Origin of the sequence: Bradyrhizobium commune (assembly GCF_015624505.1) — a bacterium.
GTDB lineage: Bacteria > Pseudomonadota > Alphaproteobacteria > Rhizobiales > Xanthobacteraceae > Bradyrhizobium > Bradyrhizobium commune.
Genome location: NZ_CP061379.1, coordinates 7,061,892 through 7,116,752 on the forward strand (window position 1 = coordinate 7,061,892; position 54,861 = coordinate 7,116,752).

The 54,861-nt window shown below is 63.9% G+C and carries 61 protein-coding genes (2 of these 61 running past the window's edge); 35 read left to right on the top strand and 26 right to left on the bottom strand.

The window, feature by feature from the left end; translation table 11 throughout:
* Window positions 1-101 carry the 5' portion of a glycoside hydrolase family 16 protein gene (locus IC761_RS33140; protein ID WP_195804854.1) on the bottom strand. Its footprint begins 901 nt before the window's first position, so the window shows 101 of its 1,002 coding nt (coding positions 1-101); the start codon lies at window positions 99-101; the stop codon falls past the left edge of the window.
* Between the two features lie 72 nt (window positions 102-173).
* Entirely contained in the window at window positions 174-1,799 is a 1,626-nt protein-coding gene (locus tag IC761_RS33145; protein WP_246791403.1) for a DUF8728 domain-containing protein, read from the bottom strand.
* Between the two features lie 185 nt (window positions 1,800-1,984).
* On the opposite strand from IC761_RS33145, the gene IC761_RS33150 reads away from it, so the two are divergent.
* Window positions 1,985-3,313 (top strand): glycosyltransferase family 87 protein, encoded by a 1,329-nt coding sequence (locus tag IC761_RS33150; RefSeq protein WP_246791404.1) that lies wholly within the window; start codon window positions 1,985-1,987, stop codon window positions 3,311-3,313.
* Between the two features lie 106 nt (window positions 3,314-3,419).
* Window positions 3,420-3,641 carry a dodecin gene (locus IC761_RS33155; protein ID WP_195800817.1) on the top strand — a complete coding sequence of 74 codons (222 nt, stop codon included), beginning with the start codon at window positions 3,420-3,422 and terminating at the stop codon, window positions 3,639-3,641.
* A gap of 121 nt (window positions 3,642-3,762) precedes the next feature.
* Here IC761_RS33155 and IC761_RS33160 read toward each other — a convergent pair whose 3' ends face one another.
* The 6 genes from IC761_RS33160 to IC761_RS33185 form a co-directional block, all read right to left on the bottom strand.
* A complete protein-coding gene (locus IC761_RS33160) occupies window positions 3,763-4,731 on the bottom strand; it encodes an ABC transporter ATP-binding protein (RefSeq protein ID WP_195800818.1) in 969 nt (322 codons plus the stop codon).
* On the bottom strand, window positions 4,728-5,735 hold the full coding sequence (locus IC761_RS33165; protein WP_195800819.1) for an ABC transporter ATP-binding protein: 1,008 nt from the start codon (window positions 5,733-5,735) through the stop codon (window positions 4,728-4,730). The genes IC761_RS33160 and IC761_RS33165 overlap by 4 nt, the downstream gene beginning before the upstream one ends.
* Entirely contained in the window at window positions 5,735-6,652 is a 918-nt protein-coding gene (locus IC761_RS33170) for an ABC transporter permease (protein ID WP_195800820.1), read from the bottom strand. Before IC761_RS33170 ends, IC761_RS33165 begins: the two co-directional genes overlap by 1 nt.
* Window positions 6,618-7,577, bottom strand: coding sequence for an ABC transporter permease (locus tag IC761_RS33175; RefSeq protein WP_195800821.1), 960 nt, complete (start codon window positions 7,575-7,577; stop codon window positions 6,618-6,620). The genes IC761_RS33170 and IC761_RS33175 overlap by 35 nt, the downstream gene beginning before the upstream one ends.
* Before the next feature lie 29 nt (window positions 7,578-7,606).
* Window positions 7,607-9,397 carry a peptide ABC transporter substrate-binding protein gene (locus tag IC761_RS33180; RefSeq protein WP_195800822.1) on the bottom strand — a complete coding sequence of 597 codons (1,791 nt, stop codon included), beginning with the start codon at window positions 9,395-9,397 and terminating at the stop codon, window positions 7,607-7,609.
* Window positions 9,398-9,657: 260 nt separating this feature from the next.
* Entirely contained in the window at window positions 9,658-11,076 is a 1,419-nt protein-coding gene (locus IC761_RS33185; RefSeq protein ID WP_195800823.1) for a M20 family metallopeptidase, read from the bottom strand.
* Window positions 11,077-11,378: 302 nt separating this feature from the next.
* On the opposite strand from IC761_RS33185, the gene IC761_RS33190 reads away from it, so the two are divergent.
* The 3 genes from IC761_RS33190 (at window position 11,379) to IC761_RS33200 (ending at window position 13,894) form a co-directional block, all read left to right on the top strand.
* On the top strand, window positions 11,379-12,350 hold the full coding sequence (locus tag IC761_RS33190; RefSeq protein ID WP_195800824.1) for a S1C family serine protease: 972 nt from the start codon (window positions 11,379-11,381) through the stop codon (window positions 12,348-12,350).
* Window positions 12,351-12,373: 23 nt separating this feature from the next.
* Window positions 12,374-13,444, top strand: coding sequence for a carboxylesterase family protein (locus tag IC761_RS33195; protein WP_195800825.1), 1,071 nt, complete (start codon window positions 12,374-12,376; stop codon window positions 13,442-13,444).
* A 243-nt stretch (window positions 13,445-13,687) separates the two neighbouring features.
* Window positions 13,688-13,894 carry a hypothetical protein gene (locus IC761_RS33200; RefSeq protein ID WP_195800826.1) on the top strand — a complete coding sequence of 69 codons (207 nt, stop codon included), beginning with the start codon at window positions 13,688-13,690 and terminating at the stop codon, window positions 13,892-13,894.
* An 82-nt stretch (window positions 13,895-13,976) separates the two neighbouring features.
* Here IC761_RS33200 and IC761_RS33205 read toward each other — a convergent pair whose 3' ends face one another.
* The 5 genes from IC761_RS33205 to IC761_RS33225 form a co-directional block, all read right to left on the bottom strand.
* Entirely contained in the window at window positions 13,977-14,636 is a 660-nt protein-coding gene (locus IC761_RS33205; protein ID WP_195800827.1) for a DsbA family protein, read from the bottom strand.
* An 87-nt stretch (window positions 14,637-14,723) separates the two neighbouring features.
* Window positions 14,724-15,446: an LrgB family protein gene (locus IC761_RS33210; protein WP_195800828.1), complete on the bottom strand. Its 723-nt coding sequence runs from the start codon at window positions 15,444-15,446 to the stop codon at window positions 14,724-14,726.
* On the bottom strand, window positions 15,443-15,826 hold the full coding sequence (locus tag IC761_RS33215) for a CidA/LrgA family protein (protein WP_195800829.1): 384 nt from the start codon (window positions 15,824-15,826) through the stop codon (window positions 15,443-15,445). Before IC761_RS33215 ends, IC761_RS33210 begins: the two co-directional genes overlap by 4 nt.
* A 34-nt stretch (window positions 15,827-15,860) precedes the next feature.
* Window positions 15,861-16,328, bottom strand: a complete 468-nt coding sequence (locus IC761_RS33220; protein ID WP_195800830.1) for a PaaI family thioesterase — start codon at window positions 16,326-16,328, stop codon at window positions 15,861-15,863.
* 3 nt (window positions 16,329-16,331) lie between these two features.
* Window positions 16,332-16,760 (bottom strand): acyl-CoA thioesterase, encoded by a 429-nt coding sequence (locus IC761_RS33225; protein ID WP_195800831.1) that lies wholly within the window; start codon window positions 16,758-16,760, stop codon window positions 16,332-16,334.
* A gap of 98 nt (window positions 16,761-16,858) precedes the next feature.
* On the opposite strand from IC761_RS33225, the gene IC761_RS33230 reads away from it, so the two are divergent.
* Entirely contained in the window at window positions 16,859-17,407 is a 549-nt protein-coding gene (locus IC761_RS33230) for a TetR/AcrR family transcriptional regulator (RefSeq protein WP_195800832.1), read from the top strand.
* A 47-nt stretch (window positions 17,408-17,454) separates the two neighbouring features.
* Here IC761_RS33230 and IC761_RS33235 read toward each other — a convergent pair whose 3' ends face one another.
* Window positions 17,455-17,955, bottom strand: a complete 501-nt coding sequence (locus IC761_RS33235) for a hypothetical protein (RefSeq protein ID WP_195800833.1) — start codon at window positions 17,953-17,955, stop codon at window positions 17,455-17,457.
* 188 nt (window positions 17,956-18,143) lie between these two features.
* On the opposite strand from IC761_RS33235, the gene IC761_RS33240 reads away from it, so the two are divergent.
* Window positions 18,144-18,431: a PsiF family protein gene (locus tag IC761_RS33240; protein ID WP_195800834.1), complete on the top strand. Its 288-nt coding sequence runs from the start codon at window positions 18,144-18,146 to the stop codon at window positions 18,429-18,431.
* A gap of 111 nt (window positions 18,432-18,542) precedes the next feature.
* On the top strand, window positions 18,543-19,628 hold the full coding sequence (locus tag IC761_RS33245; RefSeq protein ID WP_195800835.1) for an AbrB family transcriptional regulator: 1,086 nt from the start codon (window positions 18,543-18,545) through the stop codon (window positions 19,626-19,628).
* Here IC761_RS33245 and IC761_RS33250 read toward each other — a convergent pair.
* Window positions 19,625-20,257: a pyridoxamine 5'-phosphate oxidase family protein gene (locus IC761_RS33250; protein ID WP_195800836.1), complete on the bottom strand. Its 633-nt coding sequence runs from the start codon at window positions 20,255-20,257 to the stop codon at window positions 19,625-19,627. The two genes, IC761_RS33245 and IC761_RS33250, sit on opposite strands and share 4 nt — an antisense overlap.
* Before the next feature lie 121 nt (window positions 20,258-20,378).
* On the opposite strand from IC761_RS33250, the gene IC761_RS33255 reads away from it, so the two are divergent.
* On the top strand, window positions 20,379-21,263 hold the full coding sequence (locus IC761_RS33255) for a LysR family transcriptional regulator (protein ID WP_195800837.1): 885 nt from the start codon (window positions 20,379-20,381) through the stop codon (window positions 21,261-21,263).
* A gap of 105 nt (window positions 21,264-21,368) precedes the next feature.
* Here the strand turns inward: IC761_RS33255 and IC761_RS33260 are convergent, their stop codons facing one another.
* Complete coding sequence (locus tag IC761_RS33260) at window positions 21,369-21,788, bottom strand: PaaI family thioesterase (RefSeq protein ID WP_195800838.1); 420 nt, start codon at window positions 21,786-21,788, stop codon at window positions 21,369-21,371.
* 277 nt (window positions 21,789-22,065) lie between these two features.
* Here IC761_RS33260 and IC761_RS33265 point away from each other — a divergent pair, with 277 nt between their 5' ends.
* A complete protein-coding gene (locus tag IC761_RS33265) occupies window positions 22,066-23,187 on the top strand; it encodes an IS481 family transposase (protein WP_195798467.1) in 1,122 nt (373 codons plus the stop codon).
* A 98-nt stretch (window positions 23,188-23,285) separates the two neighbouring features.
* Here IC761_RS33265 and pobA read toward each other — a convergent pair whose 3' ends face one another.
* Window positions 23,286-24,455, bottom strand: coding sequence for a 4-hydroxybenzoate 3-monooxygenase (gene pobA / locus IC761_RS33270; protein WP_195800839.1), 1,170 nt, complete (start codon window positions 24,453-24,455; stop codon window positions 23,286-23,288).
* Window positions 24,456-24,719: 264 nt separating this feature from the next.
* Between pobA and IC761_RS33275 the strand changes: the two genes are divergently transcribed.
* The 11 genes from IC761_RS33275 (at window position 24,720) to IC761_RS33325 (ending at window position 34,010) form a co-directional block, all read left to right on the top strand.
* Window positions 24,720-25,736 carry a TRAP transporter substrate-binding protein gene (locus IC761_RS33275; RefSeq protein ID WP_195800840.1) on the top strand — a complete coding sequence of 339 codons (1,017 nt, stop codon included), beginning with the start codon at window positions 24,720-24,722 and terminating at the stop codon, window positions 25,734-25,736.
* 74 nt (window positions 25,737-25,810) lie between these two features.
* The gene (locus tag IC761_RS33280; protein ID WP_195800841.1) at window positions 25,811-26,320 is read left to right on the top strand and encodes a TRAP transporter small permease; all 510 of its coding nucleotides are present in this window, start codon (window positions 25,811-25,813) and stop codon (window positions 26,318-26,320) included.
* A 2-nt stretch (window positions 26,321-26,322) separates the two neighbouring features.
* The gene (locus IC761_RS33285; RefSeq protein ID WP_195800842.1) at window positions 26,323-27,642 is read left to right on the top strand and encodes a TRAP transporter large permease; all 1,320 of its coding nucleotides are present in this window, start codon (window positions 26,323-26,325) and stop codon (window positions 27,640-27,642) included.
* Window positions 27,643-27,653: 11 nt separating this feature from the next.
* Complete coding sequence (locus IC761_RS33290) at window positions 27,654-28,115, top strand: DUF3237 domain-containing protein (RefSeq protein ID WP_195800843.1); 462 nt, start codon at window positions 27,654-27,656, stop codon at window positions 28,113-28,115.
* Between the two features lie 43 nt (window positions 28,116-28,158).
* Window positions 28,159-28,347: a type II toxin-antitoxin system HicA family toxin gene (locus tag IC761_RS33295; RefSeq protein ID WP_195800844.1), complete on the top strand. Its 189-nt coding sequence runs from the start codon at window positions 28,159-28,161 to the stop codon at window positions 28,345-28,347.
* Window positions 28,348-28,352: 5 nt separating this feature from the next.
* Window positions 28,353-28,751 (top strand): type II toxin-antitoxin system HicB family antitoxin, encoded by a 399-nt coding sequence (locus IC761_RS33300; protein ID WP_195800845.1) that lies wholly within the window; start codon window positions 28,353-28,355, stop codon window positions 28,749-28,751.
* A 108-nt stretch (window positions 28,752-28,859) separates the two neighbouring features.
* Window positions 28,860-29,669 (top strand): crotonase/enoyl-CoA hydratase family protein, encoded by an 810-nt coding sequence (locus tag IC761_RS33305; protein ID WP_195800846.1) that lies wholly within the window; start codon window positions 28,860-28,862, stop codon window positions 29,667-29,669.
* Window positions 29,666-31,549, top strand: a complete 1,884-nt coding sequence (locus tag IC761_RS33310; protein WP_195800847.1) for a feruloyl-CoA synthase — start codon at window positions 29,666-29,668, stop codon at window positions 31,547-31,549. Before IC761_RS33305 ends, IC761_RS33310 begins: the two co-directional genes overlap by 4 nt.
* 25 nt (window positions 31,550-31,574) lie before the next feature.
* Window positions 31,575-32,336: an SDR family NAD(P)-dependent oxidoreductase gene (locus IC761_RS33315; protein ID WP_025575316.1), complete on the top strand. Its 762-nt coding sequence runs from the start codon at window positions 31,575-31,577 to the stop codon at window positions 32,334-32,336.
* 13 nt (window positions 32,337-32,349) lie between these two features.
* Complete coding sequence (locus IC761_RS33320) at window positions 32,350-32,769, top strand: acyl-CoA thioesterase (protein WP_195800848.1); 420 nt, start codon at window positions 32,350-32,352, stop codon at window positions 32,767-32,769.
* Window positions 32,770-32,858: 89 nt separating this feature from the next.
* The gene (locus IC761_RS33325; RefSeq protein WP_195800849.1) at window positions 32,859-34,010 is read left to right on the top strand and encodes an ABC transporter substrate-binding protein; all 1,152 of its coding nucleotides are present in this window, start codon (window positions 32,859-32,861) and stop codon (window positions 34,008-34,010) included.
* Between the two features lie 262 nt (window positions 34,011-34,272).
* On the opposite strand, the gene IC761_RS33330 is transcribed toward IC761_RS33325, so the two are convergent.
* Both IC761_RS33330 and IC761_RS33335 read right to left on the bottom strand, forming a co-directional pair.
* Window positions 34,273-35,001 carry a glutathione S-transferase family protein gene (locus IC761_RS33330; protein ID WP_195800850.1) on the bottom strand — a complete coding sequence of 243 codons (729 nt, stop codon included), beginning with the start codon at window positions 34,999-35,001 and terminating at the stop codon, window positions 34,273-34,275.
* A gap of 37 nt (window positions 35,002-35,038) precedes the next feature.
* Window positions 35,039-35,299: a hypothetical protein gene (locus tag IC761_RS33335; RefSeq protein WP_195800851.1), complete on the bottom strand. Its 261-nt coding sequence runs from the start codon at window positions 35,297-35,299 to the stop codon at window positions 35,039-35,041.
* A gap of 112 nt (window positions 35,300-35,411) precedes the next feature.
* Between IC761_RS33335 and IC761_RS33340 the strand changes: the two genes are divergently transcribed.
* Entirely contained in the window at window positions 35,412-36,110 is a 699-nt protein-coding gene (locus IC761_RS33340) for a helix-turn-helix transcriptional regulator (protein WP_195800852.1), read from the top strand.
* Between the two features lie 18 nt (window positions 36,111-36,128).
* On the top strand, window positions 36,129-36,443 hold the full coding sequence (locus IC761_RS33345) for a YkgJ family cysteine cluster protein (protein ID WP_195800853.1): 315 nt from the start codon (window positions 36,129-36,131) through the stop codon (window positions 36,441-36,443).
* Here the strand turns inward: IC761_RS33345 and IC761_RS33350 are convergent.
* Window positions 36,440-36,838, bottom strand: coding sequence for a hypothetical protein (locus IC761_RS33350; protein WP_195800854.1), 399 nt, complete (start codon window positions 36,836-36,838; stop codon window positions 36,440-36,442). The genes IC761_RS33345 and IC761_RS33350 overlap by 4 nt on opposite strands.
* Window positions 36,839-36,968: 130 nt before the next feature.
* Entirely contained in the window at window positions 36,969-37,316 is a 348-nt protein-coding gene (locus IC761_RS33355; RefSeq protein ID WP_246791599.1) for a DUF3307 domain-containing protein, read from the bottom strand.
* A 408-nt stretch (window positions 37,317-37,724) separates the two neighbouring features.
* On the opposite strand from IC761_RS33355, the gene IC761_RS33360 reads away from it, so the two are divergent.
* From IC761_RS33360 to IC761_RS33375, 4 genes are all read left to right on the top strand, one after another.
* Window positions 37,725-39,170, top strand: coding sequence for a TAXI family TRAP transporter solute-binding subunit (locus IC761_RS33360; protein ID WP_195800856.1), 1,446 nt, complete (start codon window positions 37,725-37,727; stop codon window positions 39,168-39,170).
* A 120-nt stretch (window positions 39,171-39,290) separates the two neighbouring features.
* Window positions 39,291-39,509: a hypothetical protein gene (locus IC761_RS33365; protein ID WP_195800857.1), complete on the top strand. Its 219-nt coding sequence runs from the start codon at window positions 39,291-39,293 to the stop codon at window positions 39,507-39,509.
* 136 nt (window positions 39,510-39,645) lie between these two features.
* A complete protein-coding gene (locus IC761_RS33370; RefSeq protein WP_195800858.1) occupies window positions 39,646-40,755 on the top strand; it encodes a cyclic nucleotide-gated ion channel in 1,110 nt (369 codons plus the stop codon).
* Window positions 40,756-40,767: 12 nt separating this feature from the next.
* Window positions 40,768-41,553 (top strand): enoyl-CoA hydratase/isomerase family protein, encoded by a 786-nt coding sequence (locus IC761_RS33375; RefSeq protein ID WP_195800859.1) that lies wholly within the window; start codon window positions 40,768-40,770, stop codon window positions 41,551-41,553.
* 11 nt (window positions 41,554-41,564) lie between these two features.
* Here IC761_RS33375 and IC761_RS33380 read toward each other — a convergent pair whose 3' ends face one another.
* Complete coding sequence (locus tag IC761_RS33380) at window positions 41,565-42,209, bottom strand: glutathione S-transferase family protein (protein ID WP_195800860.1); 645 nt, start codon at window positions 42,207-42,209, stop codon at window positions 41,565-41,567.
* 88 nt (window positions 42,210-42,297) lie between these two features.
* Between IC761_RS33380 and IC761_RS33385 the strand changes: the two genes are divergently transcribed.
* Window positions 42,298-43,305, top strand: a complete 1,008-nt coding sequence (locus IC761_RS33385; RefSeq protein WP_195800861.1) for a helix-turn-helix transcriptional regulator — start codon at window positions 42,298-42,300, stop codon at window positions 43,303-43,305.
* Between the two features lie 137 nt (window positions 43,306-43,442).
* Window positions 43,443-43,676 (top strand): hypothetical protein, encoded by a 234-nt coding sequence (locus tag IC761_RS33390; RefSeq protein ID WP_195800862.1) that lies wholly within the window; start codon window positions 43,443-43,445, stop codon window positions 43,674-43,676.
* A gap of 68 nt (window positions 43,677-43,744) precedes the next feature.
* Here IC761_RS33390 and IC761_RS33395 read toward each other — a convergent pair whose 3' ends face one another.
* From IC761_RS33395 to IC761_RS33405, 3 genes are all read right to left on the bottom strand, one after another.
* On the bottom strand, window positions 43,745-44,692 hold the full coding sequence (locus IC761_RS33395) for a fatty acid desaturase (RefSeq protein WP_195800863.1): 948 nt from the start codon (window positions 44,690-44,692) through the stop codon (window positions 43,745-43,747).
* A gap of 11 nt (window positions 44,693-44,703) precedes the next feature.
* Entirely contained in the window at window positions 44,704-45,717 is a 1,014-nt protein-coding gene (locus IC761_RS33400; protein WP_195800864.1) for an alpha/beta fold hydrolase, read from the bottom strand.
* 159 nt (window positions 45,718-45,876) lie between these two features.
* On the bottom strand, window positions 45,877-46,680 hold the full coding sequence (locus IC761_RS33405) for an MBL fold metallo-hydrolase (protein WP_195800865.1): 804 nt from the start codon (window positions 46,678-46,680) through the stop codon (window positions 45,877-45,879).
* A gap of 132 nt (window positions 46,681-46,812) precedes the next feature.
* On the opposite strand from IC761_RS33405, the gene IC761_RS33410 reads away from it, so the two are divergent.
* Entirely contained in the window at window positions 46,813-48,012 is a 1,200-nt protein-coding gene (locus IC761_RS33410; RefSeq protein ID WP_195804857.1) for an MFS transporter, read from the top strand.
* Window positions 48,013-48,025: 13 nt separating this feature from the next.
* Here the strand turns inward: IC761_RS33410 and IC761_RS33415 are convergent, their stop codons facing one another.
* Window positions 48,026-49,639, bottom strand: coding sequence for an acyl-CoA synthetase (locus tag IC761_RS33415; protein ID WP_195800866.1), 1,614 nt, complete (start codon window positions 49,637-49,639; stop codon window positions 48,026-48,028).
* A gap of 212 nt (window positions 49,640-49,851) precedes the next feature.
* On the opposite strand from IC761_RS33415, the gene IC761_RS33420 reads away from it, so the two are divergent.
* From IC761_RS33420 to IC761_RS33440, 5 genes are all read left to right on the top strand, one after another.
* A complete protein-coding gene (locus IC761_RS33420; protein ID WP_195800867.1) occupies window positions 49,852-51,057 on the top strand; it encodes an ABC transporter substrate-binding protein in 1,206 nt (401 codons plus the stop codon).
* Window positions 51,058-51,272: 215 nt separating this feature from the next.
* Window positions 51,273-52,025, top strand: a complete 753-nt coding sequence (locus tag IC761_RS33425) for a TetR/AcrR family transcriptional regulator (protein WP_195800868.1) — start codon at window positions 51,273-51,275, stop codon at window positions 52,023-52,025.
* Window positions 52,026-52,045: 20 nt separating this feature from the next.
* Entirely contained in the window at window positions 52,046-53,017 is a 972-nt protein-coding gene (locus IC761_RS33430; protein WP_195800869.1) for an ABC transporter permease, read from the top strand.
* Window positions 53,018-53,057: 40 nt separating this feature from the next.
* Window positions 53,058-54,074 (top strand): sugar ABC transporter substrate-binding protein, encoded by a 1,017-nt coding sequence (locus tag IC761_RS33435; protein WP_195800870.1) that lies wholly within the window; start codon window positions 53,058-53,060, stop codon window positions 54,072-54,074.
* A gap of 76 nt (window positions 54,075-54,150) precedes the next feature.
* A protein-coding gene (locus tag IC761_RS33440; protein ID WP_195800871.1) for an ABC transporter permease crosses the window boundary here: on the top strand, window positions 54,151-54,861 show its beginning. The gene runs 1,413 nt beyond the window's last position; the window shows 711 of its 2,124 coding nt (coding positions 1-711); it begins with the start codon at window positions 54,151-54,153; its stop codon lies beyond the right edge, outside the window.

Genomic DNA, 54,861 nt, shown 5'->3' on the forward strand with positions numbered 1-54,861 from the left:
CTGACAGGTGCGTCATCGAAATCGTCCTGCGCGACGCCCGGCACTGATGCCACGAGCAATCCGATTGCGGCTAACGCGCTTCTCGTCCAACACTCGATCATCATCGCACATCGTGCATGCAAGGAAGGAGGCCGAGGATAACTCGCCCCTCTTCGTGCGGGCAAGAGCCGACGCTACGGCGCGACGATGTCCAGCCGGTCTCGCGGCGGAATTGTCGCCTTGAACGCCTCGAGCGCCGAGTTCAACTCGGCCGCATCGGCCAATGGCGTGCGGTAGAAGGCGACGTCCCGTTGCGACAAGGTCACAGTTCTCGTTCGCAACACGGCGACCTTGGTCCAGCTCGACGGCACGCCTTTCGGGAACCAGACGTCGTAGATCATCACCAGGCCGACGCCGTGATCGTTCGCAAGCGCTTCCATCTCCGCGGGTCCGTACCGCCCCGCGGTCCTTGCCTTTCGCACCGGTTCGGAGCCAAGGCCCCAGAGATCCAGCGTGTAGTCGGGATTGCGGTAGGCGACCATGCCGAGATCGTTGACCCCAACCGGATGCCGGTAGAACGATTTGGCAAAGCGGGCGAGCTGATATTGCTGCTCGTAGATGTCGCTGGCAGCGATCGGCGTGACCATCGCAGTCGTCACATAAGGCATCGCCGCAATGCCTAGCCCAAGCACCAGCGCGATCTTCGTAAGCGACCATCGCAACGCTGGCAAATGCGGCCTGGCGTGCGCGGCGCTCCAAAGCAAGGCGGCCGCTGCGAGCGCCATGATGTAGACCTCATAGCGGTTGAACCAGCCATACTGGCCGAACATCAGATGGGCGCCGATAGCTGCGAGAACAGTCAGGCAGACGATCACCGCCTTGCGGTCGGTGCGCAGCCAGGACGCGCAGCCGGCAACGGCAAGACCGAGCAGAATGAGCCGCAAACCGTAGGAGCTGGTGATGCTTCGCAGCAGGTTCTTGACGACCGCCGGCAGATTGCTCGTGGAGTCATCGAGATTTGCGAGGTAACCCTTCAGCAAGACCGAGCTCGGCAGCAGCGGAAGACCGCGCGACGTCATCAATGCGACATAGAGAGACAGACCGATGATAATGACGAGAGCGGCGCCGGCGGCAAAGCGCCGATGGCCAAGCAGCGCGAAACCAGCAATGGCCGCAGAGGCAAAGGCAGCGCCTTCGAAGCGGATCAGCGGAAGTAGCACCAGGGCGAAGAAGTGCAGCGGCGTCGGCTTCGATCCGCGCGCCGCGCCGGCGAGACCGAGAAAAGTCACGACGGACGCCCACACGTGAGCGCTGTGCTCCATGCCGGTCATCGGCAGCGCGACGGCGCTGACGTTGAAAATGAGCAGCAGCGCAATCAGATAGCTGAACGGACGATCATTCACGTCGTCGAACAGCCCATTGGCCTCCAGCGCGCGCAGGAGCGCAAATACCGTCGCGCAAGCGGCCGCGGCATTGATCAGCAGCGGGCCGAATGCACCGAGATGCAAGGCCTGGGTCAGCGCGAGAACATAGGGCCAGATGATCGAGGAGCTTGGCGACGAATATTCGCCGGGGTTGACGCCGTATCCGCCGGAGAGAATCTGGTCGGCAACCGCGAGATGGATATAGGCGTCGTCCAGCGCGAAGACGAGCTTGAAGTCGCACTGCGCGACCATCGCGACGAGCTCAGCCGCAAACAACACCGACCAAAGCAGCACGGCGATGGTCGAGGGACGAGTCCACAGACCTACGCCGGAATCCGCGGACGCCAGCCGGCCTGTGTGGTCCGGGCGATCGCAATGATTCACGGCAGTCGTCACGAAGCTCTCCCCACGGTCGAAGCCGAGCCCTGACAGTTCCCGACCCTCGTCCATCGCATCCGTTACAATCAAGAGTTTAATCGCGCATTTCCGCCGGGTTGTGGCCGATCCGTTACGTCAGCATTTCGTTAATGACGTCGGGCGCCTGGGCTTCCAGTTCCGCTTCATAACGATTCAGGGCAAAGATGAACGGTTCGTTACCGTCCGTTAAGCCGGAGGCGGCAAGCTCGATCGCAAAGTTCCGTGGCAGGCAAGGTCCCTTCATCCTCATGTTCGCCGAAACGCTGGAGTCCGTTCGATCGCAGCCGTCGAAGCGCGCGCTCTATGTGCGCGCTATCGTTGCGGCACTGGCGGCAATCTTTGCGCTGAAGATCTACTGGTTTGTCCGCTGGGGTTTCTGGCACGACCAGCAGGTGCCGGATTTCGCGGCCTTTCACCTCGTCGCCCAACGGGTCTGGCTCGGCGATCTCGACCTGACCTACCGGTTCGCGGTGTTCATGAAGATGCAGGCGAGCCAGTCGGGCGGCGCCACCGGCTTCATGCCATGGACCTACCCGCCCCAGTTCGATCTGCTGCTCGCCCCGCTTGCTTTCCTGCCGACCTGGGCGGCTTACGCATTGTTCACCGGCGCGACGCTCGCGGCCTATCTGATGACACTGCGCAAGCTCGCGGGAGAGCATTTTGCACAGGTGCTCGTCATCCTGTTTCCGGCGATCGCGATCACGATCGGCTGCGGGCAAAATGGATTCCTCACCGGTGCACTGATCGGGCTCGTCTGCGCCCATGCCGACAGGCGCCAGGTGCTCGCGGGGCTCGCGCTCGGCGCCATGGTCATCAAACCGCACCTTGCCGTTGCCATCGGCCTCTATCTGCTAGTGACCCGTCAATGGGTGACGATCGCCGTCGCCGCAGGGGTCGTGTTGGTAAGCTCGCTTGCGTGCACCCTCGCCTTCGGACCGCAGATCTGGCTCGCGTGGTTGGGCGCGATCAAGGAGTCGGCGGGCTTTCTCGAGCAGGGCTTGTATCCGCTGTTTCGCATGATCTCGGGCTATGCGGCGCTGTACAATTTCGGCGTCCCGGCCGGCGGTGCGTTCTGGGGCCAGGTCACGATTGCCGGCCTTGCGCTCGCGACCGTCGTACTTGGTGTCGTTCGCGGGATGCCTCCCTCGTTCACGCTCGGCGTCGCCGCGGTGGTCTCGGTGATGATCAGCCCCTATGCCTATGATTACGACCTGCCCATCACGGGCGTAGGTCTGGCGCTGCTCCTACCCGATCTCCCCAAGGTGGCCTCCCCGCGCGAGCGCAGCATCATGTACACCCTGTTGATGCTGGCCGGCGCTTACGGCTTGCTGCAATCGACGAGCCTCGCCTCCGGCTTCGACGAGCGCTTCAAGCCGGCGATCGCCGGCGCCGCGCTGATGGTCCTGCTGACGATGCTGCTGCAGACGATGTGGCGCAACGCGCTGCCGGCCCCCTCAGTCGAACTCGGCGCGCCGGCACGCGCGCTCGAATAGCCCGCATGCGGGCCATGGCGGCCGACGGAACCGGAAAGGCAGGCTGCCCGTTCAGTTGAAAGGCCACGCGACGGCGCGTGGCGCAGCAGAACCGAGGGAGCTCGCCATGCCCACAGCCGAGAAGGATCACGTCTACAAGATCCTGGAACTGGTCGGATCGTCCGAGGCATCGATCGAGGACGCGATCAAGAATGCAGTCAGCCGTGCTGCCAAAACCATTCGCGACATGAAATGGTTCGAGGTCGTGCAGACGCGCGGCCACATTGAGAACGGCACCGTGCGCCACTATCAGGTAACGCTGCGCGTCGGGTTCACGCTGGAGGGATAGGCCGCATCTCCCAGGCACGATTACGTAGGGTGGGCAAAGGCGCGTTGCCCCGTGCCCACCATTAGGCCCTCGCCTGGAATGGTTGGCACGCTCACGCTTTGCCCACCCTACAAGGTCAGCGTTACGCCAAATGACACGCCACGAAATGCCCGCCTGTCCCCTCCTTCAGCTCCGGCGCGGATTCCGCGCAGCGCGGCTGGGCGATCGGGCAGCGGGTGTGGAAGTGGCAGCCTGACGGCGGCTTCATCGGGCTCGGCACGTCGCCCTTGAGCCGGATGCGGTTGCGCTTGAGCTTGGGATCCGGCACCGGCACCGCGGACAGCAGCGCCTTGGTGTAAGGATGCTGCGGGTTGCGATAGAGGTCGTTGGCTTTCGCGAGCTCGACGATACGGCCGAGATACATCACCGCGACGCGATCCGAGATGTGCTCGACCACCGAGAGGTCGTGCGCGACGAACAGATAGGTGAGGTTCAGCTCGGCCTGGAGATCCTCCAGGAGGTTGATGACCTGCGCCTGAATCGAGACGTCGAGCGCGGACACCGGCTCGTCGCAGACGATCAGCTTCGGCTCGACCGCAAGCGCGCGTGCGATCACGATGCGCTGGCGCTGGCCGCCGGAGAATTCGTGCGGATAGCGGCGCATGTGCTCGGCCTTGAGGCCGACTTTCACGAGCAGGCTTGCGACACGCTCTTCGCGCTCCTTGGCGGACAGCGCCAGATTGTGGATGGTGAAGGCTTCGCCGAGGATCGATCCGACCGTCATGCGCGGATTGAGCGAGGCGAACGGATCCTGGAACACGAGCTGCATGTTCCGCCGCATCGCGCGCAGGTCGGTGCCGCCGAGCTGGCGGACGTCCTGGCCGTCGAAGATGACTTCGCCGTCGGTCGGCTCGATCAGGCGCAGCACGCAGCGTCCGGTCGTCGACTTGCCGCAGCCGGATTCACCGACGAGACCGAGCGTCTCGCCGCGATTGACCGAGAACGACACCCCATCGACCGCATAGACACTGCCGACCTGGCGTGACAGCAGGCCGCCGAGCACCGGAAAATGCTTCTTCAGGTTGGAGACGCGCAGCAGGGGTTCGCTCATGCCAGTCCTCCTGCCACGTCTCCCAGAAGCGAATCTCCCAAGTGACATGCCATGCGGTGGCCGGGCGCGATCTCGCGCAACAGCGGCTCCTTCTCGGTGCAGACGCTCATGGCATGACGGCAGCGCGGCGCGAAGCGGCAGCCGACCGGCGGATTGATCAGGATCGGCACCGAGCCGCCGATCGCCTCGAGCCGCGTCTTGTGCTCGCTGTCGAGATCGATGCGGGGGATCGAGCGGATCAACCCTTGCGTATAGGGATGGCCGGGATCGGCGAAGAGATCGTCGACCAGCGCTTCCTCCACCACCTTGCCGGCATACATCACGACGACGCGCTGCGCGGTCTCGGCGACGACGCCCATGGCATGGGTGATCAGCATCACCGCCATGCCGAAGCGCTCCTTCATGTCCTGGAGCAGGTCGAGGATCTGCGCCTGGATGGTGACGTCGAGCGCGGTGGTGGGCTCGTCGGCGATGATCAGCTTGGGCTTGCAGGCGAGTGCCATCGCGATCATCACGCGCTGGCGCATGCCGCCGGAGAACTGGTGCGGATAGTTGTGCACGCGGCCTTCGGCGTTGGGGATCTGCACCAGCTTCAGCATCTCGATGGTACGCTCGACCGCCTGCTTCCTGGTCACGGCCTCGTGCCGGCGCAGGCTCTCGGCGATCTGCTCGCCGACGGTGAGCACCGGATTGAGCGAGGTCATCGGCTCCTGGAAGATGAAGCCGATCTCCTTGGCTCTGATCTCGTCGAGCTGCTGGCTCGTCAGCGGCACCAGATCGCGGCCCTCGAAGATGATCTCGCCAGCGGCGATGCGGCCCGGCGGCATCGCGATCAGCTTCAGGATCGACATCGCGGTGACGGTCTTGCCGCAGCCGGACTCGCCGACGACGCAGAGCGTCTCGCCGCGGTTGATGGAGATGTCGACGCCGTCGACGGCCTGCAAGATGCCGTCGTCGGTGGAGAAGTGGGTTTTAAGGCCCTTGATCTCGAGCAGCGGCGCCATCAGATCACCCGTCGCGCATCGAGCGCGTCACGCAGACCGTCGCCGATGAAGTTGATGGCGACCACCGCGATGAAGATCGCGCCGCCCGGAAACAGAGCCCAGTGCGGGCCGATGTCGAGGAAGTCCTTGGCGTCGTACAATAGCCGCCCCCAGGTCGGGGTGTCCGGCGGAAAGCCGAGGCCGAGGAAGGACAACGTCGATTCCGCGATGATGGCGGCGGCGACGTCGATGGTGCCGGCGATGATCACCGGACCGAGCGCATTGGGCAGAATGTGCTTCACCACCTGCCGCACCGGACTGGCGCCAAGCGCGCGCGCAGCCTCGACGAACTCCTTTTCGCGGATCGACAGGAACTGCGCGCGGACGAGGCGGGCGACCGGCATCCAGCGCAGGCCGCCGATCACGAGCACGATCAGGATGAAGATGCCGCCCTCGGGGCCGAACATCGATTTCAACCCTTCGCGGAAAAGATAGATCAGCAGCAACAGCAGCGGCAGTTGCGGCAGCGACAAGAACAAATCAGTAAGCCACATCAAGCCGTGCCCGAGCGCGCCGCGCGACATGCCGGCGAGCGCACCGATCAGCGTGCCGATGACGACCGAGACCAGCATCGCGGCGAGCCCGACCGCAAGCGAGATCCGCCCGCCATAGATCATCCGCGCCAGGATATCCTGGCCGAGATCGTCGGTGCCGAAGGGATGCGCGAGCGAGGGCCCCTGGAGACCAGCCACGATATCGATGTCGTTGATCTTGACGCGCCAGATGAAGGGACCGACGACCACCGCCAGGATCAGAATGAGGAGCAGGAAGGCGCTCACGACGGCGAGCTTGTGGCGGCTGTAGCGCCGCCACGTCTCGCGCCAGGGCGAATAGACGCGCCGCTCAGCGGAGGGAGATGCGAGGGTCAAGCCAGCCATACAGCACATCCGCGATGAGATTGAAGAGCACCACCAGACAGGCGAACACAAAGGTCACAGCCATCACGACCGGGGTGTCATTGGAGAGAATGGAGGAGATCAACAGCGAGCCGATGCCGGGAATGCGAAAGATCTGCTCGGTGACGATGGCGCCGCCGAACACCGCCGGCATCTGCAACGCAATCAGCGTGACGACCGGGATCATGGCGTTGCGCATGACGTGCTTGACGATGACCGTAGCTTGTCCAAGGCCCTTGGCGCGCGCTGTGGTGACATAGTCGAGCCGGATCACGTCGAGCATGGCCGAGCGCACGAAACGCGTCATGGAGGCGGCCTGGAACAGGCCGAGCACCGCGACCGGCATGATCGCCTGCCGGATCATCCCTAGCACCCAGTGGATGCCGGTCCCCTTGACGTCCGTGGAATAGACGAAGGGCAGCCAGTCCAGCGTGACCGAGAAGATCAGGATGAACAGGATGCCGGTGAAGAAGGTCGGCAGCGAGAAGCCGACGAAGGCGAGCGTGTTTGCGATCTGGTCGAACAGCGAATATGGCTTCGTCGCCGCATAGACGCCGACGGGGATCGCGATCAGCAGCGCCAGGATCTGCGCCGAGCCGATCACGTAGAGCGTGGCCGGCAGGCGCTGGAGGATGAGCTTGTCGACATCCATGCGGCTAACGAAAGAGAAACCCCAATCGCCATGCGCCATGGCCGACAGCCAGTGCAGGTAGCGAAGATAGATCGGATCATCGAGGCCGAACCTGGCCCGAAGTGCAGCCTGCACTTCGGCTGGCACGTTCGGATTGGTCGCGAGCTCCGAAAAGGGATCACCGGGCGCGAGCGCCAGCACGAAGAACAGCACCGCCGAGATGCCGAGCAGGCTCGGAATGGCGATCAGGAGGCGACGCAGGACATACTGGCTCATGGGGAAGAATCCCGTCTATGCCCGCGCGATCATGCCTCCCGATACCAGTCCTGAATGTTGTCGGTCCGGTTGGCCCAGCCCGAGATGACCGGCTGCAGCGTGTTGGCACAGGCATCCACCGTAAGGCGATGCATCACCGGAATGAACACGGTGTCCTGCCACAACAGGTCATTGCACTTGATATAGAGCGAGGCCCGCTTGACCGGGTCGATCTCGGTCTCGGCCGCGGCAATGGCGTCGTCATAGTCCTTGTTGACGTAGCGTGGGAAATTCTGGCCCTGCCACTTGTTCTCCTTGGTCGCCACATTGCCCGAGATGTAGCGGCGCATATGCAGCGCCGGGTCCGGCTGCGTCATCGGGATCTGGAACATCTCGATGTCGGCGTAAAACTTGGGGTAGGTGTCCGGGTTGGCGACGTCCGATGAGAAGAAGACCGAGGCAACGACCGATTTCAGCTCGACGTCGATGCCGGCCTTCTGGCAGGCCTGCTTGACGATGGCCTGGGTCTTCTGGCGCGGACCGTTGGTCGAGGTCTGGTACAGAAGCTTGAACTTCTTGCCGTCCTTCTCGCGGATACCGTCCGCGCCGACCTTCCAGCCGGCTTCGTCCAGCATCTTCGATGCCTTCTCAATGTCGAACTCCCACGCGGTGTTCTTGGAGACGAACTTCTCGGGACCGTTGAGGTAGTTGGCCGTGGTGCGTCCGGCGCGACCGTAGATCGCCTTCTTGACGGAATCGCGGTCCACCAGCAGGGCAAGTGCCTTGCGAACCTTCGGATCCGACAGGATCGGATGCTTGGTCTTTATCGAGGACCGCTCGCCGTCGACCTCAGTATTCGGGTCGGTGAAGTTGATCGCGATGAACTCGATGTCGCCGCCCACGGCGTAAACGGTCTTGCCCTTGCCGCCCTTCTCCAGACGTAGCAGCACGTCATCCTCGACCTGCATGTTCCAGGCAAAGTCGAACTCGCCGGTCTGGATCACGGCGCGCGCCGCGGAGACCGCATCGCCGCCGCCCTTCATATCGATGGTGTCGAAATACGGACGGTTGGGCATGTGGTAGTCGGGATTGAGCGCGCCGCGGACCAGATCGCCCGGCTTGAACTCGACGAATTTGTAGGGGCCGGTGCCGACCGGGGCCAGATTGGCCGGGGCCTCGCGGGATTTCGATCCCTTGAAGTCGGCAAACAGATGCTTCGGGATGATGCATCCGTAGGCGCCGACGAACGCATTGGCCCAGAACGGCGTCGGGTTCTTGAACAGGATACGGACGGTGAGGTCGTCCACCTTCTCGACAGTCATATCGGCGTAGGTGCTGATGGAGACGGCTGCCGTGGCAGGATCGCTGGCGTAGGCCCAGGTGAACACGAGATCGTCGGCGGTCAGCGGCTTGCCGTCATGCCATTTGACGCCGGGCTTGATCTTCCATGTGACCGACTTGCCGTCGGCGGCGAGGCCGCCATTTGCGGTCGACGGGATTTCGGCGGCGAGGATCGGATTGAGATTGCCGTTGGCGTCCCAGCTTGCGAGCGGCTCGTAGAACACGCGCGAGCCGTCCTGGTCCTTGGTGCCGGTCGCAAAATGCGGATTGAGCAGAGTCGGCCCTTGCCACCACAACAGCTTGAGCGGGCCGCCGCCGCCACGCTTGGTCGGGGGATAGGGGGTCGGGCTCTGCGCCATCGCGACGCCGCCAATGGCGAGGATCTGGTTGGCCAGCGGGGCGGTGAGGCCGACGGCGGCCAGACGCAGGATGAAGGCGCGGCGATCCATCCGCCCGTCCTTCACGTCGCCGATCATGGAACGCAGTTCTTTATCCAGCATGGTTGTCCCCCGTCTGGTTCCCGTATGGATGCAGGCGGCCGCGCGGCGGCTGCCGGGTTTTGGCTGGCACTAGATGGCACACCGAATAGGCCGCGCGTCAACTGCGACCGTGTGTATGCAAACGGTCTTCTGGCTGTCTGTTGGGCAAAACGTGTTCCGGCAGCCCAAGCGTTCGGCAATCCGGCGCCAAAATGCGCCGGAAACGACGTTGCACTGCGGAAAATTTGTTCGCCGGATCAGACGAAGTATCGAGACGAATTCTACATCACGGACATGTTGAGCGGCGGCGAGACGTGGTCCGGCAGCGGGCAGACATAAGGTGTCTTGGCCGTCCGCTTCTTGAGGTCGGCCTTCGCAGCCTTGATGAGTTCCGGTTCGATCAGCGCCTTGATGCCCAGGCCCGCCATCGCCTTGGCCGCCTGCACCATGGCCTTGTGGGCATGCGAGCTCTTGCCCTGCGCCACCACCTGCCAGGTGTGGAATGGCGTGCCGATCGCGACCGTCGGTGCGTGAACCTGCACCGTCGGGACCACCCAGCTCACATCACCGACGTCGGTCGAACCGACCAGCGGGTTGCGCTTGGCATCCAGCGGCACCAGGAAGTCGGCCAGCGGCCGATCGGTCGGCTCCATGCCGATCGCGTAATAGACCGAGGCGATGTCCTTGTCGGTCAGCGTGCCGCGGATCTGGTTGGCAAAACCCTTGTCCGCATCGTCGAAATGCGGCGGTCCGAGTTCTTCCATGACCCGGTGCAGCGCCTGCTCGAGCGGTGTGTTCGGCAGGATGTTGGAGACCGCGGAGATGATCTTCATCTCGACCTTGGTCTCGGTCATCAGCGCCGCGCCCTCGGCGATCTTGCTGACGCGCCCGGCCAGCTCGTTCATGCCGGGAAGGTCACGGGCGCGGATCGAATAGCGCACGCGGGCATGGGCCTGCACCACGTTGGGTGCGATGCCGCCGGTGTCGAGTAGCGCGTAGTGCACGCGCGCGTCGCTCGGCATGTGCTCGCGCATGTAGTTCACGCCGACATTCATCAGCTCGACCGCGTCGAGCGCGGAGCGGCCGAGATGGGGCGAAGCCGCCGCATGCGAGGTGCGGCCGGTGAAGATGAAGTCGGCACGGGTGTTGGCAAGCGACGGCGTCACCGCGACTTCCCAGAAACTGTGCGGATGCCAGGTGATGGCGATGTCGGCGTCCTCGAACGCGCCGGAGCGCACCATGAAGGCTTTCGCCGCGCCGCCTTCTTCGGCCGGGCAGCCATAATAGCGCACGCGGCCCGGCACCTTGTTCTCGGCAAGCCAGTCCTTCACCGCGGTCGCGGCAAGCAACGCGGCCGAGCCGAGCAGATTGTGACCGCAGCCATGGCCGTGGCCGCCGGTCTCGACCGGACGGTGCTCGGCGACGCCGGCCTCCTGGCTGAGGCCCGGCAATGCGTCATATTCGCCCATGAAGGCGATGACCGGTCCGCCTTCGCCCCACTCGCCCATCACCGCGGTCGGGATGCCCGCGACCTTCTCGGTGATGCGGAAACCCTGGTGGCGCAATTCAGCGAGATGCTCGGCGGCGGACCGCGCCTCGGTGTAGCAGACTTCGGGCATGCCCCAGACCTTGTCGCTGAGGTCGATGAAACGTCCCTTGATCGTGTCGATGCCACGCCAGATGTCGCTGCGGTTGTCCATTGCTTCGGTCCGTGATCTCTTGGTCTAACGAAGCGGCAATCGTTAGCAGCTTAAGGCGCGCACGACCAGCGGATCGCCGGACATCAGCCATGCGGTAAGCCGCGACCAGGCCCTGATCGGACGAACTGCCGCCGCGACGAGCACGGACAGTTCCTCGTCATGATCGGTGAATTGCTCCGACGGTGTCTGGAATAGTTGGCGGTCAAGGCTTTCAAGACGGCCGCCCCGGGCTTAAATTACCAACGCTTCGCGCGTCCTGTTTTCGCGACGAAGGGATCACGCTCGCAGATCAGGAGACCTCCATGCCCGCTCTGACCGAATGGAGAGTGCCGCCGGCCAACCAGCCGCGGGCGAGCGATTACGGTTTCGATCTCGACCGCGCGCTCGCCTCCGTTGTTGGCCTTCATGCCATCATCCCGCCGGACGCTTTCAGCGCCGAGACGCTGGGCACCGAACGTGCCGGCAACGGCGTCGTGATCGACGACGGGCTGGTGCTCACCATCGGCTATCTCGTCACCGAGGCCGAGTCGGTGTGGCTGCATCTCGGCGACGGGCGCGTGGTGGAAGGACATGTGCTCGGCTTCGATGCCGTCAGCGGGTTCGGCCTGGTGCAGGCGCTCGGCCGGCTCGACATCGAGCCGTTGCCGCTCGGCTCGTCGGCGGAGGCCAGGATCGGTGACCGCGTCGTGGTCGGCGGCGCCGGCGGCCGGACGCGATCGGTCGCGAGCCAGATCGTGGCCAAGCAGGAATTCGCCGGCTATTGGGAGTATCTGCTCGACGAGGCCGTGTTCACCTATCCCGCCCATCCGAACTGGGGCGGCACCGGACTGATCAACGAGCGTGGCGAGTTGATCGGCATCGGCTCGCTTCAGCTGGAGCGTGAGCGCGACGGCAAGGCCGAGCACGTCAACATGATCGTGCCAATCGACCTGTTGAAGCCGATCCTTGACGATCTGCGCAAGTTCGGCCGGGTCAACAAACCGGCACGGCCCTGGCTCGGGCTCTATTCGACCGAGATCGACAACCGCGTCGTGGTGATCGGGATCTCCGCCAACGGCCCGGCCGCGCGCGCCGAGCTCAAGACCGGCGATGTCATCCTCGCGGTGGATGGCGACAAGGTCACAAGCCAGACGGCCTTCTACAAGAAGATGTGGGCACTCGGCGCCGCCGGCGTCGACGTGCCGCTGACCGTGCATCATGAGGGCGTCACCTTCGACGTCACGGTCACGTCGACCGACCGCTTCAAGCTCTTGAAGGCGCCGAAGCTGCACTGATCCCAACATTTGAGGAAGCAGCAATGACCGAGGCCGTCGTCGACGACATCGTGGCCGTGCTGCCGCACTTGCTCAATGCGCTGGAGGCACTCGGCTTCTTCGCTCGGCGTCTGCATCCGCCGGCCTTTGGCTCGGTGATGTCTGCGATCGGTGCGCCGGACGAGGCGTTGCAAGCCGCGCGCGCCGCGATCGGCGAGTGGCCCGAACAATTTGCCGGCTTGCGTAGCCGGCTGGATACGGCCTGCAACGAGACGCTCGCCGCCTTCGCCGGGCTGCGCGAGGTCGAGCGCGGCAATGGCGATCTCGTCGCCGTGTTCCGCACGCTGCGCCACATGCCCCGCGCAATGGAGGCGCTGTATCCGCTGTCGCTGCAGTTTCCGCCGGTGAGCAGCTTCTTCCTCAACGCCGCCAATCGCGAGAATGGCGATTTGCTTGCACGGCTGGAAGCCGGCGCAAGCGAGCACACCGGAATCTTCCACGATCACAACGAGCCGGGCAGCCGCGGCGGCTTCTCGGTCTATGTGCCCGAATATTACACACCGGATCGCGCCATGCCGCTGGTGATGGCACTGCATGGCGGCAGCGGAAACGGTCGCGGCTTCCTGTGGAGCTGGCTGCGCGACGCCCGCAGCCTCGGCGCAATCCTGGTGGCACCGACCGCGACCGGGCAGACCTGGGCGCTGATGGGCGACGACACCGACACGCCCAATCTGATGCGCATCTTCGAAACCGTGTGCAGCCGCTGGACCGTCGACACCTCGCGCCTGCTGCTGACCGGCATGAGCGATGGCGGCACCTTCTGCTATGTCAGCGGGCTCGACGGCGCCTCGCCCTTCACGCATCTTGCGCCAGTCTCCGCAACGTTCCATCCGCTGATGGCGGAGATGGCCGACGCCACGCGGATGCAAGGCCTGCCGATCTTCATCACCCACGGCAAGCTCGACTGGATGTTTCCGGTGCAGACCGCGCGGCAGACGCAGGCCGCGCTTTCCGCGGCGGGCGCCGACGTGACCTATCGCGAGATCGACGATCTCAGCCACACCTATCCGCGCGAGATCAACGCGGAGCTGGTGGCGTGGCTGAATGGAAGTTAGGCGCGCGGTAGCGAAATGTCGAAAACAACCCCATGCACAGTAGACCGTGCGTGTCAGATCAGCGCGACGTGCGCTCCCTTAAAGCCATTTGACCCGTCGGGCAAAACAGCGGCATAATGCGATTATTCCGAAATCCATTGCCATGGCTGAATGGAGCATGAACGAACCGTCCTTACCCGCGCCGCACTGTCGCGGAACCATCACTCCGGGCCGACGTTATCCGCCCGTCACCGGAGGTTCGCCATGCAGACTTTTTTTGGAATGATCTTGGGCGCGTTGCTGCTCGGCTGCGGCGTGTATGTCTATGACTCCATGCAGACGTCGTCCGTTGCCAACGGCGAGGTCGCGACCGCCAATCGCACCATCGTGAACTGGGATGTCGCGAAGGCCGATTGGGACCTGTTGCGCGATCGCGCGCACAAGGATTGGGTCCGGATCTCGTCGAAGTAACGCGATCGACCAAACCTGAACAAGGCGCCGTCGCGATTCGCGGCGGCGCCTTTGCTTTGCCGGCGTTCAGCGCCGCGGTTCGTCAGTTCATCTTCGCCTTGCGGGCATCGGCGATGACCTGCTCGAACTCGGCCATGCTCAAGACGCCCGGCACGCGATACTTGCCGACGATGAAGGACGGCGTGCCGCGGAAACCGAAGGCTTCAGCCTGGTCGTTGTTGCGCTTGAGGATGGCGTCGATGTCCTTGGCGCGCCCCGACAGATCCTGCTTCAACCGGTCCATGTCGACGCCGGCGGCCGCAAGCAGCTCGTTGATGCGCGGCTCGGTCAGGCGCGAGCTGACGCCCATCATGGCGTCATGGGCCTGATGGTATTTGTCTTGATATTTGGCCGCGAGCGCGATTCGCGCCGCCGTGACCGAGACCGGCCCAAGGATCGGCCAGTCCTTCAGCACCAGCCTCACCTTGCCGTCATCCTTGATAACCTGGCGCAGCTCGGGCTCGAGCTTGCGGCAATAGGGGCAATTGTAGTCGGACCATTCGATGATGCTGATGTTGCCGTCGGGATTGCCGGCGACGGGCACGTCGGGATCGCGCAGCACCTTGGCTTCGGTCAGCACCTCGTCGTCGGCGGCGGCGGCGCGCGCCAAGGTCATGCCACCCGCCGCCAGCGCACCGGCCCCGATCAGCGTCAACGCCGCGCGCCGCGTCGGGCCGAAACCCTTCTTCCTGAATCCTGTCATATCTTGTCCCGTTTCGGTCCCATCGCCGCAAATACGGCTCGGGACCGGGAGTTGTTACCGGTCATATAGAGGGTCGCGGCCGCGATGTCATCGCACCAGCAGCGTCACCGCGATCGGTACCAGGAACGAGGTGACCAAAGCGTTCAGGCTCATGGCGATGCCGGAGAACACGCCGGCGATCTCGTTGACCTGGAACGCCCGGGCCGTGCCGATACCGTGGGCAGCGAGGCCGGCGGCAAAGCCGCGGGCCCGGAAATCGGTGATGCCGGTGCGGTTCATCAGCGGTGTCACGATGATCGCGCCCATGATGCCGGTGAGGATGACCGAGACCGCGGTCAGCGAAGGATCGGCATGCAGGGATTCGCTGATGCCCATGGCGACCCCCGCCGTGACCGATTTCGGCGCCAGCGACGTCACCACGTCGCGCGGCAGGCCGGCGAACTCGGCGAGCAGAACGACCGACACCACCGCCGTGACCGAGCCTGCAACCAGCGCCACCAGCATCGGCACGATGGAGGCGACGACGCGCTTGCGATTCTCATAGAGCGGCACGGCGAGCGCGACTGTGGCGGGCCCGAGCAGGAAATGCACGAACTGCGCGCCGGCGAAATAGGTGGTGTAGGACGTTCCTGTCATAAGCAGGAATGCGCCGATGATCCACATCGCATGCAACACTGGATTGGCGAGCGGATGCCGCCGCGTCGTCAGCGAGACCGCATCCGTGGTCGCATAGACGAGCAGCGTCACCGTCAGCCAGAGCAGCGGCGACTGCGAGAGATAGACCCAGAGCGAGAACGGATTATCGCTCATGGCACCTCCTGCTGCCGCAACAGGCGGCTGACCAGGCGGAAGACCAGCACGGTCACAAGCAAGGTCACGATCACCGAGAGCGCGAGCACCAGGATGATCGCGATGCCGTGGGAAGCGAGCAGATCGAGTTTTTGCACGACGCCGACGCCGGCAGGGACGAACAGCAGCGAGAGATGCGCGAGCAGCCCCTTGCTTGCTGTCTCGACGCCGTCGTTTCGCAGCGGCCCGCGCGCGAGCAGCGCAAACCGATCACGGGCAAGTAACAGGAGCAGCAGCAAGAGCAGGCCGAGCACCGGCCCCGGCAACGGCAGGCCGAGACCGCGCACCACGACCTCGCCGATCAATTGGCAGAGCAGAATGAGGCTGAGACTCGCAAGCATGACGGTCGCATCAAGGGATGCGCCACAGAGCTTGTCAATCGCCGCGCGTCGCGTGGGCCGCAGCCCGCGGCAGCATTGCCATCAGCGTCCCGGTCATCGTCGCGATCAGCGTGGTCTTGCCCTCATGCTCGGCAAACGCCCTGGCCTCGCAGAAAGTCAGTGTCCGACCGGGTTTGACCACCTCGGCCTTGAACACAAAACGCCCGCCGCGAGCGGGCGCGAGCAGCGTGGTCTTGAACTCGACGGTGAGGATATCGGCCTCGGATGGCATCAGCGTGAAGGCGGCGACGCCGCAGGCGTTGTCGAGCCCCGCGGTGATGATTCCGGCATGGACAAAACCGTTCTGTTGCGTGAAGGCCGGAGAATGCAGCATTGCCAGCTCGACCTCGCCCGGCGCGAGGCGGACGATCACGATGCCGAGCGTGCGCATCGCCGGCTGGCCATCGAACATGGCAATGGCCGCCGCGCGATAGCCCGAATTTTTCGGCTCGAACACGGCCATGGCTCAGACCTCGGCCGGTTCGATGAGATGGCGCATGGCGGTGTCGCGGATCGTATCGGCGAACGGCGTAGACTTGCGCAGGCCCCGGTCCATGTGCACGCCCGTGATCTCGCAGAACGCGGCAACCTCGCCGGTCTCGGCATTGGTCATGTCGTGTCGGAAGCGGATCGACTTTTCGCGGAGCTCCAGCAGGCGGCTGCGGATCTCGACGATGTCGCCGGCGAGCAGCTCGCGCTCGTAGGTGATGTTCTGCTGCACCGCCGCCATGCCGCGGCCGGATGAGCGCAGATAGCTCGGCGTCAACCCGAGCCGGGCAAACAGATTCCAGTTGGCTTCGTCGAATTTTCCGACATACCACATGATGTTCATGTGGCCGACATGATCGCACTGCCACGGATAGACGGTGCCGCGATAGGTCGCCTCCTGCTCCATCGCTATTCCCTGCCCTTTGATCGTTGATACGGTAGCGTATCAAGCTCGTTCCGCGTTAGCAATACGGTACCGTATCAAGAACCGGTGAGGCTTCCTTCATGAGCGACGGCAAGGGCGATGTCTGGGTCGAGGCAGGGTTTGCCGAACTCGCCAGATCGGGGGTCGAGGGGGTGCGGGTCGAGGTGCTCGCCAAGAACCTGGGCGTCACCAAGGGCGGCTTCTACCGCCGCTTCGCCGACCGGGCCGCGCTGCTCGACGCCATGCTGGAACGCTGGCGCGAGGGACGCGCGGCGTCGATCGCGCAGCAGACGAGCCTCGACGGCGAGGCGCCCCGCGAGCGGCTGCGGGCGGTGATCCAGCTCTATTCCGAGCGGCTCAATCCGGAGGGCATGGCGATCGAGCTCGCGATCCGGCAGTGGGCGCGTTCCGACGGGAGCGCCGCGGCGGCGGTCGCGAGCGTCGATGCGGCGCGGCTCAAACACGTCGCCGAACTTTATCGCGCCACCGGCCTTGCAGCCGAGGAAGCCGATGCGCAGGCCTTCCTGTTCTACTGCTTCATCTTCGGCCAGAGCTTGTTGTTCGTCGAGCGCGGCCCGCGCAAGCGATCACAGCTCGTCGCGAAATCGGCCGAGAAGTTGTTGACCTGAAACAAGAGGCCGGAGCTTGGCTCCGGCCTCTGCGTCGTCCTGAAGCCTCAGGCAGCGCCCTTCAGCTTCTTGTTGCATTCGCTGTAATAGCCGCCGCCCTTCTCGATCCACTTCATGCCACCGTTGCCGTTGGAGGTCTTGTTGGCATTGTACTGGTCGACGCAGGTGTGCATGCGCGCCTTGCCAGCGCTCTCCTTGGCGTATTTCGGATCGACCGCGTTCGGGTAGACGGCGTTGCCCATCGGCATCGTCGGCGCCGGAGCAGCGGCGGGCGCGGCCTCCTTCTTCGCAGTCGCAGTCGGCGCGGCGGCAGGCGGGGGCGCGGCCGGAGCGGCCGCGGTCGGCGCAGCTGCGGGCGTTGCGTCCGCACCGCACTGGGCCTTGCGGAAGTCATTCCACTTCATGGTGCCGAGCGAGCCGTCCTTCTTGGCGGCCTGATATTTCGCGCTGCACTCCTGCGAGGTCAGCGCCTGGGCCGGCGCGCTCGCCACCAGCGCGGCAACGCCCGACACCGCAATCGCACACAACAATTTGGCTTGAATGGTCATCCTTGGTCTCCCTCAGGGAAGCAAAACGAGGACTGCTATCCTAGCGTGCCGGGGACGTCCGACAAGGAAGCGATGGCACTGAGGGCCAAAATATAGTGATCGCACCGTTCAGGTTATTCATGTCGCGTTCAGCAACGCGGGCCGACGTTCGCGACCCTCCGCAATTCTCGCAAGAAGAGTGCAACACCATGACCCTCGCCTCCCGCCTCGCCGTCGTCGCGATCGCCTCCCTGTTCGCAACCGGCACCGCCTTCGCGCAGACCGCTGCACCGGCCGCCAAGACCGACACCAAGACCGATGCTGCTGCCACCACCGACAAGAAGGCGCCGAAGGAGCACTCGGCCGAATCGCTCGAATGCTCCAAGCAGGCGGACGCCAAGGGACTGCACGGCAAGGAGCGCAAGAAATTCCGCTCCGACTGCATCAAGACCGCCAAGGGCGGGATGGCTGCGCCGGCCGCCGCCGACAAGAAGTAAATCCGTCACATTTCTCCCCTCGCCTTTGCCTCGCTTTCGGCGGGAGGCGCGCGCATTGAGGCATGACGTAGCCGCAATTGTGCGCCTCCCGCCGATTTGCAATAAGGTGGCGTGAAGCAAATCACCGCCTCCTTGCCGTTCGAATGGCCGAGCCGCGCCAAGCTCTTGAGCACGGCGGAGACGCTCGTCATCGGCGCCGCCGGCGGCCTCGCATTCCTGGCCGCGGGCCTTCCGGGCGGCTTGATCTCGGGATCGATGATCGCGGTCGGCATCGCCGCCATCGCCGGGCGCAAGCTGTCAGTGCCGCCGCTCCTGACCCAGACCGTGCTGGTGCTGCTCGGCATTTCCTTAGGCTCAGTCGTCTCGCGGCATCTGATCCAGCAGGTCAGTGCCTATCCGCTGACCATCGGGCTATTGGCACTGGCCACGTTCTGCTCGACCTTCGGCTCGAGCTATTACCTCCAGCGCGTCCATGGCTGGGACCGCACCTCGGCGTTTCTGGCCGGCAGCCCCGGCGCGCTATCGCAGATCACGATCCTGGCGGTCGAACGCGGCGCCGACCTGCCGGGCATCGCGGTGGTGCAGACCATGCGCGTCATCATCCTCACCGCGGCGCTGCCGTTGGTGCTGGCGGTGGCGGGCGTCGCGCCCTCGGTCGCGCCGTCGCTGACGACGACCATCGCTTCACCGCTCGATCTTCTGGAGCTGGTCGCCGCGTCGCTCGCGGCATCGCTCGTGCTGCGGCTGATCAAGTTTCCGGCGAGCTGGATGTTCGGCGCGATGATCGCCTCGAGCGTGCTGCACGGCGCAGGCTGGGTCGATGGCGGCCTGCCGAACTGGGTACGCGGCGTGGCGCTGGTCGGGATCGGCGCGCTGATCGGCAGCCGGTTTGCCCGGATGCGGATCAAGACGCTGGCCGGTCACATCAACGCGGCGCTGGGCTCGTTCGCGGTGGCCATCGCCGTCTCCGCCATCTTCGTCGGCATCGTCGCGCTCACCACGCAGGTGAAGTTCTCAGACGTCGTCGTCGCGTTTGCGCCGGGCGCAATGGACGCCATGCTGGCGCTGGCGCTCACGCTGCACATCGACCCGATCTTCGTCGGCGCGCATCACCTCTCGCGCTTCGTGTTCGTGACGATCGCAACGCCCGGCATCGTGCACCTGTTCGGCCGCACCCAGGACGACGTCGACGATTAGCTGCCTGCGCTCGTCGTCTGCCCCTTCAGCGCCGCAACCTCCGCCTCCAGCTCCGCAATGCGCTGATCCCTCGCCGCCAGCGCCGCCGCCACGTCCGCGGCGTCGAACTTCTGCGGGATGTGCTGCGGGCAGTTGGTATCCCAGGCGGCGATCTTGAACACGATCACCTGCTCGGGCCGGGCACGATAACCTTTCGGCATCAGTGAGGCCGTCAGCGCATCGTCCTCCTCGACCACCCGCGCCTCGCCCCAGATCTTCACCCGACGGCGATGGGCGTAATCCATGATGAAGATGTAGGCCTTGGGATTCTCCGAGAGATTTCCTTGCGTCAGATATTGCTGGTTGCCGGCATAGTCGGCAAAGGCAAGCGTCTGCTTGTCCAGCACCTTGAGAAAACCTTTGGGCCCGCCGCGATGCTGGATATAGGGCTGGCCATCCGCCGAAGCGGTAGCGAAATAGAAGCTGCTGGCGTCGGCAAGGAAGGCGGCCAGCTTCTCGTCGACTTCGGTCCGCCAGCCATGCTGCTCGGCGCGGGCATACGCCTCGCGCGAACCCTTGCGGGTCTGAATCGACTTGACGGCCGGGGTGAAGGCCACATCGCTGGCATAAACACGCGCTGCTACAGTCATCGGACCGTCTCCTGAAATTCCAGCGCATTTCTGCGCCCTTCACAGGTCAAAATGGACCAGCCGGAGAATAAAACAATCTGCTCGCTTGACACTTAATCATTGCGATATATGCAATAATTCAATGGACCGCCTTGAAGCCATGCACGTCTTCGTCACTGTCGCCGACCTGCGTGGCTTTGCGCCGGCGGCACGAAAACTGCGGCTGTCGCCTTCGGCGGTAACGCGGCTGATCGCGGCGCTGGAGGAGCATCTCGGCGCGCGGCTGTTGCAGCGGACCACCCGGCAAGTGACCTTGACCGATGTCGGCACGCGCTATCTCGAGCGCGCTCGCCGGATCCTCGCCGACGTCGAGGAGGCCGACGGCTCGGCGCGGGAGGAGCGCAACCGGCCGAGCGGACGGCTGGTGGTATCGGCGCCGGTGGGCTTTGGCCGGCTTCATGTCGGACCGGTGATGACCGACTACCTCAAGCGCTATCCCGAGGTCGCCTGCGAACTCAGGCTGTCGGACCATCTCGTCAATCTCGTCGAGGACGCCGTCGATGCCGCGGTGCGGATCGGCCATCTCGCCGATTCCTCGCTGGTCGCGCGCCAGGTCGGCGAGATGCGGCGGATCGTGGTGGCGACGCCGGGCTATCTGAAACGCCACGGCGAGCCGAAGACGCCGGAAGCGCTGCTGGAGCACCAGACCATCCTGTTCGGCCCCTCGATAGCGTGGCGCTTCCTGCGGGACGGCCAAGAGATCGAGGTGACGCCGAACCCGCGCTTCACCAGCAACAGCGCGGATGCAGCCCTGCAATATGCCGAAGCCGGCGGCGGCGTCACGCGGGTGCTGGCCTATCAGGCCGCGGAGGGACTGAAGCGCGGGCGGCTGAAAATCGTGCTGGCAAAATACGAGCAGCCGGCGCTGCCGATCCACATCGTCTATCCGACCTCGCGCCTGCTCTCGGCCAAGGTGCGGGCATTCATCGATCTCGTGGTGGAGACGGCGGAGTGGAGGTTTGGCTAGAGCCTTTCCCGTTCCGATGGAATCGAAACGGGGCTCTAGTTCCTTGTTTTGACGCGTTTTCTTGACGCGAGCCGGTATCCACTTCGCTCGAAAACGCTCTAGATCTCACCCCTTCTTCGGCACCACCCGGAACGTCCCGCTCGCCCGCGCGATCACGGCGTCGTCGGCCTTGATCAGGCTCTGCGCGAAACAAATGGTGCTGCCGGTCTTGATCACGTCGCTCTCGACCGCGAGCCACTGACCGGTTTCGGCGGAGCCAACGAAATCGATCGAGAGCGAGATCGTCACGAACGAGGTCGTCCAGTTCGTCGTCAACGCGCAGCTATAGCCCATGGCGTTGTCGGCGAGTGCGGTGATCAGGCCGCCATGGATCAGGCCTCGGCTGTTGGTGTGCGGTTTCGCCAGGCGCAGGCCTATGATCACGGCCTTGTCGGTCTTTTTGGAATAGAGCGGCTCCCAGGGATCGGTGAGCGGGGCTTTGCGGAAATGCGGCTCGAAGCCGGCGGGAATGTCGGGAGAGGTCATGGCGATCTCGCGTTGCAGGTGGCGTTGCCAGCATTGAACGCGATGTGGATGACGGTTTCACTGCCTACAAAGTTTTAAACGGAATTTGCGCGGGTGTTTGAAACGGGTACTCCCGTCATTGCGAGGAGCTCTTGCGACGAAGCAATCCAGACTGTCTCCTCCGAGGCATTTCTGGATTGCTTCGCTTCTGTTCAGCCCGGGGACATAGCTTACACCTGTTCGGGGACATGGTTGACACATCAAAATCGGCTGGATTCGTCGAACAAGGGGGCGAGCCATGCCGTGGCGAGAGGTGTCTGTCATGGACCAGCGGCGCGAGTTTGTGATGCTTGCTAAGCAGGAAGGAGTGAACCGGCGGAAGCTGTGCCGGCAGTTCGGGATTAGTGCCCAGACTGGTTACAAGTGGATCGAGCGCTATGATGCAGGGGATACGACGCTGGCCGATCGCTCGCGCCGGCCGCATCACAGCCCGGATCGTACTGAGGCTGCGATCGAGCAGCAGATTGTGGCCTTGCGCGATGTCCACCCGGCCTGGGGGGCGCGCAAGATTTTGCATCGTCTAAAGCGCGACCGGCAAGCCGTGCCGGCGATATCGACGACGCACGAGATCCTGCGTCGCTACGATCGCGTGAGCGAACCTGCGGGGAGACCTGGACAGCCCTACATCCGCTTCGAGAAGGAGGCACCCAATCAGCTCTGGCAGATGGACTTCAAGGGACACAGCCCCCTCGAGGACGGCGTATCCTGCCACCCGCTGACGATGCTGGACGATCACTCGCGGTTCTCGTTGTGCCTGGCTGCTTGTGACAACGAGCGAGGTTCGACCGTGCAAGGGCATCTGAGGGAGACATTCCGCCGGTACGGCCTCCCCGATGCGATGTTCGTCGACAATGGCGGCCCCTGGGGCTTCACCCTTGAAGACCCTTGGACCGGGCTGACGGTCTGGCTTTTGAAGCTTGGCGTCCGGGTGATCCACAGCCGGCCGTATCATCCGCAGAGCCGAGGAAAGAACGAACGCTTCCATCGCACGCTGAAGGCCGAGGTATTTGCCTTCAGGCGCTACCGCGACCTTGCCGAGGTGCAGCGCGCATTCGACCAATGGCGAGCCGTCTACAATCTCGATCGGCCGCATGAGGCTTTGAACTACAACGTTCCGGCAAGCCGGTACCAACCCAGTTCGCGGGAAATGCCGGACAGATTGCCCGCGGTGGAATACGACGAGCACGAGGTCGTCCGTTCCGTCTCCACCACCAAGGCCTATGTCAGCTTCAAAGGCAAATTGTGGAAGGTTCCGCAGGCCTTCCGCGGCGAACGGCTTGCGATCCGTCCACTCAATACCGACGGCAGGTTCGGCATCTTCTTCGCCGCGCACCAGATCGCGGCGATCGATTTAGGATGATCCAAAAGTGTCAACCATGTCCCCGAACAGGTGTAAGCTATGTCCCCGGGCTGAACACTTCGCTCGCAATGACGGAGTCCGCGGCGCGGCCACGTGTCCTAGAACGGCAACCCCACATAATTCTCCGACAGCGAGGTCATCGCGGCCTGCGATTGCGTGACGTAGTCGAGCTCGGCGAGCTGGATCCGCGCGCCGATGGTGCCGGTGTCGGGGAATTTGTGCAGCATCGAGGTCATCCACCAGGAGAAGCGCACGGCCTTCCAGACCCGCGCCAAGGCCTTCGCCGAATAGGCATCGATGCCGGCGTTCGATTTCTCGTCGTAGAATTCACGGAGCGCGCTCGACAGATAATGCGCATCGCTGGCGGCGAGGTTCAGCCCCTTGGCGCCGGTCGGCGGCACGATGTGGGCGGCGTCGCCGCACAGGAACATCTTGCCGAAGCGCATCGGTTCGGCGACGAAGCTGCGCAGCGGCGCGATGCTCTTCTCGATCGAAGGTCCGGTGACGAGGCTGTCGGCCGCTTCCTGGTCGAGCCGGCGCTTCAGCTCGTCCCAGAACCGGTCGTCCGGCCACTGGTCGACATGGTCGTCGAGCGAGCATTGGACGTAGTGCCGGCTGCGCTTCATCGAGCGCATGGTGCAGAGCGCAAACCCCCGGGCGTGGTTGGAATAGATCAGCTCGTGGCTGACCGGCGGCGTCTCGGACAGGATGCCGAGCCAGCCGAACGGATAGACCCGTTCGAACTCCTCGATCGCCGAAGCCGGGATGCTGGCGCGGCTGATGCCGTGAAATCCGTCGCAGCCGGCGATGAAGTCGCAATCGAGCGCGTGGGCGACGCCGTCCTTCACCCAGGTTACGCGCGGGTGACTGCCGTCGAAATCATGCGGCTGCACGTCCTTGGCCTCGTAAACCGTGCTGAGCCCGGCGGCCTTGCGCGCATTCATCAGGTCAAGCGTGACCTCGGTCTGGCCGTAGATCGTGACCGTCTTGCCGGTCGCAGCCTTCATGTCGATGCGATGACGGCGGCCGGAAAAGGCGAGCTCGATGCCCTCATGCACCAAGCCCTCGGCATGCGCACGCGCGCCGGCGCCGACCTGGTCGAGCAGCGCAACAGTTCCTTCCTCCAGAAGGCCGGCACGGATGCGGCCGAGCACGTAATCGGGGCTTTGCCGCTCCAGGATGATGTTGTCGATGCCGTAGCCGTGCAGCAGTTGCCCAAGCAACAATCCGGCCGGCCCCGCTCCGATGATTGCGACTTTTGTCCGCAATACTTGCTCCTCCCGATCCTGTAGGCTTGTGTCGCGGCTCGCTTGTCGCGATCGCTCGCGCACGATAATTATATCACATAACGGTTGGGCAAAAGGGGAGTGCTCATCGCCGCATTGCGACAAATCCATGCAACATGGCTGACGTAGATGACGCGACAAGGTGCGCGCCAGTTCCGGCTTGAACCCGCCGGCCAATTAGATAACATGTTAACTAACGAGACCGGGCCATCGAAGCCCGCCGTCGCAAAGAGGGAGAGACACGTGATGAGGAAAGCCTGTCTGGCTTTGCTGCTGGCAGCAAGCGTGACGCCTGCGTTCGCGCAGGACAAGACCTTCGACCTGAAGGTCTCGCACTGGGTGCCGGCGTCGCACCCGCTACAGAAATCTTTGGAAGACTGGGTGGCCGCGGTGAACAGGGATTCCGGCGGCACCATCACGGGCAAGGTGTTCCCGGCCCAACAGCTCGGCAAGGCGTTCGACCATTACGACATGGCGCGCGACGGCATCGCCGACGTCACCTATGTCAATCCCGGCTACCAGCCCGGCCGCTTCCCGATCATCGGCGCCGGCGAATTGCCGTTCCTGATCTCCGACGCCAAGGGCGGCTCGGAGGGCCTGGACGCCTGGTATCGCAAATATGCCGCGAAGGAGATGAAGGACGTCAAATACTGCCTCGCCTTCGTCCACTCGCCCTCCTCCTTCCACTCCCGCACCAAGAAGATCGTGATGCCGGAGGACGTGAAGGGGCTGAAGATCCGTCCCGCGCACGCCACCATGGCGAATTTCGTCACCTCGCTCGGCGGCACCAATGTGCAGTCGTCCGCTCCGGAAGTGCGCGACATCATCGAGCGCGGCGTCGCCGACGGCGTCACCTTCCCCTGGGGCTCGCTGGTGCTGTTCGGCATCGACAAGGTGACGAAGTACCACATGGAGGCACCGCTCTACACCACGACCTTCGTGTTCGTCATGAACAAGGACAAATACGACGCAATGTCCGACAAGCAGAAGGCCGCGATCGACAAGAACTGCTCGACCGAGATGGCGGGCGTGGTCGGCGAGCACTGGGGCAAGTTCGAGGATGCCGGCGTCGACAAGGTGAAGGCGGAAGAGGGCCATGAGGTCTACAAGCTCACGCCGGACCAGACTGCTGCCTGGAAGAAGGCCGCCGAGCCGCTGGTCAAGACCTGGGCCGACGGCGCCAAGAAGGCCGGCGCCGATCCGGAGGTTGCGCTTGGCGAGCTGAAGGCGTCGCTGAAGAAGTACAACGCGCTGGCGGAGTAGCTCTCATCGAAACAGAAGCGGCGGCGGGAATCCTCCCGCCGCCGTTGTCCTGCAAACTTGAGGACCCTCCACCCATGAAGCGCGCCTGGATGGACCGCATCATCGACTCGATCGAATGGATCGCGGCCGCCTTCGTCGGTATCGTCGCGCTCGACATCTTCCTGTCGGTGCTGCTGCGCAACACGCTGAATTACGCGATCCCGGACTCCTTCGACATCGGCCGCATGCTGCTCGGCATCCTCATTTTCTGGGGCATCGCCGCAACCTCCTATCGCGGCACCCACATCACGGTCGATCTGGTCTGGGGCAATGTCGGGCCACGCTATCAGCGCTGGATCGACGTGTTCGCGACGCTGGTGCTGCTGTTCGTCGTCACCGTGCAGACCTGGACGTTGTTCGACAAGGTGCGCGGCACCTACAACGACAACGTCCAGACCTTCGACATGCACATGCCGACCTGGCCGTTCTTCGCGATCGCCTGGATCGGCGACGTCTCCGCCGTGCTGCTGATCGCGATCCGCACCTACCGGCTGATCTTCCATCCCGAAGAGATGCACGACCCCAAGCTGAAGGCGACGGAGTAATCATGAGCACCGATGCGGTTGCCGTCCTCGGCTTCGTTTCCCTGTTCGCGCTGATGCTGCTGCGCGTGCCCGTCGGCATGGCGATGGGCCTCGTCGGCGTCACCGGCTTCTCCTACCTGGTCGGCGCCACGCCGGCGCTCAAACTGGTCGGCCAGACCTCGATGCGCACGGTGACCGACTACACGTTCGGCGTCATCCCGATGTTCTTGCTGATGGGCTCCTTCGTCAGCAATTCCGGCATGAGCCGCGAGCTGTTCCGCGCCGCCAACGGCTTTGTCGGGCATCTGCGCGGCGGCCTCGGCATCGCGACCGTCGGCGCCTGCGGCGGCTTTGCCGCGATCTGCGGCTCTTCCGTGGCGACCGCCGCGACCTTCTCCGCGGTCGCCTATCCCGAGATGCGCCGCTTCGGCTATCCGCAATCCTTTGCCACCGGCGTGATCGCGGCCGGCGGCACGCTGGGCGCGATGCTGCCGCCATCCACCGTGCTCGCGGTCTACGGCATCATCACCGAGCAGGACATCGGAAAGCTCTTCATCGCCGGCATCATTCCGGGCCTGTTGGCGATGACGATGTACATGATCACGATCTTTCTGATCGGCTATCTCCGCCCCGACTTCCTGCCCAAGGGCAAGGTGCTGCCGTGGCGCGAGCGCTTCGCCGGCCTCAAGGAGATCTGGGCACCGGTGCTGCTGTTCGTGTTCGTGATCGGCGGCCTTTACGGCCTGCCCTACCTGCCACGCTTCACGCCGACGGAAGCCGGCGGCGTCGGCGCCGCTGGCGCCTTCATCATCGGCGTGGTGACGGGACGGCTCGACCGCGAGAAGATTTTGGCCTCGCTGCTCCAGGCGACGCGCACGGCAGCCGCCGTGTTCACCGTGCTGATCGGCGCACTGATCTTCGGCTATTTCCTCACGGTGACGCAGACCCCGCAGAAGGTGACGGAATTCCTCACCGGCCTTGGCCTCGGCGCCTACGGCGTCCTGGCGCTGATCATGGTGATGTATCTGGTACTCGGCTGCCTGATGGATGCGATGGCGATGATCATCCTGACCGTGCCGATCATCTTCCCCGTGATCACGCATCTCGGCTTCGATCCGATCTGGTTCGGCGTCATCATCGTGATGACGGTCGAGCTCGGCCTGATCCATCCGCCGGTCGGCATGAACGTCTTTGTCATCAAGAGCGTGGTGAAGGACGTCTCATTCTCCACCATTTTCAAGGGCGTCATCCCGTTCGTCGCGACTGACCTCGTGCGCCTTGTCATCCTGATCGCCTTCCCGCTGTTGGCGACCTGGCTGCCGACGCGCATGATGGCGCATTGAGAGGCGAAGCGATGACCACCCCCACCCTCGAAACCAAGTACGTCTTCACCATCACCGCTCGCATCGGCGGCGTCGTCACCGCCGGCGAGACCGGCATCGGCGTCCGCCGCATCATTCCGATCATCGGCGGCGAGGTGAAGGGCGCGATCACCGGCAAGGTGCTGCCGTTTGGCGCCGACTTCCAGACCATCCGCCCGAACGAGCTGATTGATCTCGAAGCGAGGTACGCCTTCGAGACCGATGACGGCGCGACCGTCTATGTCGAGAACAAGGGCCTGCGCTTCGGCCCGGTCGAGCTGTTGCAAAAGCTCAAGCGCGGCGAACCGGTCGACCCGAAGCTGATCTATTTCCGCACCGTGCCGAAATTCGAGACGGGACATGAGAGCTACCGCTGGCTGATGGAGCACATTTTCATCGGCTCAGCCGCGCGACACTCGGACCGCGTGGTGATCGAGGTGCACCAGGTGATGTGACGCTCTCATTGACAAGGTCGCCAAATGTGTATAAATACACACCATGAATAGCCGAGACATTATCTCGGCCCTTCAAAGGGATGGCTGGGTCCAAGTGGCTCAAAAAGGCAGCCACGTCCAATTCAAGCACCTGACCAAAACGGGCCGCGTCACGGTCCCTCATCCAAAGCGGGACATCCCGCTGGGAACGCTGAAAAGCATTGAACGGCAATCCGGCCTGAAGCTGAGGTGAGCGCCATGCGTCATTACATCGGTCTGATCCGCAAGGATGCCGACAGCGATTTTGGCGTGTCGTTTCCCGATTTGCCGGGCGTCGTGACCGCAGGGACCACGCTCGACGAAGCGCGCGACATGGCCGAGGAAGCGCTGGCGTTTCATCTCGAAGGCATGGAGGAAGACGGAGAAGCGATTCCAGAACCTTCGTCGCTCGACGAAATCATGTCGAACCCAGAGAACCGCTCCGGCGTGGCCATTCTGGTGTCGGTGAAGGACGACCAGCCAAAAATCGTGCGCGTCAATGTCACCTTGCCGGGTGATGTCCTGGAGCAGATCGATAAATACGCCGAAGCTCACGGCTACACGCGTTCGGGTCTGCTTGCACAGGCCGCCAAGAGGATGATCACGGAAGCGGCGTAAGCCGTTCCTGCGCACTCTGCCCGCTCCGCGGCCAGACAAGGCCAGCGAGGCCCATATTGACTCCCCCCAAATTCGTTATACAACATAACTATTCTGACAAGGACGCAAATGACACAGGGAAACGCCGAGACCGCTGACGCGGGCGCCTCTGGACTGTTGAGGATCGAGAGGGCGGACCGGGTTCTGACCGTGGGTCTGAACCGCCCGGCCAAGCGCAATGCGCTGAACGACGGCATCATCCTCGAAATCGGCGAATGCTTTGCGTCCCTGCCCGAGGATATCGGCGCAGTCGTCATTCACGGCGTCGGCGACCATTTCTCCAGCGGTCTCGACCTCTCCGAACTGCAAGATCACGACGCCACCGGCGGCCTGCTGCATTCCCAGATGTGGCACCGGGTGTTCGACCGCATCCAGTACAGCCGCGTGCCCGTCATCGCCGCGCTGAAAGGCGCCGTGATCGGCGGTGGGCTGGAGCTGGCTTGCTCTGCCCACATTCGCGTCGCTGAGCCCACAGCCTATTTCGCGCTGCCCGAGGGACAGCGCGGCATCTTCGTCGGCGGCGGCGGCTCGGTGCGGCTGCCGAGGCTGATTGGCGTGGCGCGGATGATGGACATGATGCTCACGGGCCGCGTCTATAGCGCCACCGAAGGCGCCTCCTATGGCTTTGCGCAATATGTGACGGACGCCGGCAACGGCCTCGCCAAGGCGCTGGAGCTCGCGACCAAGATCGCCGCCAACGCGCCGCTGACCAATTTCGCCGTGCTCCAGGCGCTGCCGATGATCGCGGAGGCCAATCCGCAGACCGGCCTGCTGATGGAATCGCTGATGGCCACGGTGGCGCAGAGCGACAAAGAGGCAAAACGCAGGATCCGCGAATTCCTCGAGCACAAGACCGCCAAGGTGAAGCCGAAGTCATGAGCGCGCAGCCGTCCTCTTCCAGCACAGAGCGCGGCGCGAGCACTTCTCCGCTGCGGCCGATCTCGTTCGGCGATCCCGCCGTCGACATCGAGCGTCGCGACGACGGCACGATTTACCTGCGGCCGAAACAGCCGCTCGGCGACTATCCCGTCCGCATCACCGACCGCCTGCATCATTGGGCGACGGCGACGCCGGATCGTGTCTTCATGGCGGAGCGTGAAGGCGGCCGCGGTTGGCGCAAGATCACCTATGCCGAGCTGCTCACCGCGAGCCGGCACATCGCCTCCGCGCTGATCCAGCGCGGCCTGTCGGCGGAACGACCGGTCGTGATCCTCTCCGGCAATTCGATCGACCACGCATTGCTGGCGTTCGGCGCATTCTACGCCGGCATTCCGTTCTGCCCGGTGTCGCCGGCCTATTCGCTGGTGTCGAAGGATTACGGCAAGCTCTCTTATCTGATGAAGCTCTTGACGCCCGGCCTCGTCTTCGCCGAGGACGCCGGCAAGTTTGCGGATGCACTCGCCGCCAACGTCTCGCTCGGCACCGAGATTGCTGCATCCTACGGCAGCGTACCGGGCCGCGATGTCACGCTGCTCGCCGACCTCATGGCCACGCCAATCCGCAGCGATCTCGACGCGGTGCACGGCAAGATCGGCCCCGACACGATCGCAAAATTCCTGCTGACCTCGGGCTCGACCGGCAATCCCAAGGCCGTCATCAATACCCAGCGCATGATCTGCGCCAACCAGGTCATGCTGCGCGAGACGCTCGCCTTTCTCAAGGACGAGCCGCCGGTGATCATCGACTGGCTGCCCTGGAATCACACCTTTGGCGGCAACCACAATATCGGGCTGACGCTCTACAATGGCGGCTCGATGTATCTCGACGCCGGCAAGCCGATGCCCGGCGGCATCGAGGAGACCGTGCGCAATCTCCAGGAGATATCGCCGACGGTCTATTTCAATGTGCCCAAGGGCTACGAGTCGCTGCTGCCGTATTTGCGCGACGACCAAGGCCTGCGCGCAAAGTTCTTCGATCGGCTGCACGCGATGTTCTTCTCCGGCGCGGCACTCTCGCCCTTCGTCTGGAACAGCCTCGACGAGCTTGCGGTGAAGGAAAAAGGCTACCGCGTGCCGATGCTGACCGGCCTCGGCGCCACCGAGACCGCGCCGTTCTTCATGTCGGTCAACCCGCGCACCAGCCGCTCCGGCCATGTCGGCCTTCCCGTCTCGGGCAACGACGCCAAGCTCGTGCCGAACAATGGCAAGCTCGAAGTTCGCGCCAAGGGACCGAACGTGATGCCCGGCTACTGGCGCCAGCCCGAGATCACGGCGAAATCCTTCGACGAGGAAGGATTTTACAAGATGGGCGATGCGCTCAAGCCCTCAGATCCCGATGACTTCAACGCCGGCTTCGATTTCGACGGCCGCGTTACTGAAGACTTCAAGCTCGCGAGCGGCACCTGGGTCAGCGTCGGCCCGCTGCGCGCCCGCTTCGTCGCCGCCTGCGCGCCGCTGGTGCGCGACGTCGTCATCGCCGGCATCAATCGCGACGAGATCTCCGCACTGGTGCTGCTCGATCTCGATGGCTGCCGGCTGGTCAACCCGACACTGCCCGCCGACAATCTCACCGTCACCGCCCGCGACCGGCTGGTGCGTGACGCCTTCCGCGAGCGCCTGACCGGCTTCCTCGCCTCCGCGACCGGCTCCTCGACGCGGATCACGCGCGCGATCCTGATGGATGCGCCGCTGTCGATCGACAAGGGCGAGGTCACCGACAAGGGCTCCATCAACCAGCGCGCGGTGCTGGAGCATCGCACCGCACTGATCGACGAGCTCTACGCTGCCAATCCATCGGACCGTGTGATATCGGTCGGCTAAGAAATCATCGCCAAAGGAGAACGCCATGTTGTTGAAGGATCAGGCAGCCATCGTCACCGGCGGTGCATCGGGACTCGGCGCGGCAACCGCGCGAAAGCTGGCGGCGCAGGGCGCCAAGGTCGCGGTGTTCGACCTCAATGCCAAGCTTGCGGAAACCGTTGCCGCTGAAATCAAGGGCGTTGCCGTGACCTGCGACGTCTCCGATGCCGCCTCCGCTGAAGCTGCGATCGCGCAGGCGACCAAGGCGCATGGCCCGGCTCGCGTGCTGGTCAATTGCGCCGGGATCGGCGTGGCAAAACGCGTCGTCGGCCGCGACGGGCCGATGGCGCTTGCTGATTTCGACAAGGTGATCAAGGTCAATCTGATCGGCACCTTCAACATGCTTCGCCTCGCCGCGACCGAGATGTCCAAGCTCGAGCCGCAGGCAACCGGCGAGCGCGGCGTCATCATCAACACGGCGTCCGTTGCCGCCTATGACGGCCAAATCGGCCAGTCGGCCTATTCGGCCTCCAAGGGTGGCATCGTCGGCATGACGCTGCCGATCGCGCGCGAGCTCGCGCAATTCGGCGTCCGCGTGCTGACGATCGCGCCCGGCCTGTTCCTCACGCCGCTGCTCGCCAACTTGCCGCAAGAAGCCCAGGACTCGCTCGCCGCCGCGATCCCGTTCCCGCGCCGGCTTGGCAACGCCGACGAATTCGCCGCGCTTGCGCTGCACATGGTCGAGAATTCGTACCTGAACGGCGAAGTGGTGCGCCTCGACGGCTCGCTGCGCATGGCGCCCAAGTAAGGGCGCGCGACGCATGTTCGTGAACCGGCGCGAGGTCCAGATTCAGTGGGGCGACTGCGACCCCGCCAACATCGTCTACTATCCGCGTTATTTCGCGATGTTCGACGATTCGACGTCGACCCTGTTCGAGGTCGCCGGCTTCTCCAAGCAGGATCTGGTCCGCAAGTACGGCCTGGTGGGCATCCCCATGGTCGACACGCGGGCCGAATTCTACATCCCCTCGACCTATGGCGACTGGATCACCATCGAAACCAGGATCGAGAGCATCAAGCGCTCGAGCTTCGAGGTGAAGCATAACGTCTACAAGGGCGAGGCGCTGGCAATCGAGGGTTATGAGACCCGCGTGCTGGTCGCGCGCGACCCCGTTAACCCCGACAAGCTGAGATCGGCACCGTTTCCTCAGGAAATGGTAGCGAAATTCACCGGAGCTTGATCTGGAGCTAAATCGCCGCATCGCCAAAAGACGGGGCTGAATTCCCGTCCAATTTCTGCTTTCAAAGAAACACGTCAAGGGAGGAATCAATGAAACGCTTTTACCTGACCGCCGCGATCGCGGCGGCTACGCTGGCCCTACCGGCCCTGCCCGCGCTGGCCCAGAACGCCGAAATCACCATCGGCATCACCACCACCACGACCGGCCCGGGTGCCGCGCTCGGCATTCCCGAGCGCAACGCGCTGGAATTCGTGCCGAAGGAAATCGGTGGCGTGCCGCTGAAGGTGATCGTGCTCGACGACGGCGGCGATCCCACCACGGCGACCACCAACGCCCGCCGCTTCGTCACCGAATCCAAGGCCGACATCATCATGGGCTCGGCGCTGACGCCGCCGACGATCGCGGTCTCCAACGTCGCCAACGAAGTCGGCATCCCGCATTTTGGCCTCGCGCCGTTCCCCATCACGCCCGAGCGCATGAAGTGGTCGGTGGCAATGCCGCAGCCGATCCCGATCATGGGCAAGGTGCTCTACGAGCACATGAAGGCGCATAACGTGAAGACGGTCGGCTATATCGGCTATTCCGACTCCTACGGCGACCTCTGGTTCAACGACTTCAAGGCCCAGGGCGTGGCGATGGGCATGACCCTGGCGGACGAGGAGCGCTTTGCGCGGCCCGACACGTCGGTGACCGGACAGGTGCTGAAGCTCGTCGCCGCCAATCCCGACGCGATCCTGATCGGCGCCTCCGGCACCGCAGCCGCGTTGCCGCAAACCGAGCTGCGCGAGCGCGGCTATCAGGGCCTGATCTACCAGACCCATGGCGCCGCCAGCATGGATTTCATCCGCATCGCCGGCAAGGCAGCAGAAGGAGTGCTGATGGCGTCGGGCCCGGTGATGGACCCGGAGGACCAGCCGGACGAGGCCGCGACCAAGAAGCCGGGCCTCGCGCTCAACACCGCCTATGAGGCCAAGTACGGCCCGAACAGCCGTAGCCAGTTCGCCGGTCACTCCTACGACGCCTTCGAGATTCTGAAGCGCGTCATCCCGGTGGCGCTGAAGACGGCTAAGCCCGGCACGCCGGAATTCCGCGAAGCGATCCGCCAGGCGCTGCTGACGGAGCGGGAAATCGCTGCGAGCCAGGGCGTCTACAACTTCACCGAAAAGGATCGCTACGGCCTCGACGACCGCTCGCGCATCCTGCTCACGGTGAAGAACGGCAAATACACGCTGGCGAAGTAAGCTCCCGACAGTCACGATACGACGAGAGCCGGTCCGATGGGCCGGCTCTTTTGTTTTTGCGTTCGAGCGTGAGCTGCAGGACTTGCCATGCCCCCTCTCCCGCTTGCGGGAGAGAGTCGGGGTGAGGGTGTCTCCGCATTGGGATTGTCTGCCGAGGCCTACTGACAAAGTCCCCCCAGAGGAGGAAGCCCTCACCCGGCGCTCCGCGCCGAGCTCTCCCGCAAGCGGGAGAGGTGCGCCGAGCGTGCGGACGCGCTGAAAGCTACGCGGCCTGCCGCAGCGGCGTCCAGGCGAATTCCGGATAATACGTGTCCATCATCCGGTCGACATAGGCGGTGAGGTTCGGAAATCCTTCCGCACGCTCGCGCAGGCGGGATTCGAAGAACGGCGTCAGAATGCCGGCAAGCGCGCCGAACGCAGTCGCATCGACGCCACAGGGCTTGTTGCCCATCAGATAGGATTTGTCACCGAGCTGCACCGAGAGCGCGAACAGCGAGCGCACCGCGAGATCGATATCGTCATCGGGCCCATGGCGCCCGAGACCTGACAGCAGGTAATTTTCAGCGACACGGAATTGCGCGTCCTCGCGCAGCTTCTCGCGGGTGTGCTCGGGCGCGCCGTCGAAGAAATGCGAAGGGCCCTTGGCGAAGTTGACCGGATCGACCCAGCGCGCGCCGACCAGCGACCAGTAGACGTGATGCTCGATCATGCGTTCGAACGCCCAGGCCTGCGCGCGCTCGTGCAATGACAGCCCGGCGTCGAAATCAAAGCCGTAGCGGCGCTCGATATGGGCACGGATGAAGGTGGAATCGGCCACCGCTTCGCCGCCATCGTCGATGAAGGGCAACTGCCCCTTCGGGGAGGCCGGCGGCATCGCACGCTCCTTCCGATAGGGCAGCCCCGCCATCTTGAGCTGCACCTCCGTCTTGGTGACGAAGGGGCTGATTTCCGGCAGGCCGAAGCCGGTGCCGAAGCCGTAAAGCGTGATCATGAAAGCTCTCCTGAACGACCGAAAGAGTAGACGGAACCTACCTGCCGGCTGCTGCCACCATGGTGGCAGCAGCCGTGATATCTTCTGCGAAGCGGGCCCCTCGCCAGGCGCGGGCCATGACGTGGCGGACCAACGCGTCCGCAACCTGGACCAACGAGCGAGCCACCACGCTTGCGAGTGCAAAACGGAGGTCGACGGCCATGAGATCGAGCGAAACGAGGCGGCCGAACGCCCAGCTGGACCACAGCTGTGTCCGCCACGGCGACGCGGCCGGGCCGAAATGGGTTGGAATGATCATGGACAAATCCTCTTCAGTCGATGTGTTGTCCCGGTATAGAACGCCCCTGCTGCCAACATCCTGTCAGCATCCGCGCGCCGTTTTCTGACCCGCCCCCGATGAGAGATTCGACATGAGACGCGCCGACCGGCTGTTTCAGATCATCCAGGTGCTGAGACGCACGCGTAAGCCGCTGACGGCGGACGCGATCGCGGCCGAGCTCGAGACCTCGAAGCGCACCATCTATCGCGACATCGCAACGCTGATGGGGCAGCGCGTGCCGATCCGCGGCGAAGCCGGCATGGGCTACATCCTGGAAAAGGGTTTTGACCTGCCGCCTTTGATGCTGACACCGGACGAGATCGAAGCGGCGGTGCTCGGCGCACAATGGGTCGCGGGCCATGCCGACTCCGCGCTGGCACGCGCGGCCGAGGACTTGATGGCCAAGATCGCCGACACGGTGCCGGAGCGGCTGCGGCCCTTCGTGCTGGAGCCAGCGAGCCGGGCGCGGCCGAGCTGGAACAGGGAGCCGGATCGCCTCGACATGGCACGCACGCGTACCCAGATCCATGAGGGTAAGAAGATCATGCTGCGTTATCGAGACGAGCAGGGCCGGCCCAGCGAACGGATGATCTGGCCGATCTCGATCGGCTATCTCGAAGCGGTGCGATTGCTCGCGGCCTGGTGCGAGCTGCGCAGTGACTTCCGCAGCTTCCGCACCGATCGTGTGGTGGAAGCGACCTATCTCGACGAAAGATATCCGGAGCGGCGCGACGTGTTACGCGCGAAATGGCGGCAGAGCCTGGTCTGGGGCCCGCCCAAGGATACCTGATAAGGACACGTGACAGCGATGAATGAGATTGACCTGTCGAGCTGCTGCCAGAGCTGCGGCGCCTGCTGCGGCTATTCGCAAAACTGGCCGCGGTTCTCGATCGAGAGCGATGATGAGCTTGCGGTGATCCCGGAGGCGCTCATCAACGAACGGCAGTCCGGCATGCGCTGCGAGGGCGATCGCTGTTCGGCTCTGCAGGGAGAGATCGGAAAGGCGACTGCGTGCGGCATCTATGCGGTGCGGCCGGAGGTGTGCCGCACCTGCATGCCGGGCGACGCCGAATGCGCGATGGCACGGCGGAAGTTCGGGCTGCCTGTGATCGCGCCGATTTAGGCCGGGACGGCTTCGCCGATCTCATCGTCGAGCTCGTCCTCCAGCGGCGCAAGCACCGACAGAGGCTTGGTCGACAGCGTGATCGGCTTGCGGCCACCCGACAGCGCTGGCGACGATTTGGCCGCGCCCTCGCGCGACAGCGCGTACAGCGTCGAGCCGACGCGGCCACCATTTTCGAACAGGTCGCGTTCGCTACAGCTGCCTGCAATCGCAACCGCCAGCGAGTGCAGATGGCTGCGGCGATAGCAGAACAGCGCCAGCTTGGCGCGGACGTCAGGGGAAACACTCTCAACCAGCCTTGGCAGGCCGCCTTCATTGGCGCGATACATCTCGCCAAGGAGCTCGTCCCGAACCGGGCAGAAATCGCTTTCAAAAGCGTCACGGCTTGAAAACATTGCAGTTCTCCCTCGTATCGGGAAGATGCCGCGTAATTCTCTAATGAAAGGTTAACCACCCCAGGCGGTAGTCACCCGGGGGTCTTGCGCGCGTGCCGCGAATCAGTCGCCGGCGATGGGTAACCGGCAGTCAGTTCGCCGCCATGAAGATGGAGAGGCCGAAGCCGGTCAGATGATGCAGCGCCTGATCGACACCGATCAGGGTCCAGAACCAGGGGTGCTCCTGGTTGACGCCGAAATTGGCCGAGACCAGCCCCTTGGCCCTGTCGATCGTGATGTGGATGACGAAGTCGATCACGGCCACAAACCAAAATCGTGGCGCAACGATCAGGATCAGCGGCAGCACAACCGCAAAGTGAATCAGGCAATGCACCAGAAGCGGCAATGCCCAGCCGTGCTTCTGGTCCTTGCCTTGCGCCATCCAGGCCGTCTGCAGGACGAAATCGGCGATGATGTGCTTGAAGGTGAGCAGCAACATCCAGCCAATGAGCGCTTCGACCGGAACCGCCGATGACAGGGGTGGAAACGACAAAGCCGACGCCCTCGTTGACTCGGAAAGAAAAAATGGAGCGTTCAGCGCAACTTCTTCTTGGACCCGCCAGATCGTCGGGACCGATGATTTATGACATCTCCCGCGACGGAATGCAGCCGGGGAGAATTGGAAAATCGCCAAGTGTGGCTAAACGGTGATAGGATGACCCATTGCCGTGGCTCGGTTGGGTAAGGTTACCTTCGGCGCGGAATTTGCATTCTTTCGCTGGAGCGCTATCATCTTCAGGTAGAGGAATATCTTACTTTTTTCAGGCGCTTACGTATTATCGAGCGCGTGCCGACCGGCAAATGACGGTGTCGCCCGCAACATTAGGAATAAGGCCAGAGTGCTGACATGAGTGCTGAAGGCCCGACCTCGTCGACCGAGCTCCCGCCGCCCCGGCGCCCCAAGGTGATCAAGACCAATCAGCAGCAGGTTCTGCTGTACGTCGTGCTGACCCTGCTATTGTCGCTCGCCACCGTCTGGGCCGGCCGCGCCATGGTGCACAATTCGGAGACGCTGACCTTTGCCGTCGGCGCCCCCAACAGCGACGAGGCGCTGTTCGCGGCCAAGCTCGCCGCCGTGCTGAAGAACAACGCCTCGCGCTTCCGCATCAAGGTCGTCAACAACGCAGACAATGCCAAGGCTCTCGCCCAGTTCGACCGCAGACAGGCCGATCTCGCCGTCCTGCGCACCGATGCCAAGGTGCCGCCGCGGGCGCGGACGCTCGCGATCCTCGAACACGATCTCGTGCTCCTGCTCGGTCCCGGCAACAAGAAGATCAAGTCGCTTGCCGAGCTGAAGAAAAAAAAGGTCGCGGTCCTCGCCGAGAGCGACGCTTCGCTCGCCTTCGTCCGCAGCATCCTCGACATTCCCGACGGTCCGGACGCCGCGAAGATCCAGATGGCGCCGCAGGGCGCAACCCTAGACAAGCTGCTTGCGCCGGCCAGCGGCTTCAGCGCGGTGATCGCCGTGGTCCACGCCTCGAAGGCGGTGCGGGACAAGGCCTATGAGCAGGTGGCTAAACGTGGCGGCTTCACGCTGAACGCGATCGACGAAGCCAAGGCGCTGGCGCGCAAATTCCCGGGCATTTCCGATGAGACGCTGACCGCCGGCACGCTGTCGGCCTCACCCGAGATTCCCGACGACGATCTCGATACGATCGGGCTCGAATGGCTCCTCGTCGCCCAGTCCAAGATGTCGGCGACGACCGCCGGCGATATCGCGCGCATTGTCTACGAGAACAAGTCGGCGCTTGGGCTCGACAGCGGCTTCGCCACCCACATCGAGCCGGCTTCAGTCGAGAAGGACGCCTTCGTGATGGCGCATCAGGGAGCCGCCGACTACATCAACGACGACACCAAGTCGTTCATGGATAAGTACAGCGACATGATGTATCTGGGCGCCGCCGCGCTCAGCGTCATCGGCTCGATCTTCGCAGCCATCTACGCCAAGATCACCCGGATCGCGCCGGAGAAGGCCAGCGAGCTCTCCACCGCCATCCTCTGTATCGGCGAGCGCATCGAGCACGCCCATTCGCTGGATCAGATCGAATGTCTTCAGGACGAGCTTGAGAGCATTTTGCGCGGCGCGGTCATAGGCTTGCGAGACGGAACGATCAGTACCGACGGGCTCGACACCTTCAAGCTGGGCTATGAATTCGTCCGCGACGAGATCGGCATGCGCCGCGACTACCTCAAGCGCCATGCCGGTGAGTTCGACAAGATCGCCGCCCCCGCCGCCCTCCCCCCGCCCGAGGACAGCAATGTGGTGGTGGTGAAGACAGCGCAGAGTGCCTGACCTATCGGTTGGTGCCGCGAAACCGGGCGCGCCAGCCTCTTAAGCAAATCGCTGTGCCCGTCCGGGAACCGTTTCCCATACCTAACCGTTGTTTCTTCCGGCCAAACCGGAGGACGCGCCATGCGCATGCTCCTTCTCATCATCTTGCTGGGAATGCTGGTTGCGGTAGGTTATTTCGCCTATTCGGCGATGACGGCCGAGGGCGATCCGATCTCGACGGAAAGTTACGTCGCACTGGCACTGGGCGCGGCGTTCTCAGTGGTTGTCGGCATCGGCTTGATGATGCTGCTGTTTTTGAGCGGCCGGCGCGGTTACGACGAACCACCTCATTTCAGATGATGGCTTAGACCGTCACTGCCTCAACCGCCACACCGAGTATCCGTGCCCCGTCGTTGACGGCCCCAGTGCGGGCAGGCACTTTGGCGCCGAAGTCCCACCCGGGGACCGCTAGACCCAGAACCGAGCGCCGTCCCGCATGCCCAAGCCGATGATTCCCGCTCTGGCCCAATTCTTGGCCGCCACGGCCGGCCGCAACATGACCAAGGCGGCCTACGTGGCGGTGACCGTCGGCGTGCTCAGCATGGTGCTGCTGACGCTCAACCCGGCCTATGAGACGGCGCACCGCTGGGTCGATCTCCTGCTGTGGGCCAGTCTCGCCTATTTCGTGTTCGAATGGCTGGTTCGGCTGCGCCACATGACGCGGCAACGGCGGCTGGCACTCTACATGTCCTCCTCGGCCGGGTTGGTCGATGCGGTTGGGGCCCTGGCCGTGCCGGTCGCGCTGATCCTCGGCGCAGAGCCCAAGACGGCCTGGCTGCTGTGCGTGCTCTGGGTGCTGAAGGTGGTGCCGGGCATTCCAGGTCTGCGGCAGCTCCGCCGCGTGCTGGTGTTCGAATCGGGCCCGCTGATCAGCGTGCTCGTGATCTTCCTGATGGTGGTTTTGCTCGCATCCGTCGCTGAATATTTCCTGGAGCGGGACGTGCAGCCGCAGACCTTTGGCAGCGTCCCCGCCGCGCTGTGGTGGGCAGTGGTCACGCTGACGACCACGGGTTATGGCGACGTCGTGCCGGTGACGCCGCTCGGCCGCATCGTTGCGGCGCTGGTGATGATTTCGGGCCTCGGCGTATTCGGCCTGTGGACCGGCATCCTGGCGACCGGATTTGCGGCCGAGACACGCCGCGACAATTTCCTGAAGACCTGGGAATCCGTGAGCAAGGTGCCGTTCTTTGCAGCGCTAGGGCCGGCGGCGATCGCCGACGTCACCCACATGCTGCGGACCATGGAGCTGCCCCCGCGCATCACGATCATCCGGAAGGGGCAGCAGGGCGACTGCATGTATTTCATCGCCGCCGGCGAGGTCGAGGTCGACCTGCCGGGCAAGAAGGTGCAGCTCGGCGAGGGTGCGTTCTTCGGCGAGATGGCGCTGCTCGGCAACAACATGCGCGGCGCCAATGTCTCGACCACGAAAGTGTCGCGGCTGCTGGTGCTCGACCTCGTCGACTTCCGCGTGCTGATGGCACGGCACCCCGATCTCGCCGAGACCATCGACGCCGAGGCAAAACGGCGCGCGCTCGAAAACAAGTAAATGGAGACAGGAATGTCGGACGCAACAGAGGCGGCAACCCCGCCCGTGCTCGAAATCGACGGCGCGCGGGCCACCATCCGCCTCAACCGCCCCAAGCATCTGAACCGGCTCCAGGCCGAAGATCTCGGCGAGCTCCTCAAGCTGTTCGACCGGATCGAGGCCGATCCCGCCATCCGCGTGCTGGTGCTCACCGGGACCGGACGCGCCTTCTCGGCCGGCTACGACCTCAACTCGGTCGCGGAGCGCGCTGTCGATGCCAACGAGCAGCAGAGCGCGGGTTCGGCGTTCGAGGTGGTCGTCAACCGGCTGGAGGATCTCGGCGTGCCGACGATCTGCCGGCTCAATGGCGGTGTCTATGGCGGTTCGACCGATCTCGCGCTGGCCTGCGATTTCCGCATCGGCGTCGACACCGCCGAGATGTTCATGCCGGCGGCGCGGCTCGGACTGCACTATTACCGGAGCGGCATCAAACGCTATGTGACGCGGCTCGGTGTCGACAATGCGAAGAAGCTGTTCCTGACCGCGCAGAAGATCAGTGCGCCGGAGATGCTGCGGATCGGCTACCTCACCGCCACGGTGGCGGTGGAATATCTCGACGAGGAAGTCGACAAGCTCGCCAATATCCTCGCCGGCAACGCGCCGAACGCGATGCGCGGCATGAAGCGCGCCATCAACGAATTCGCCCGGGGCGAACTGGATGAGGCTGCCGCCGACCGGCGCCACCGCGACAGCATGCGCGGCGACGAGATCAAGGAAGGCATCAAGGCGTTCGCGGAGAAGCGACCGCCGCGGTTTTGAGCGGCGCGCCCTCAGCCGCCAACAACCGCAGCATGCTGCGCCGCCATCTCGGCATCCGCGGCACTGATGCGCTGAAACGCAGGCCGCGACGTGATCCGCTCGGCGTAGCGGACAAAGACGTCCTTCTTCGGCACGATGCCGAACATCATCGTCCAGCTGAACGCGACGCCCCACAGGATATCGGCGGCCGTCATGCGCTCACCGAGCAGATACGGTCCCCTGGCGAGCTGCGCCTCGAGCGCGCCCAGCATGGTGTCGTAATCGGCATAGGGCGATTGCGTGATCGGGGCGGGCTCGCGCTGCATGAACTTGTCGATCAAGGCCGGCTCGAACGAAGAGCCGTAATAGGCGATCCAGCGTAGATAGGGACCGCGCAGGGGATCATTGAGCGCGGGCGTGAGCCCGCCCTGCGGGAACAGGTCGGCAAGGTAGATAAAAATCGCGACCTGCTCGGTCACGAGCTCCCCTCGGTGATGGATCGCCGGCACCTTGCCGAGCGGATTGATGGCGAGGTAAGCAGGCCCGCGCTGCTCGCCGGCCTTCATGTTGAGGATTTGGAGATCATAGGGCGCCCCCAGTTCCTCGAGCAGAATCCGCGCCCCGGTGGCGCGGCTCTGCGGCGAGTAATACAGCGTGATGCGGTTCGGATCGGTCATGGCGAATCTCCCATCTAGCCGGCTTGCGTCGCGCAAAACTATAGCCGACCATACCTGACATCTTGTGTCAGGTATGGTTTAAGGGATCATGCGCGCGAGCCGGATGCTGTCGATCCTCACCACCCTCCAGGCCAGGGGCCAGATCACCGCACCTGAACTGGCGGAGGCCTGCGAGGTCTCGGTGCGCACGATCTATCGCGACATCGATGCGCTCGCGACCTCCGGCGTGCCGGTCTATGCCGACCGCGGTGCCGAGGGCGGCTATCGCCTGCTCGACGGTTATCGCGTGCGGCTCAACGGCTTGTCGCAGAGCGAAGCTGGAGCGTTGTTCCTCGCCGGCCTGCCAGGACCTGCGGCTGCGCTCGGGCTGGACGCCGCGATGATCGCCGCGCAGAACAAATTGATGGCGGCACTGCCCGAGAACTTGCGCGAAGATGCCGGACGGATGCAGGAGCGTTTTCATCTGGATGCGCCGGGCTGGTTCGGCGAAGCGGAACAACCCAAACATCTGCGCACGATTGCCGGCGCGGCCCTCCGCGGGACGCTGATAAAAATCCGCTACCAGAGCTGGCGCGCGGAGAAGCAGCGCCGAGTCGCGCCGCTCGGACTCGTGCTCAAGGGCGGCAGCTGGTATCTCGCGGGCCAAGTCGATGGCAGCGTGCGCACCTACCGCGTCGCGCGCGTGCTCGATTGCACGGCGCTCGACGACCGCTTCGATCGCCCCGCCGATTTCGATCTCGCCGCCTATTGGCAGGCGGCGACACTGCGTCTCGAGGCCGAGATGCATCCGAACGTCGCGGTCGTGCGGCTGTCTCCGCTCGGCGTCAAGCTGCTCGATGCGCTGAGCCAGCCTTATGTCAGGACACGCACGCAGATTGAAGAGACCACTGACGCTGACGGATGGCGCATCGCCAGAATCCCGACTGGCAAGACGTCGTGGCATGCGGCGGCCGAATTGCTGCGGCTCGGGAGCGAGGCCGAAGTGCTGGAGCCCGCCGATCTCCGCGAGAAGATGGCGGAGCTGGTGCAGGCGATGGCTGCACGCTATCGCGCATCGTCGTCGCACGATGCAAAGCGCGCGGCGTGCAAGGCCTGACGGCTGTCAATCACCGGCGCCTACGAAACAATCCTGAAACACGATTCTCCAGTCGCTGTGTGAACGCAATCACGCTTGGGCTCGACCGAGAGGCAGGGACACAACAACGGCCTCGCGCCACACTGGAGAATGAGAATATGTTTCGTAAGCTTGCTCTTGGTCTGATCGCTGCCGGGTCGCTCGGCGCTGCTGCTCTCGCGCCCACCGCAGCGTCGGCCCACGGCTTCCACCATTACTGGGGCCCCGGTTGGGGCTTTGGCGGCGTCTACGTCAACACCGGCATCAACAACTGCTACCAGGAGCGCGTCGTCCAGACCCGCCACGGCCTGCGCGTCCGCGTCGTGAATGTCTGCGCCTACGGGATCTACTGATATCGTGAACTCACGACAAAGCTCCGATCGCTGCGCGATCGGGGCTTTGCGCGTTGATACTCACCTTCTTATCCGGCCTGCCGCTGTCGGCGAAACCAGGCCCAGGTCTCGCGCGTCGTTCTGATATAGCCGCGGCCGCGATAGACGATCTCGCCATCGACGATTGCGTTCAGCTTCGGCAGCGCGTGAAACGGGATCGAGGGATAGGCGTGGTGCTCGACGTGATAGGGCATGTTCCACGTGAACCATTTGACCAGCGCGCCGGTATAGGTGGTGCGGGTGTTCTCGAAGGCGCTGCGGGTGCGCTCGCAGCCGGTATGCTCGGCATAGAGATAGGGCCGCAGGAAGAACTGCCCGACGATCACCGGCACGATCCAGACCCAGAGCAGCAGCGCAGAGGAAAACCACAGCGAAAGCGCGAGCAGCAGGGCATAGAGAACGACATAGGCGCGCGCTTCGGTCGCGATAGTGCCGCGCTTGTTCTCGGGGATCCAGGGCACAACGACCTTGCCCGTCACGGCGTGGCCGAGCATCAGCCAGAGACGGCCCGCGACCTGGAGCAGGCCGCTATAGGCAAGCGCAAGCTGGGTACCGGATTTTGGCTTCACACCAACAATCAGCTCCGGGTCCTTCTCGAGATCCTGCGTGTAACGGTGATGATCCCAGTGAAACAGGCAGTAATATTCGTACGGCAAGCCGATGATGAAGCCCGAGAGATAGCCGACCGCGAGATTGAGTCCGCGACTCCTGAAGGCCGTCTTGTGCGCGGTCTCGTGTACCGCCATGAACAGGAAGGCGACGAAATAGCCCTGCACCACCATCAGCGGCAAGGCCCAGAGCACGCCATAGCTCGATGAGACCTTCCAGACCAGCGCGCCGATCAGCACGACCAGGCCGTAATGACCGAGGCTTTGCGTGGCGCCCCTGAGGTTGGAGCGCACCGACAATTCGCGCAGCATCGCCGGGGTCAGCGGCTTCAAGCGATGGCCGGGTTCCGAGATGATTGCGTCACTCATGATGGACCTGCCTAGTTGCTGAGGAGGGCCGCGATCTCCGCCTTGAGGAAGGCGAAATCGCGCGGATTGTTGACGGGGTTGCCGGCGCGATGGCCATGCACCGACGGAATGGGACGCAGCACGGCGGATGTCGCGTTGGTGAGCTTGCCAAGCTCGTCCTCATTGTCGCGGACGTCGAAATAGCGATCGGTGCCGCCAGGCATCAGCAACATGTGCGCCTTGATCGCCGCCAGCGCACCGTCGAAATCGCCGCCGAAGGCTGCGCAGCTGCTGACGTCGCCGTTCTGCCAGATCGCGATCTGCGCCAGCAGGTCATTGGCGTCCCGCCGCGCAAAAGTCGCGTCCCAGGCCCGCACGAGATAATCCTCGAGCGAGGTGAATCCCGCCTCGCGCCAGACCTCGTCGCGATAGAATGCATGCGACATCGCCCAGCCGGCATAGACCCGCCCCATCGCGCGAAAGCCCGCGACGGGCTTTTCGACGAAGCGGCCATCGCGAAAGGCGGGATCGGCGGTCAGCGCGGCCTTCACGCCTTCAAGGAAGACATGGTTGTAGGGCGCGCAACGCGCGCTGCCGCAGACCACGGCGGCGCGCTCGACCATGTCGGGATGCAGCGCCGCCCAATGAAAGGCCTGCATGCCGCCCATCGACCAGCCATAGACCATTGCCAGTTTTGTAATGCCGAACCGCTCGGTGAGCAGCCGGTGCTGGGCGGCGATGACGTCGTGATAGGTGATGCTCGGAAACGGCACGGTGGTATTCGACGGCGATGACGACAGGCCGTTGCCGAACAGGTTCGGGATAATGACGAAGTAACGCTCGGGATCAAGCACACCACCAGGCTGGATCAGCCATTCGGTGTCGTAATGCTGCGCGCTGAACGAGGTCGGATAGAGGATGACGTTGTCCTTGGCCGGGTTCAGCATGCCGTAGGTCTTGTAGGCGAGCTTGAGCGCAGGGAAGACCGTGCCGGATTGAAGCGTGACGTTGCCGGCCTCGAAGGTCTCGTAGTCACGCTCTGGCATTCGCCCGGTTCCCGCTTAAACGGCCGCAGAACGCGGCACGATCTGGACGATGCATTGATCGTGCCGAGCCCGCAGACGCATCGTTGCGTCGCACCTAATAAATGTACCTATAGTACAGTTATTAGGTGAAAGCAAACGGAGTCTGGGCAGCCGCGCGGCTCAGGCAATGGCCGCGATATATCGCACCACCGACGCGCTGAACGCGGCCTTGGCCCCCGTCGCGATGTTACGGCCCCACCAGGCGCCGTAGATGCGATCGAATGCGAGCGGCTCGACCGCAGCCGAGATCCGCCTTACCGCGGCGGCATTCAGCGGCATGTAGTTCGGATAGGAGTACATGAAGCTGACAAAGCGGCGGTCCATCGTCACCTGAGCGATGTCGCCGGTGAGGAGCGCACCCTTGCCGTCGGCCGCGCGTGCGTCGTGCAGCATGGTGGCTCCCGCGAAATGCCCGCCGGTACGTAGCAGCAGGAGGTCGTCGGAGATGCGAAGCCTGTCGCCCGTCCAGTGTTCGATCTTGGGATGCGGACGCGTCACCCATTCACGATCGTCCGCATGGAGATAGACGGGGATGCCGCCGAAGGCATCGCTCCAGTCGGCGAGCGCGCCATAATAATGCGGGTGCGAGATCGCGATCGCCTTCAACCCGCCGAGCGACCGGATGTGCGCGATCGCCTCCGGCGTCGCCAGCGGTACGCAATCCCACATGACGTAGCCGTCGCCAAGCGGCACCAATAACGCACGCTGACCGATGGCAAAGCTCGGCTCAAGTGCGATGCCGGTAAGACCCAGATCGTCTCGCCAGACCAGGCAATGTTTTTCGGCCAACGCCTCGCGAGTAAGAGAGATTTGCCCTTTCCATCCAACGAACTGCCGTTCGTCCTCGCAGATCGGACAGGACGCGGGTGGCTTTTCGCTGTCCGGGAATTGCGCGCCGCAGGTTTCGCAGGTCCAGAGGGGCATGGTGGTGCTCCAGATCACGCGGGACGGAACCAACGCGACGCGCGCATGTTACGTACTGATCAGCACCGGCACAATGGGCCGGCGATTTCCGTGCCGCACGAGACTTTCGATCGGAACACGTTCAGCGTCTCGATGACATCGCGCCCCGCCCCATCCCGCATCTGGCCCCTGTACGCGGTCAATTTCTTTATGGCCGACATGCAGTCGGGCATCGGCCCCTTCGTCGGCGTATTCCTTCAGGAGCGCGGCTGGGCCAGCGGATTGATCGGGACGGCAATGACGATCGGCAATGTCGCGGGCATGCTGGTCACGACGCCGATCGGCGGCTTCATCGATTCCAGCCGCAACAAGCGCCTCTGGGTCGTCATTCCCGGCGCCTGCGTGGTGCTTGCCTCTGCGATCATCCTGATCTCGCAAAATTTCTGGGCGGTGACATTCTCGCAAGTCGCGCAATCGCTCGCGAGCGCCGCGATCGTGCCGGCGGTCACAGGTATCAGCCTCGGCATCGCCAAACAAAAGGGCTTCAATGCGCTGAACGGACGCAACCAGGCCTTCAACCACGCCGGCAACATGGTCGGCGCAGCGCTATCGGGCTATCTCGGCTACAAATTCGGCTACGTCTGGGTGTTTGTTTTGGCTGCCGTCTTCGGCGCCGTCGCCGTCGCTTGCATATTGATGATTCCGGCCAAGGCCATTGATGACCGCCAGGCTCGCGGCAGCAACGAGGATGAGAGCAAAAACCCGCCGGCAGGTCTGTCCGTTCTCTTCAAGCACAAGCCGCTGCTTGTGCTGGCACTAGCATTGGCCATCTTCCATCTCGGCAACGCGGCAATCGTACCCCTCTACGGCCTCGCCGCTGTGAGCGCGGGCCAAGCCAATGGCCCAAGCTTCGTCGCGACCATTGTCGTGATTGCGCAGGGCGTGATGATCGTGACGTCCCTGGTCGGCATGCAAGTCGCTGGGAAACGCAACTACTGGCCGGTGATCCTGGTCTCCTTCATGTTCCTGCCAATCCGCGGCGTACTGGCGTATTTCCTCGGCGGCTGGTGGGGCGTCGTGCCCGTGCAGGTGCTCGACGGCATCGGCACCGGGCTTCAGACGGTCGCCGTCCCCGGCATGGTCGCGCGCTCGCTCGACGGCACCGGCCGCATCAATCTCGGCCAGGGGGCCGTCATTACCGTGCAGGGCGTCGGCGCAAGCCTCAGTCCCGCGCTCGGCGGCTGGATCGCGCAATGGATCGGCTATGGCCCGACCTTCCTGCTGCTCGGCGCCTTCGGCCTGGCGTCAATGGCGCTGTGGCTGGCATTCGGCGCGCACGTGAAGAAGTATTGAGAGGCGACCCGCCTCACGCCCCAAAACTTTTCTGGACCGCCTTGTCGAGCGTCGCGCTGCCAACGAAGCGCTGGCGCAGCTCGCGCTTGAGCAGCTTGCCGCTCGGATTCTTCGGCAGGCTGTCGACGAAGATGACGCGCTTCGGCACCTTGAAATGCGCCATCTGGCCGGCGCAGTGCTTGATGACGGCTTCCTCGTCGAGCCTCTCGCCGGTCTTGACCACGACGATCGCGGTGACCGCTTCGATCCAGCGCGGATCGGGCAGGCCGACGACGGCAACCTCGGAGACCGCAGGGATGCGATAGACCATCTCCTCGACCTCGCGACTCGCGACATTCTCGCCGCCGGTCTTGATCATGTCCTTGACGCGGTCGACGACAGTGATGTGGCCTTCGGCATCGACGGTGGCGAGATCGCCGGAGTGAAACCAGCCGCCGGAAAACGCCGCCGCGGTCTTGACGGGATCGTTGTAATAGCCGGAGAGCAGATGCGGCGAGCGGTGCACGATCTCGCCAACTTCGCCGACTTTCACGTTCTCCATCGCCGTGTTGACCACGCGTGTCTCGACATTGAGCACCGGCTTGCCGGCCGAGCCGGCCTTACGTAGCTGATCCTCCGGGCGCAGTACGGTCGCGAGCGGCGCGATCTCGGTCTGGCCGTAGAAATTCCAGAACTTGACATTCGGCAGGCGGCGCTGGAGCTCGAGCAGAACCTCCACCGGCATGATCGAGGCGCCGTAATAGCCCTTCTCGAGCGTCGACAGGTCGGTCTTGTCGAAATTCGGCGAGCGCAGCATCGCGATCCAGATCGTCGGCGGCGCAAAGAACGACGTGATCTTGTGCGCCTGGATCAGCGCCAGAATGTTGTCGGCGGTCGGCTTGCCCGTGATCACGCCGGAGGCGCCGAGATAAATCTGAGGCCCGAGAAACACGTCGAGCTGGGCGCAATGATAGAGCGGCAGCGCGTGCAGGAATTTGTCGTGCGCGCTCATGCCGCCGTCGATGACGCAGCTGACATACTGCCACATCACGGCCTCATGCGTCAGCATCGCCCCCTTGGGCAGCGATTCCGTGCCGCTGGTGTAGACGATTTGCGCGAGATCGCGGCTGTCGACGGACGCCTCCAGGAACGAACTGTCAGCGGCGAGCAGGTCGTCGAACGTAGTGAGGCCCGCTGGCGCCGTAGCGGGATCCTCGCCCGGTAGCCAGATCACCTTCTCGACGGCGCAATCCTTGGCGCTGGCCGCGCGCGCCGGCTCGACGAAATCCGGGCCAGTTGCCAGCAGCTTGGCACCGGAGCTTTTCAGGATGAAGTTGATCTCGTCCGGGTTGAGCATGAAGTTGATCGGCACCAGCACCGCGCCGATCCGCGCCACCGCAAAACGCAGCGCGGCAAAGGCGTGCGAGTTGCGCGAAAGCACAGCGAGGCGATCGCCCTTCTTGACGCCGAGGCCGAGCAGGCCGCGGCCAAGCCGGTTACAGATCGCGTCCATCTCGGCGAAGGTCCAGCTCACATTGCCGCAGCTCACCGCGAGCTTGGCCGGCTCGCGGCCCGCCGAGCGGCGCAGGAGATCGCCGATGGAGTGCTCGCGGGCTTTCGAGATGGTGGCTGCGATGTCGCTCGACATTTCCGTCCCCCTGGAATTTGCAATCCGCGCAACGCCTGTCCTCAACGTCCATCCGGACCTCGCATCGACGCGCCTTTCATGTTTGCGCGAAGCGTAGTCGGCACTGTCGACCGCGTCAAATTGGCCGCACGCTGGCGCCATGACGCAAGAATTGTCCCTTCGCCGGGGCAAGCTTGGGATGGTGCACCAACAATAATATCGGGGGAAATGTCATGTATCGGATCGCGCGCGCCGCCTTTGCGGCCGGGCTGCTATCTGCGCTTTTCGTCTATCCATCGTCCGCCCAGCAGACCCCGCTCAAGATCGGCGTGCTCTCCGATTTCTCCTCGGTCTATTCCGACATCGGCGGCCAGGGGAATGTCGAAGCCACCAAGATGGCGATCGAGGATTTTGGCGGACAGATGTTCGGCAGGCCGATCGACATGGTCTCGGCCGACGCGCTCAACAAGCCCGATGTCGCCTCCACCATCGCGCGAAAGTGGTGGGAGACCGAGGGCGTCGACATGATCATCGACCTGCCGACCTCGGCCACCGCGCTCGCGGTGATGGAGCTGTCGAAGCAGTACGAGAAGGTAATGATCGTCACCGATGCCGCAAGTTCCGACATCACCGGAAAATCCTGCTCGCCCTATACCGCGCACTGGACCTACGACACCTATTCCAACGCCCACACGGTGGGCAGCGCCATCGTCAAGAACGGCGGCGACAGCTGGTTCTTCCTCACCGCCGACTACGTGTTCGGCCATTCCATCGAGCGCGACACCGGCGACGTCGTGAGGGCCGCCGGCGGCAAGGTGCTCGGCAGCGTCAAGCACCCGCTCAACACGGCTGACTTCTCGTCCTTCCTGCTTCAGGCCCAGGCCTCCAAGGCCAAGATCATCGGGCTTGCCAATGGCGGCGGCGACACCATCAACGCGATCAAGCAGGCTGGCGAGTTCGGCATCGTCGCCGGCGGCCAGAACCTGGCCGCGATCGTGATGTTCATCTCCGACGTGCACAGCCTGGGGCTGAAGCTCGCACAGGGCCTGATCATCACCGAGGCCTATTACTGGGACCTCAACGACAAGACCCGTGCCTTCGGCAAGCGCTTCTTGGAGCGCGTCAAGCGCATGCCGACGATGAACCAGGCCGCGACCTACAGCGCGACGCTGCACTACCTGAAGGCGGTGCAGGCTGCCGGCACCAAGGACACCAAGACCGTGATGGCCAAGATGCGCGAGATGCCGGTGAAGGATGCCTTCACCGACAATGGCATCCTGCGTGAGGACGGCCGCATGGTGCACAGCATGTTCCTGTTCCAGGTCAAGAAGCCCGAGGAATCCAAGGGCCCGTGGGATTATTACAAGCTGCTCGCCGAGGTTCCCGCCGACCAGGCCTTCCGCCCGCTGAAGGACGGCGGCTGCCCGCTCGTGAAGTGAGCTCTGCCTCCATCGCGGACCTGCCACGCTTCGTGGGGCAGGTCCACGACATTGCATCCCGCGGAAAAAACGAGCGAGCGCTCTCTCAGAAAATTCCGGTCGGCCCCCTTTTCCGACGGCCACTCTGTGCGCTAGGAATGAGGACAAGGGCGCAAAGCCCACGCCTGGATCAATAACAACGGCAAAAGGTCCGGGACGACATTTGGGGAGGCAGCGTGAATCTCGCGCGCCGACGACCTTGGACCAACGCGTTTTCGACAGAAGCGCTGTGCGCGCGCATTCTGGAGCGCCATCGCGACTCCATCCGCGTCCAGAAGCCGCGTCTTGCCGTCGCAAATCTCGCCCGCATCATCGACGCCACCCTCACACTCTCCAACAAGCAGGGTTTTCACGCCACGACGCTGCGCCAGCTCGCGGAGGCCTCCGGCCTCAGCATGGGCGGCCTCTATACCTATATCGACAGCAAGCCCCGGCTGCTGTCGATGATCCTTGGCGAGGTCGCGGCAACCGCGACCGAGGTGCTGACGACGCCGCCCGACGACGTCAGGAATGATGCCCACAGGCACCTCGACTGGATCATCGCGACCCACATCCGCATGAGCGAGGCGATGCAGCCCTGGTTCGTGTTCGCCTTCATGGAGGCGAAATCCTTTCCGCCGGCAGAACGCCAGCGCGCGATCGACATGGAAGCCACCACCGAGAAGATCATCGCCGACGTCCTCCGGCAGGGCGTCGCCAGCGGCGCCTTCGCGATCGACCATGTCAGGCTGACGGCGTCGCTGATCAAGCCGCTGCTCCAGGACTGGTACGTGAAGCGCGCCAAGTACCGCAAGCGCGGTACCTCGATCGACGGCTACATCGACGGCGTCGGCAACTTCGTGAGCGCCGCAGTGTCGGGTGATAGCCGCATCAGCGGACGCGCGTCCGCCGGGGCGCGCGCGAGGCCAAAGCAGATGGCGCACCCATAGAACGCGGGAAAGACCAGGCGATGCAGCGTTTCCGGTTCAATCAACAAGAGATCGTCTTCGCCGTCTTCGCGCTGCTGTTCCTGGTGTTCTCGATCTTCCTGAACGGCTTTCTGACGGCAGACAACATGCTGACGCTGCTTCAAAACGTGGCTGTGCTCGGCATCCTCGGGCTTGCCATGGCGATCGTCGTGATCGGCCGCGGCATCGACATCTCGCTGATCGCGGCGCTCGCGGTGCCCCCGGGGCTCGTGCTTCAGATGGTGCAGAACGGTCATTCGCTGCCGTTCTCGCTGCTGACCGCGGTGCTGCTCACGATCGCCTTCGGCCTCATCAATGGCTGGCTGATCGCTTATGCCGAGGTCCCCTCGCTGTTTGCGACACTCGCAACTGGGCTATTGCTCGCCGGCCTGGGGCAGGCCGCGCTGTTCCAGCTCGACGTCGTGCAGTGGAGCCCGGGCATGAACGGCTTCGAGCGGCTCGGACAGGGCACCATTCTCGGCATCCCGACCTCGATCGTGATGTTCGCGATCGCCTGCATCGTGGTCGCTGTCCTGCTGCGCCAGACCCGCTGGGGCGCCTATATCTACGCGATCGGCGACAATCCCTATGCCGCACGTGTCACCGGCATCCCGTCGCGCCCGATCATCGTGCTGCAATATGTGGTCGCCGCGCTGATCGGCTGCTTCGCCGGCCTGGTGATGGCCGCGTCGGTCAATTCGATGCCGACCCGCGTCTTCAACTCGACGCTGATCTACGACGTCATCCTCGTCGTCGTGCTGGGTGGCATCGGGCTATCAGGCGGACGCGGCGGCGTGCTGAACGTCATCATCGGCACGCTCCTGATCGGCACCATGCTCAACGGCATGACCATCATGGACATCTCCTACGCCGGCCAAAATCTCATCAAGGGCGTGGTCCTGCTGCTCGCCGTCATCACGGATTCCTTCCTGAATCCGCGCAACGAAGAAACGGCGCAACAGGGCGATATCTGAACGAGCGGCAAGAACGACAACCATAACCAAGGAGGACGCAATGAAACATCTTGGCAATCCGACAAAGGCGGCTCTGGCCGCACTGGCTCTCTCGGCAATGACCGCACCGGCTCTGGCCCAGCAGGGCCTGGACGAGCCGTTCCAGAAGCCGTTCAAGGAGGCTCTCGCCGGCAAGACCGTGGCCTATGTGCCGGTAGCGATGAACTTCGACCTCACCGAGGGCTGGTATGCCGGGCTGAAGAAGGAGCTCGAGCCGTTCGGCGTCAAGTTCGTGATCCGCGACGCCAACTGGAACACCAACGCCGGCGCGCAGGCCGTCACATCGCTGATCTCCGAGAAGCCGGCGGTGATGGTGGTGCATAATCCGGACGTGCAGACCTACGCCAAGCTGCTGCAGCGCGCCGAGAACGAAGGCATCTACGTCATCCAGATCAACATGGGCTCCGCGTATCGCAGCTCGGCCTTCGTCGGCGCCAACTGGGTCGAGATCGGTGAACGCCAGACCGAAGGGGTGGTCAAGGCCTGCGAGGGCAAGTCGAACAAGATCGCGATCATCCAGGGTGCGCTCTCGGCCGCCGCGAGCGCATACACGCTCAAGGGCGTCGAGAACGTGCTCGCCAAGCATCCCGAGATCAAGGTGGTGTCGAGCCAGGCCGCCGATTGGGACGCCGCCAAGGCCAAGGCGATCACGCAGACGGTGTTGAAGCAGAATCCCGATCTCTGCGGCATCGTCGGCTTCTGGGACGGCATGGACATCGGCACCGCTGCCGCGGTCAAGGAAGCGGGCCTCACCGGAAAAGTGTTCCTCGCCACATCGGGCGGCGGCGAGCGCAAGGGCGCCTGCGAGCTGGTGAAGTCCGGCGCGTTCGACCTCAACATGAGCTACGACGTTCCGACCCAGGCGGCGCAGATGGCAGGCACGATCAAATGGCTGCTGTCGTCGGGCGCCAAGCCCGGCTCGGTCAAGGGCTCGGAATACACCACGCTGATTCCGATCACCAAGGAGAACGCCGACAGTGCCACGGCCTGCTGGAATCTCAGCGACCTGAAGAAATAGTCCGACGCTGACGCGCGAGATCCCAGGACATCAAAGCCCGGGGATCTCGCTCCCAACAGTTCCCCTCCCTGCTGGAATGCCGATGCGCGATACCCTGACAAGCCTGCGTTACCGCTACTGGCCGGATCATCTGCTCGGCGAAATCCTGTCCAAGCGATGGACCGAGACGGCCATCCCGGTCATCCTGCTCCTCATCGTTGGCTTCGCATTCAGCCGATCCATCGACAACTTCCTGTCGCCGGCGAGCCTTGCCGACACCGCGCGCCAGGCCGGAGAGATCGGCTTCATCGCGCTCGGGCTGGCGCTGGTCGTCATCGTCGGCGGCATCGATCTGTCTGTTGGTTCGATCTTCGCACTGACGGATTTCTGCGCGCTCTATTTGCTCGACGTCGCGGGCTGGCCAGTTCCGGCGGTGGTCGTCGCCACGCTGCTCTGCGGCGCGCTGCTTGGTGCCGTCAACGGCATCCTGGTCGGATATCTGCGGCTGCGCGCCTTCATCACCACGTTGATCACCCTGATCATCTACCGCTCGGCCTATGATCTCCTGATCCAGCGCTACTCCAACGCGATCGCGTCGGCCTTCCCCGACATCCCGTCCTGGGATTTCATCGGCGGCGGCAGCATCTTCGGCATTCCGACCGTGGCGCTTGCCTACATCGTCATCGCCGTCTTTGGTCATATCTTCATGACCCGGCTGCGTCCGGGCTGGCACATTACCGCGATCGGCGGCTCGCGCCGCTCGGCTTACAATTCCGGCATTCCCGTTCGCCGCACCATTGCGCTCTGT

Bases quoted from the DNA above. Each gene is read 5' to 3' on its own strand.
- IC761_RS33150 (WP_246791404.1), top strand. From the start codon at position 1,985: ATGAACGGTTCGTTACCGTCCGTTAAGCCGGAGGCGGCAAGCTCGATC.
- IC761_RS33155 (WP_195800817.1), top strand. From the start codon at position 3,420: ATGCCCACAGCCGAGAAGGATCACGTCTACAAGATCCTGGAACTGGTC.
- IC761_RS33160 (WP_195800818.1), bottom strand. From the start codon at position 4,731: ATGAGCGAACCCCTGCTGCGCGTCTCCAACCTGAAGAAGCATTTTCCG.
- IC761_RS33165 (WP_195800819.1), bottom strand. From the start codon at position 5,735: ATGGCGCCGCTGCTCGAGATCAAGGGCCTTAAAACCCACTTCTCCACC.
- IC761_RS33170 (WP_195800820.1), bottom strand. From the start codon at position 6,652: ATGGCTGGCTTGACCCTCGCATCTCCCTCCGCTGAGCGGCGCGTCTAT.
- IC761_RS33175 (WP_195800821.1), bottom strand. From the start codon at position 7,577: ATGAGCCAGTATGTCCTGCGTCGCCTCCTGATCGCCATTCCGAGCCTG.
- IC761_RS33180 (WP_195800822.1), bottom strand. From the start codon at position 9,397: ATGCTGGATAAAGAACTGCGTTCCATGATCGGCGACGTGAAGGACGGG.
- IC761_RS33185 (WP_195800823.1), bottom strand. From the start codon at position 11,076: ATGGACAACCGCAGCGACATCTGGCGTGGCATCGACACGATCAAGGGA.
- IC761_RS33190 (WP_195800824.1), top strand. From the start codon at position 11,379: ATGCCCGCTCTGACCGAATGGAGAGTGCCGCCGGCCAACCAGCCGCGG.
- IC761_RS33195 (WP_195800825.1), top strand. From the start codon at position 12,374: ATGACCGAGGCCGTCGTCGACGACATCGTGGCCGTGCTGCCGCACTTG.
- IC761_RS33200 (WP_195800826.1), top strand. From the start codon at position 13,688: ATGCAGACTTTTTTTGGAATGATCTTGGGCGCGTTGCTGCTCGGCTGC.
- IC761_RS33205 (WP_195800827.1), bottom strand. From the start codon at position 14,636: ATGACAGGATTCAGGAAGAAGGGTTTCGGCCCGACGCGGCGCGCGGCG.
- IC761_RS33210 (WP_195800828.1), bottom strand. From the start codon at position 15,446: ATGAGCGATAATCCGTTCTCGCTCTGGGTCTATCTCTCGCAGTCGCCG.
- IC761_RS33215 (WP_195800829.1), bottom strand. From the start codon at position 15,826: ATGCTTGCGAGTCTCAGCCTCATTCTGCTCTGCCAATTGATCGGCGAG.
- IC761_RS33220 (WP_195800830.1), bottom strand. From the start codon at position 16,328: ATGGCCGTGTTCGAGCCGAAAAATTCGGGCTATCGCGCGGCGGCCATT.
- IC761_RS33225 (WP_195800831.1), bottom strand. From the start codon at position 16,760: ATGGAGCAGGAGGCGACCTATCGCGGCACCGTCTATCCGTGGCAGTGC.
- IC761_RS33230 (WP_195800832.1), top strand. From the start codon at position 16,859: ATGAGCGACGGCAAGGGCGATGTCTGGGTCGAGGCAGGGTTTGCCGAA.
- IC761_RS33235 (WP_195800833.1), bottom strand. From the start codon at position 17,955: ATGACCATTCAAGCCAAATTGTTGTGTGCGATTGCGGTGTCGGGCGTT.
- IC761_RS33240 (WP_195800834.1), top strand. From the start codon at position 18,144: ATGACCCTCGCCTCCCGCCTCGCCGTCGTCGCGATCGCCTCCCTGTTC.
- IC761_RS33250 (WP_195800836.1), bottom strand. From the start codon at position 20,257: ATGACTGTAGCAGCGCGTGTTTATGCCAGCGATGTGGCCTTCACCCCG.
- IC761_RS33255 (WP_195800837.1), top strand. From the start codon at position 20,379: ATGGACCGCCTTGAAGCCATGCACGTCTTCGTCACTGTCGCCGACCTG.
- IC761_RS33260 (WP_195800838.1), bottom strand. From the start codon at position 21,788: ATGACCTCTCCCGACATTCCCGCCGGCTTCGAGCCGCATTTCCGCAAA.
- IC761_RS33265 (WP_195798467.1), top strand. From the start codon at position 22,066: ATGCCGTGGCGAGAGGTGTCTGTCATGGACCAGCGGCGCGAGTTTGTG.
- IC761_RS33275 (WP_195800840.1), top strand. From the start codon at position 24,720: ATGAGGAAAGCCTGTCTGGCTTTGCTGCTGGCAGCAAGCGTGACGCCT.
- IC761_RS33280 (WP_195800841.1), top strand. From the start codon at position 25,811: ATGAAGCGCGCCTGGATGGACCGCATCATCGACTCGATCGAATGGATC.
- IC761_RS33285 (WP_195800842.1), top strand. From the start codon at position 26,323: ATGAGCACCGATGCGGTTGCCGTCCTCGGCTTCGTTTCCCTGTTCGCG.
- IC761_RS33290 (WP_195800843.1), top strand. From the start codon at position 27,654: ATGACCACCCCCACCCTCGAAACCAAGTACGTCTTCACCATCACCGCT.
- IC761_RS33295 (WP_195800844.1), top strand. From the start codon at position 28,159: ATGAATAGCCGAGACATTATCTCGGCCCTTCAAAGGGATGGCTGGGTC.
- IC761_RS33300 (WP_195800845.1), top strand. From the start codon at position 28,353: ATGCGTCATTACATCGGTCTGATCCGCAAGGATGCCGACAGCGATTTT.
- IC761_RS33305 (WP_195800846.1), top strand. From the start codon at position 28,860: ATGACACAGGGAAACGCCGAGACCGCTGACGCGGGCGCCTCTGGACTG.
- IC761_RS33310 (WP_195800847.1), top strand. From the start codon at position 29,666: ATGAGCGCGCAGCCGTCCTCTTCCAGCACAGAGCGCGGCGCGAGCACT.
- IC761_RS33315 (WP_025575316.1), top strand. From the start codon at position 31,575: ATGTTGTTGAAGGATCAGGCAGCCATCGTCACCGGCGGTGCATCGGGA.
- IC761_RS33320 (WP_195800848.1), top strand. From the start codon at position 32,350: ATGTTCGTGAACCGGCGCGAGGTCCAGATTCAGTGGGGCGACTGCGAC.
- IC761_RS33325 (WP_195800849.1), top strand. From the start codon at position 32,859: ATGAAACGCTTTTACCTGACCGCCGCGATCGCGGCGGCTACGCTGGCC.
- IC761_RS33330 (WP_195800850.1), bottom strand. From the start codon at position 35,001: ATGATCACGCTTTACGGCTTCGGCACCGGCTTCGGCCTGCCGGAAATC.
- IC761_RS33335 (WP_195800851.1), bottom strand. From the start codon at position 35,299: ATGATCATTCCAACCCATTTCGGCCCGGCCGCGTCGCCGTGGCGGACA.
- IC761_RS33340 (WP_195800852.1), top strand. From the start codon at position 35,412: ATGAGACGCGCCGACCGGCTGTTTCAGATCATCCAGGTGCTGAGACGC.
- IC761_RS33345 (WP_195800853.1), top strand. From the start codon at position 36,129: ATGAATGAGATTGACCTGTCGAGCTGCTGCCAGAGCTGCGGCGCCTGC.
- IC761_RS33350 (WP_195800854.1), bottom strand. From the start codon at position 36,838: ATGTTTTCAAGCCGTGACGCTTTTGAAAGCGATTTCTGCCCGGTTCGG.
- IC761_RS33355 (WP_246791599.1), bottom strand. From the start codon at position 37,316: ATGTTGCTGCTCACCTTCAAGCACATCATCGCCGATTTCGTCCTGCAG.
- IC761_RS33360 (WP_195800856.1), top strand. From the start codon at position 37,725: ATGAGTGCTGAAGGCCCGACCTCGTCGACCGAGCTCCCGCCGCCCCGG.
- IC761_RS33365 (WP_195800857.1), top strand. From the start codon at position 39,291: ATGCGCATGCTCCTTCTCATCATCTTGCTGGGAATGCTGGTTGCGGTA.
- IC761_RS33370 (WP_195800858.1), top strand. From the start codon at position 39,646: ATGCCCAAGCCGATGATTCCCGCTCTGGCCCAATTCTTGGCCGCCACG.
- IC761_RS33375 (WP_195800859.1), top strand. From the start codon at position 40,768: ATGTCGGACGCAACAGAGGCGGCAACCCCGCCCGTGCTCGAAATCGAC.
- IC761_RS33380 (WP_195800860.1), bottom strand. From the start codon at position 42,209: ATGACCGATCCGAACCGCATCACGCTGTATTACTCGCCGCAGAGCCGC.
- IC761_RS33385 (WP_195800861.1), top strand. From the start codon at position 42,298: ATGCGCGCGAGCCGGATGCTGTCGATCCTCACCACCCTCCAGGCCAGG.
- IC761_RS33390 (WP_195800862.1), top strand. From the start codon at position 43,443: ATGTTTCGTAAGCTTGCTCTTGGTCTGATCGCTGCCGGGTCGCTCGGC.
- IC761_RS33395 (WP_195800863.1), bottom strand. From the start codon at position 44,692: ATGAGTGACGCAATCATCTCGGAACCCGGCCATCGCTTGAAGCCGCTG.
- IC761_RS33400 (WP_195800864.1), bottom strand. From the start codon at position 45,717: ATGCCAGAGCGTGACTACGAGACCTTCGAGGCCGGCAACGTCACGCTT.
- IC761_RS33405 (WP_195800865.1), bottom strand. From the start codon at position 46,680: ATGCCCCTCTGGACCTGCGAAACCTGCGGCGCGCAATTCCCGGACAGC.
- IC761_RS33410 (WP_195804857.1), top strand. From the start codon at position 46,813: ATGACATCGCGCCCCGCCCCATCCCGCATCTGGCCCCTGTACGCGGTC.
- IC761_RS33415 (WP_195800866.1), bottom strand. From the start codon at position 49,639: ATGTCGAGCGACATCGCAGCCACCATCTCGAAAGCCCGCGAGCACTCC.
- IC761_RS33420 (WP_195800867.1), top strand. From the start codon at position 49,852: ATGTATCGGATCGCGCGCGCCGCCTTTGCGGCCGGGCTGCTATCTGCG.
- IC761_RS33430 (WP_195800869.1), top strand. From the start codon at position 52,046: ATGCAGCGTTTCCGGTTCAATCAACAAGAGATCGTCTTCGCCGTCTTC.
- IC761_RS33435 (WP_195800870.1), top strand. From the start codon at position 53,058: ATGAAACATCTTGGCAATCCGACAAAGGCGGCTCTGGCCGCACTGGCT.